Genomic DNA, 55,202 nt, shown 5'->3' with positions numbered 1-55,202 from the left:
GACGCGAACCGTCGTCGGCAGACCGGCGGTGACCGTATTCAGCAGTCCTGAATCCTCGCCCGCCGGACCGGATTCCGAGGTTTCCCAGGTTCCGGGGACGGCGACCACATAAAGGCCGGGGCACTCGGTGTCCGCAGCGGCGGAACCGGCTCCCACGACGAAGCCTGCCGCGGTTGTCGCAAGGGTTGCCGTCAGCGCCGTGAGAGTGGCGACTGCGATTCGGTGTCGGATCATTCGTCGTTCCCTCCTGGTGAATGCCGACCGGGGCATCGCCCCGGCCCGGCGTGGACACGGCGAGAGCGTGCTAGCCCAGGCCCGTCCGCTTCTGCTGATTTTTGAAGTGGGGTGGAGTCCGGTGGGCCGGAGAAGAGGCTTGCATTAGATGGACAGGACCGGCGTGGTCAGTTGGACCACGCCGGTCCTCTTGCCGTCGATCAGTCGCTGTCAGCGCGAGGGCAGAACCTCAGCAGGGTTCGTGCCGGCTCCCTCGAGCGCGCCCATCTGAGCTCCCATGATGCCGCCGGTAGCTCCGCCGATGACGGCTCCGGCGATACCGCCGATTACCATGCCGACCGGGCAGCCGATCAGGAAGATCGGGAGCCCGACAAGACATCCGGCGGCCACACTGACCAGTCCTCCGAACAATGCCCCCTTGAAGGCACCTTCCGCGCCACGCTGGAACATCTTCTCGAAGGTTCGGTCCCAGTCGCCCGTGTTGTCGGCAACCGGTTGAGCGATGTCCGCGGCGTCCGCGCCGTCCTGCTCGATAACCGGCGCTGCGGTGCTGTCGAATTCGGTGTCGGGCGTGACCGTGCTCGTGTCGTCGAACGGAAGGTCCACCGCGGCGGCCGGCAGCAGGGCCGCACGGACGGTTTCCTCGAACCCGACGCCACTGGCCGGGGTGAACAACGACATCAGTTGCGCGATCGGGTCACCATCCTGGCCCGGCAGAGCGATCGCCGCGGCCGCAGGCCCCTGATCGGTGGCCTCGGCATTGGCGGGCGAGGCGATCGCTGCGCCCGCGGCGGCCAGGGACAGTGCGACAGCGGCCGAGATCGCGGTCTTGCTGATTCGAGTACTGACACTCATGGGAACTCCTTACAGAGGATCCAGCGGAGGTGTTGTTGGGCGGGTTGCCGGTTCAACGATGTTGCGATTTGCTACTTGCCCCCGATGCTCGGGTTGGTCCCCGGCGTCGGTTCGGCAACTAGAGCTGGAACACCACTGGCAACGGAAGTGGTGTGCCAGTAACACCTGATTGGAAACCCATGGAACACCAGGGTTTACACAGGTCAAGAATGGGAAAAAGGACGGCTATACCCGACGTGAGCCGCGTCACGATGACAGAAAAATCGTCGTAGCAGCTGCTTGGTGAACCACTCGAGCAAGGCTGTGGCTATCGCGATCAGCGGTTTTGACGAGGGAGTTCGAAGCGGCGTATCAGGGCACGCCGGACCCAGAGGTCGACCGAGCCTGATGGATCAGGAGTGCGACTGGTGCAGGCTCGTAACCAGCGCGATGACCAGCAAGAGTGTGATCCCGGCGGCCATGATGGGGGTGATGGCCGGAGCGAGGTGACCGGTGGCGAGGGTGACGGTGTAGGTGACGATCGCAGCCAGGCCCGTCGCCTGCAGCACACGGGTGAGGATGTACTGGTGGTGGGCGGGCCGGATTCGATTGTCGATGGGTGCGATCGCGGCGAGGGCGAGCAGGACGGCGAAGGCGGTGGACGCGAATTCCGCGCTGGCGGGCAGGTCTGCGGTCTGCTCGATGGCGGAATTGGTGGCGAGGATGACGGCGATGGCGTCGGCGCCGAATGCGACAGCCAGCAGACGTGATTGAGTGACTCGGATTCCCCGGACACTGGCGAGCAGGGCGAGGGCGATCATGGCCCCGTCGGCGAGGGGGTACAGATAGGTCCGCAGGAGGAAGGTCTCGTCGGCGCCGTGCCGGGCGTGCGGAAGCGCGGAGAGGAGCCAGACCGCGCCGGGTACCGATAAGGCGGCAACGACGGTGAGCGCGACCGTTTGAACGGTATTCTCGCGCGCCGCGCTGGCGGTGGGGTTGTTTCGCAGGCGCAGCCACAACGCGATGATCATCAGCGGCGAGTAGGTGTGGAATCCGATTTCGGAGATCATCACGCCGTGCTGATTGCCGCCGATTTCGTAGGCGAGGATCCACCACACCATTGCCGCACCCCAGCACGCGCTGGCCAGGCAGGCGAAGACGAGCCAACGGCGTTCGAACTCCGCGGCCCGGAATGCGTGCAGGCCGAACGCGATGGCCGCGGCGATGGCGAACACGGCCTGAGTGAACACGGCAAGCCATCGATACGCCGTCGATTCCGTTGTCATCGCACCGGCCACGGCGGCCGGAAGGATCAGCCCGAACGCCAGGGCCGCGCATACCGGAATGAACCAGGGCAGCCGGGTGGGCGTCGGCGGGTCCGATCGCGGCGGGGCCTCGCCAGCGAGCTGCGCACGAGTCTGCGGCGTCCCGGTCGACGCCCACTGCCACAACGGTTCGACCTCAACGCTGTCGCCACCCAGAACCTGAGCGATCGCCGCGATCGAGGTCCACGACGGCAGCTTGCCCTGAGTAGAGAATGCCCGCGAAACGGTGGTGTGGCTGACCTGAGCCCGCATCGCGATCGTCCGCAAACTCAACTCCGAGTGTTCGCCACGCAGTTGCAAAAGCTGCTGCGTCAACGCCTCACGTCCCTGTTCGCGGTGGCCCACGGATCCGGATTCTAGGTGTCCTCATGTCACAGTGACACAGCCCACGCAGGCGAGTCCAACCGATTCCCATGCCTTTGACCTGTGGCAACCCAAGTGTGACAAGTTTTGCCAATCCCCGAATATCGGTGTTTCGAATGAACCCCTAAAACTGGGGACCGAAGTGCGGACCAAACAGATTGCTGGAAAGTTTCTGTGGTGCGCCGTCGCCAGCTGCGTCGCGGCCACCGCTCCATGCGGCACCGGCAGGGAAGGCGTGGCCTGTATCTGGTTGTTCCGCGGGGACTGTCCCCGGGCGCTGAACTGACCGGTAGGTAATGTGGTGAAATGCGTTTCAAACCAGGGGGATTCGAACGACGGACTCTCCCGGCATCTCTCCTGACACCACGCAGGCTGCGAACGGTGATGAATCTTGCTCCGTCTCTCCTGTTCCTCGGCGTACGCGTCGAGCGATTCGCCGAGGACTGGACGTCCGCGGAAATAAGCCTGCGCGTGCGCCGCTGGAATTCCAACCACAATGGCGCCGCACCAGGTTGGTCCCTATTCGCGATGACCGACCCCTTCTTCGGCATGATGGCCAACGGTCAACTAGGCCAGGGCTATCGGATCTGGAACACAACCGCCGAGATCGAGTTCATCGCCCCCGGCCGCGGCACCGTCCGCTCCACAATGCTGATGCCCCACAACCTCGTAGACGACATCCGCCAAACCACCGCCAACGGCGCGAAGTCGATCACCGAGCACGAGACGCAGATCGTCGACGCGACCGGTGCCCTGGTCGCCCGTGCCCGCCAGCAGCTCTACGTCAGAAAGACGCAACCGGCCCCGGCAACCCACTCCTGATCCTCCGAACCCACTGATCCAGGAATACGCCCGCCACAACGGCCACGCTGACCTTCTCCGAGAACGAATCGACGGCCAGACCGGCGCATAAGCCCGCACACCAAACACCTGGTCCTCATCAACCGCTGCCGTGACGCCCGCTGCCATGTTGTGACACTCATACTTGAACATGTTCAAGAGATGGCCTAGCCTCGCAGTTGAACACGTTCAAATCTGCAGGGAGCTGGGATAATGAATCTTGTCGTCGTCACTTACGCGGCCTATACGATCATCAGTTTGGCGGTCACATTCTGGGTGGCGCGGGTCCTGCATCGCCATGGCGCGCGGTTTCTGGTCGATGTGATGAATGGAGACCAGGACCTCGCCGAAGCTGTGAATCATCTGCTGGTTATTGGGTTCTGGCTCGTCAACGCGGGGTTCGTGGCGCTGGCCTTGCGTATCAGCGTCCCGGTCATCGATGGGCGCGTCGCGATCGAGGAACTTGCCAGGAAACTTGGCATGGTTCTGCTTGTATTGGGCGGCATGCACTTCGCAAACCTGATCGCCCTGAACAAGATCCGCCGCAACAGGCATTGGGAGCAGCAGGCTGCTGTCCCGCCGACTTCGGTCGACGCTGCCCTACTAGCCTGAGCCGCATGCCCCGCCCCGAGCCCACGACCGCGCGCGGTGAGGAAACTCGCCGGCAGATCATCGACGCCGCCCTGCGCTTGTTCGAGCAGAACGGCTTTACGAAGACCACCATGCGCGCGATCGCGGGCGAAGCCGGTGTCAGCGTCGGCAACGCGTACTACTACTTCGCATCCAAGGAACAGCTGGTCCAGGGTTTCTACGAACACATCCAAGCCCTGCATCAGCAGCAGGTCGAGCTGGCCCCCCGCAGCGACTCCCTCGCCGCCCGATGGCAGACGATGGAAATGGCCTTCGTCGACGTAGCCGCGCCCTACCACGAGTTCGGCGGCAAGTTCTTCGCCATCGCCGCCGAACCCACCAGCCCGCTCAGCCCGTTCAGCGACGAAAGCCGCCCCGCCCGACAGGCATCCACCACCATCATGAGCGACCTGGTCATCGGCACCGATGTCAAGGGTGACAAGCGGCTGATGGCCGAGCTACCGAATCTGCTGTGGCTGGCTCACATGGGCATCGTCCTTTTCTGGGTCCACGACCGCAGCCCCGACCAGGAACGCACCCGACTGCTGATCCGCCGAACCGCCCCACTCGTCGAACGCATCGTGGCACTCTCGAGACTCCGTCCACTGCGCCCCGTCCTCTACCCGGCCCTGGATCTCATCCAGGAGTTCAGCAACTGATCGGCCGCACCGCCGACGCAAGGCATCGGGCCCACCGCCGAACGGCATTACGCACAGGTTGGGCGTGTCGAAGACTCGACGCGCCCAACCTGGGTTTTCGTACCGGACAACACGGGTATTTGCCACGGATGTCGGATATGAACAAGCGCAATCTTGTCTATTTCGAGCATCCTTCGATGCGAGGGCTGTACGCCTGCATGGACGAGTGGCAGCAGGCCAATAGCCAACGGTTGATGTCGATCAGCGTTCAGCGAGATGGCGGTAACTACTGCTGCATCGCCCTGACGAACCCGGCCGAGGTGGTCATCACGAGCGTGGATGGAATGCATCACGCGAGTGTCAACCGCTTCGGCTTCCTGGCCGTCACGGGCGAATAACCGATCGCCGACTGCCTACCGGGGGCGGATTGCATTGTGTCGGTGCAGGTTAGGGCTCGAGCACGATCTTGCCGTGGGTGTGTCGGCGTTCGAGTTCGGTGTAGGCCTGGCGGACCTGTGTCAACGGGTAGACGTTCGCGATCGGGACTTCGAGGTGTCCCTCGGCGATCAGGGCGGCCAATTCGGCGAGTACCTCACCGCCCGGCCGGGCGGTGGTTCCGGGTTCGGTCTTGACTCCGTACTTCGCGGCCGCTGCGAAATCGGCGATCGTGTCGATCCGCTCGACGGCGACGCCTAGAGCAAGGGCCAGTTCGACGTACCCGCCGCCGTGGGTGTCGATGAAGGCATCGATGCCGCCCGGTGCGGCGGCCTCGAGCCGGTCGATGACGCCGTCACCGTAGACGACCGGGATCACGCCGTGGCGTTGCAGCCACTCGTGGTTGTGCTCGCTCGCCAGGCCGATGACCGTGGCCCCGGCACGGCGCGCGAGCTGAACGGCGAGCGAGCCGACTCCTCCGGCCGCGGCGGAGACGACAACGGTTTCCCCTTTGTCGAGTTGCGCGGAATGTACTGCGCCCCAGGCAGTTACCCCGGCGACGTAGAGGCCGCCAGCCACCTCCCAAGGGACGTCGTTCGGTTTGGGTGTGAGGTTCTCGACGTCGACCAGGACCAATTCGGCTTGTGCGGCTCGCTTCTCGGAGAACCCGATCACCTCGTCGCCGACCGAGAATCGCTCGACTCCGACGCCGACTTCCGCCACAACCCCGGCGAGATCGCTGCCCTGCCCGGACGGAAAGGTCGAGGGAAAGATGTCAGCCATCGCACCCGTTCGAATGGCTGCCTCACCGGGGTTGATGCCTGCCGCCTTGACCCGCACGAGGACCTGCTCGTTCCCCGGCACAGGGTGGTCGATCTCGTCGACTCGCAAGACCTCGATTCCGCCGAACTCGTCGTATCTGACTGCCTTCACCAGGGCACCGTTCCGGCGTCGTCGAAGAATCCGCCGGTCGGGCCGTCGTCTGGCAGGGTCGCGAGGCGAATCGCGATGGCCGCACCCTGTTGCGGTGTACGGACGCCGCGAAAACCGTTCAGGTCGGTGGCGGTGAAACCAGGGCAACCGCTGTTGATCAAGATATTGGTGTCGCTCAACTCTTTGACGTATTGGATCGTGACGGCGTTGAGAAACGTCTTCGATGCCATGTACGCGGTGATGGCGAACGAACCGATCTCCGTACTGGGCAGACCGGGCGTGGTTTGCAGGGTGAGCGAACCGACGCTACTGGACATGTTCACGATCCGCGGAGATGCGGAATCGCGCAGCATCGGCAGCATCGCGTTGGTGACCCGGATGACACCGATCACGTTGGTTTCCACGACATTCCGCAGAGTCGCGGGATCTACCGTGGTGGGTGTCTGCGGATGATCACCGACGATCGCCGCGTTATTGACCAAGACGTCCAGACCTCCGGCGTGGTCGGCGATAAAACCGGCCGCAGCGGCCACACTCGCGTCGTCGGTCACGTCGAGCGGCACACCGAACGCGTCGGCCCCGGCCGCGCACAGCTTCTCCACCGCGTCGTCGCGGCGTTGCCGATCACGCGCGCCCACCCCGATTCGCCAGCCGAGCGCGCCCAGGCCAGCCGCGATCTCGTATCCGATTCCCTTGTTCGCGCCGGTCACCAGCGCAATCGTTCGTTCACTCACACCGCTGATCCTGCGGCGGTTGCGGTTGCCGCGTCCAAGACCGATCGGGTGGGCGGCAATACCGCACGGGTATTGGTCGTGGTCATCGCCGGATACCATGACCTGATGGAGACGCGAGAGATGCGATATTTCGTCGCCGTCGCCGAGGAATTGCACTTCGGGCGTGCGGCACAACGGCTTTCGATCGCGCAACCGCCACTATCGCGAGCCATCCAGCAACTCGAACGGCGACTCGGAGTCGTCCTGCTACACCGCACCTCTCGCGCGATCACTTTGACCGAGGCCGGGACAGTGCTGCTGCGAGAGGCCCGGACCGCACTCGACGCGGTCGAAGCCGCCGAACAACGAACCCGCCGCGCCGCGGCCGACCGGCCCGGTGTGGTGCTGGCCACCAAGGCCGGAGCATCCAGGGAACTGTTGTCGAAACTGCTGGATGCCTACGCCGCCGAACCGGGCGCTGTCGCAGTCGAGGTGATGCTGTGCGGGCCCGGCGAACCGGAAGCCCTGCTGCGCAACGGACGTGCCGACGTTGCCCTGCTCCATCGCCCATACGACACGACAGCCGGATTCGACACCGAGGACCTGCACACCGAACAGCAGGTCGTGGTCCTGCCCGCGGGCCATCCCCTCGCCACCCGGGCGCATCTGCCGTTAGCTGAGGTCCACACCCTGACGAACCTGCCCCTGCCGCGCTGGCCCGGACGAGATGGCAGCTACCCGGACGGCCCCGGCCCACAGGTGCGCGACCACACCCAACTACTCCAACTGATCGCCCTCGGCCTGGCCTGCGCGATCGTGCCCGAGTCGCTGCGAACCCAGCTACGCGACGATCACGCCGTCGTGCCCGTGCCAGACGCACCGCCCGTCACGACCGTCATCGCGTGGCCACCACACAGCAGATCCAAAGCCGTCGCCGACCTCGTCCACACCGCGACCCGCCTCTAACCGACAAGCGGTTCTGCTGAGCGACCGCGGTGAGGGTAGGCGCCCAACCTGAGTTTTCGTACCGGCGTGCGGCAGTGGCCGTCCACCACTAACCCGATTCGCCCCACCCTACTTCGCTGATTCGGCCAGCTCTCGCAATCGCTCCAGATCTCGAATCAGGTTGTGGCGCAATAGCCATCCCAGTAGTAGCACCACGATGCGCTCGCTGCCGCGAGGCTGTAGCCGGGTCTCGAGCCGGACGATGCAGTCTCCGGCGGCGGTCGGTGTCACCGCGCGGGAGCCGGTTGCGGCGACGCCGCTCGTTGTGCGCCAGGTGAATCTCGCACCCGGATCGACGGCTATGACTTCACCGTCGTTGTGGTAGGTGCGTCCGCCGAACCGGAGTTCCTCTGCGGTGCGAGTACCGGTGGTGACGAGTCCGACCGGTCGCGGGTCCATGGTTGCCACGCCCCGGCGCCATCGTGGGTCATTGCCGTAGTCGGCGAGTAGTTCCCACACCTGTTCGGCCGGACGAGCGATGCGAGTTTCGGCGATCAGCGCGGTCATCGGTTCATCTCGAGTGCGGCGAGCATTGCGGGCGTATCGATGTAGGCGTCGTAGCGGGCGACGAGCCCGGTACGCAGATGCCAGATGTGAACTTCGGGGATGTCGAAGGCCGTGCCGTTCTTGGTGCTGCCGACGGTTCGGCCGATTTGGATCACGTCGTCACCGGCGGCGAAGATGCGTTCGGCAACGACCTTGCTGTCGATATTGGCCTGACGCTTTGTGTGCAGGTCAACCAGGAAGAAATCGCCCCTGCGGCATGCGAATTCGGTGTGTGGGGTCGCGTTGGCGAGGAAGATTGGCGGGGACGGCGCAAGTAGGGAGGTCTCATGGAAACCCACACCGACGAGATCGCCGAAGATATCTACCGCATCTCTACCTTCGTTCCCGAGATCGGGCCAACCGGCTTCACCTTCAATCAGTTCCTCATCGATGCCGAGGAACCGTTGTTGTTCCACGCCGGTATGCGTGCGTTGTTCCCGCTGGTTTCCGCGGAAATCGCGCGGATCATGCCGGTGGAGCGGTTGCGCTGGATCACCTTCGGTCATGTGGAAGCGGACGAATGCGGAGCAATGAACCTCTTCCTCGCTGCCGCACCACATGCGCAGGTGGCCCACGGTGAGCTCGGCTGCCTCGTCTCGATCGACGATATGGCGGATCGGCTGCCGCGTCGGCTGGCCGACGGTGAAGTCATCGATCTCGGTGACCGTCGAGTACGACATCTGGATACTCCGCACGCGCCGCACAACTGGGAGGCGCGCGTGCTGTACGAGGAGACCACCGGCGTGCTGTTCTGCGGTGACCTCATGACCCAGCTGGGAAATGGCCCGGCCCTGACCGATTCCAATCTGGTCGAACAGGCGGCCGTCGCGGAGGACGCGTTCCACGCCACCTCGTTAGGGCCCGCCGTGCCCGCCACTCTGCACCGGCTGGCGGATTTGGCACCCACAACGCTGGCGATCATGCACGGCTCCAGCTTCACCGGAGACGGTGCCAGCGCGCTGCGCAATCTAGCCACGGTCTACCAGGCCCGCTTGGACGCCTGATCGCCCGTGTCTGGGCCGTGGCCCATTGGATCGGCTCGGCATTATGGGCATAGCGGCTGTGGATGGCTTGGTCAGAGCACCAGATCGGTGAGTTGATCCCAGTCGAGTTGGATACGGATCGGGAGGTCGACAGCGAGGGCGGTGCCGGGCTTGAGGATTCGGGCGAGTCGGTAGTGGCCTACGCCGTGGTCGAGGGCGTATGTCTCGATGGCGGTTACCTCGGTGTCCGACACGCTTACCAGCCAGTACCAGGGGATTTTCGCTCTGGAATGAGGAGCTGTGCCTGTCCAGCATGTACTGGGTAGCGTCCCTGGCCCCCACATCGACGCCCCACCGGTGTGGGTGTGATGGTTGAACGAAGCCGGGTGTTTCGCTGTAGGCGGGCGAGCAGTTCGTGCGTGTTCAGCAGACGGTTTTTGCGATTCTGTCGATGGCGTGTGACGTGGCGATGACCGTGTTCAGGGTTTCGACGAACGCGGACACCTGCGGGGAGAGAAAGTTTTCGAGCAGGCGAATTGCAGGCAGTTGGCGGCCATCTCAATGTTGACCGCATGGGTCTTTGGAGCTGTGAGCTCGAATGGCTCACTGACGCAGGCAATTGTCTAGATGTATTGACCACGGGCGTTGTTGGCAAGTGGGCGGGGTGATTCTGTCTTTTGCTTCCGGCTGTCACCCGGCTCTTGTGCGGTCAGCCAGCGGTGACGGCCTCAGCAGGGTCTGTCTCGTCCGCGACCGCGCCGGGGGTGTTCTTGGGGCCGAGGAGAGCGATGTAGACGAGTAGGGCGCCCATGATGGCGGCGCCTGCCCACATCGCCTGCTGCCAGCCGTCGACGAAGGACTGGTGGGCTGCGCGGAGCAGGTCCTGTGCGTGCGGGCCGGTGCTGGCCGCCGCTTCGACGGCGTTCGCGACGCCTTCCCGGGCGGTGTCAGCGGCTCCCTGGGGGATACCGTGCAGCCTGTCGTCGATAGCGCTGCGGTAGCCGGCGGACACGAGCGCGCCGAGCAGGGCGACGCCGAGTGCGGTGCCGAACTCGCGGGTGACGTCGTTGAGGGCGGAAGCGACACCTTGTTTCTCGCGCGGCAGGGAGGCGGTGATGACCTCCGTGGACGGGGTCATCGACAGACCCATACCGACGCCCATGGCGAGCAGGCCGGGCAGGACGGAGATGTAGCCGCCGCTGACGGAGACGAACAGCGCCATGAGCGCCATGCCGGCGCAGGCCAGTGCGATGCCAACGACCATGGTCGAGCGTGCGCCGATACCCGCGGCCAGCTTGGGGGCCAGGCCGGAGGCCATCATCATCGCGAGGGCCATGGGCATCATCGCGACCGTGGACAGCAGGCCCGACCAGCCGAGTACGGCCTGGAAGAACGGGAAGAGGACCACGCCGATGCCCGCCTGGACACCGAAGACCACCAGCAGAGTGAGCGAGCCGCCCGACAGTCCGCGCTCCCGGAACAGCCGCACCTGCAGCAGCGCGGCGTCGCGGCGGTGCAGCTCCCAGGCCACGAAGCCGACGGCGGCGACGAGGCCGACGGTCAGGCTGATCAGTGTCGCGGGCGCGGTCCAGCCGCGTTCGGGGCCTTCCTGCAGGACGAAGATGAGGCCGGTCACGGCGATCACGCAGACAAGGGCGCCGACGGTGTCGAAGCGGTGGGCCGAGGTCTCACGGGAGTTGGGAATCGACTTCGCCGTCATGGCCAGGGCCGCAAGGGTCAGGGCCACCGGCAAAGCGAACAGCCAGCGCCAGGAGGCGACGTCAACGAGGAGGGCGGAGAGGAACATGCCCAGGATGCCGCCACCGCCAGCGACGCCGGTCCATACGCCGATCGCCTTGCCGCGCTGCTCGTCGGGGAAGGTAGAGGTGATGACGGCGAGAGTGATCGGCATGATCATCGCGGCGCCGATACCGCTGGCGACGCGTGCGGCAATCATCACCTCTGCCGTGGGGGCCAGGGCCGAGACGACGGTGGCGACGCCGAAGACGCCCAGTCCGGCGAGGAGCGTGGGCTTGCGGCCCAGGCGGTCGCCGACGGCGCCGAGCGGCAGCAGCAGGGCGGCCAGGGCGAGGGTGTAGATGTTGATGATCCACAGGACCGTGCTCTGGGAAGCGTCGAATTCCACGGCCATGTGGGTCTGCGCGACGTTCAGCCCGGTCACCGAGGCGATCACCGCCATCAGGGCGATCGAGACGGTGATCAGGATCGAGCGCAGCTGCCGCGCATCAGGGGCACCCCCGCCGGCCTGCGTGGCCTGTACGGATTGGTTCGTACTCATGGATTCCTCTCGAAATGGGCATGCCGAGTCAGCGCCGGAGCAGGGCCGGTCGCTGGGCGAAGGGGATGGGCGGGGCCCCGGGCCGTCGCACGCATCGAGGGTGTGCGGGACCTGGTGCCGAGCCGGATGTCAGAGGGCGGGAGTTTCGCCCTGGGTTGCGGCGAGGGCCGCGTTGGTGTCCGCGGTGGCCAGCATGCTGTTGATGTGGGCGCCGGCCAGGGCACCGGCCGCCGCGGAGGCGCCGACCTGGGCGGCGAGGTCGGTGGCGTTGCCCGCCACCCACACGCCCGGCACCTCGGTGGTGCCTGCCATGCCGGAGGCGACGCGGCGGCCCATGTTGTCGGGCAGGTCCTCCACCGGCAGCTTCAGACCATCCAGGCCCTCGGTGCGGGCTTCCATCCGGGTGGCGACCGCGAGCACGCGGCGGGCCACGACCTGGCCGTCGGTCAGGCGCAACCCGGCGAGGGTGCCGTCCTCGTTGTTGACGACCTCCCGCACCGGGGTGTCGACGATGTGGATGTTGCGGGCGGCGAAGCGGGCGCGGGTGTCCTCATCCAGGTCGATGCCCTGGGTGAAGTAGGTCAGGTCCGCGGTCAGCTGTCGGAACAGGAAGGCGTGGCCGATGGAGGCCGGGCCGGTGGCGAGGATGCCGATGGGCTCATCGCGCACCTCCCAGCCGTGGCAGTACGGGCAGTGCACCACACCGTGGCCCCAGTGCTCGGCGAGGCCGGGGACCTCGGGCAGCACATCTGTGAGGCCGGTGGCCACCAGGACCCGGCGCGCGGTCACGCTTCGGCCGTCGGCCAGGGTGATGGTGAACCGCAGATCCCCGTCCGTCGACGGGGCGGCGGGCTCGGCCGCGGCCACCTCGCCGAAGACGACGCGCCCTCCGTACTGGCGCACCTGCTCCCGGCCCCGCCGCAGGATCTCGGGGGGCGGTGTGCCGTCCAAAACGATGAAGCCGTGCATGGCCTCCGCTGGCGCGTTGCGCGGGGAGCCGCTGTCGATCACGACGACCGAGCGGCGGGAGCGGGCGAGCATCAGCGCACCATTGAGCCCCGCGGCGCCGCCACCGATCACCACCGCGTCGACGGTCCCACCGAGCAGTGCGTCACTCGCGTACGGAGAAGTTGTCACAGCCATGGCCTCCTGCCTTTCTCGTGCACTGGCCCCAGACGTTGCGGCCAGCTACACACGACGCTAAGCCTGACTTGCCGCGAAGGCATACAATGTTGCCCATGACGCAAGAAGATGGAGACTTGGACAGCCTCGTACGCAAACGCATCCGCGCCCTGCGGGTAGCGCAGGGCTGGTCCCTGGAGGAATTGGCCTCCCGCGCCCACCTCAGCCAGTCCTCGCTGAGCCGCATCGAGAACGGTCAGCGCCGCCTCGCACTGGACCAGCTGCTCACCCTCGCCCGCGCCCTGGACACCACCCTGGATCAGCTCGTGGAGACCGCCACCGACGACGTCGTCACCAGCCCGACGATCGACAGCACTCACGGCCGGATGCGCTGGACCATCAAGGCCGACCCCGGCATGAGCGTGGTGCGCCAGCGCATGACCGAACCGCCCCCCGACAACCCGGCCCGCATGCGCGCCCACCCGGGACGTGAATGGCTAGTCGTCCTATCCGGCACGGCGACCCTCATGCTCGGCCACCGCCGCTTCCGCCTCGAGACCAACCAGGCCGCCGAATTCCCCACGATGATGCCGCACGCGATCGGCGCCGAGGGCGGACCGTGCGAGATCCTGGGCATCTTCGACCGTGACGCCCGCCGTGGCCACCAGAGCGACAACGGCGACGACGCTCAGGGCGCTCCCGAATGATCGCGCGGGCCGCGCGAAGATCTCCGCACCGATGACCTCTTGCGCGTCGAGCAGCACTCACGACCATCATCTTGCGTACCCAGGGAAACTTTATGCGGCAGGGGCATATCCGTCTTAGTGTGAAAAACATGAACCACGCACCCCATCACGGCGCCTCGCACGGTCACCACCACGAGCACGCAATAGATGGCCAGGCGGAGATCCTCGACCTGGACGCCGAAGTCCTCGCCGAGCACACCGCCTCGATCACCGCATGGCTGCCGCTGCAGACCGACCCATGCCACATCGTGGACCTGGGCTGCGGTACGGGCGCGGGCACCTTCGCCCTCCTCGACCGCTTCCCCGACGCGCACGTCACCGCCGTCGACGCATCCGTCGAACACCTTCAGCGCCTGCGCACCAAGGCATGCGCCCTCGGCGTCCAGGAGCGCATACGCACCATGCAGGCCGACCTCGACGAAACCGCTTGGCCCGACCTCGGCTCACCGGACCTGGTCTGGGCGTCGGCCTCGATGCACCACATGGCCCACCCCGACCGCGCGCTCCGCGCCGTGTACGACGCGCTCGTGCCGGGCGGCCTGTTCGCCGTTGTCGAACTGGCCGGCCATCCCCGCTTCCTGCCCGAAAACGCCCCCGAGGACCGGCCCGGCCTGGAAGAGCGCGTCCACGCCGCAGCCGACCGCCGCCAAGCCGAACACATGCCCCACCGCGGCGCCGACTGGGGCCCGATGCTGACCGCCGCCGGATTCACCATCGAGGGCGAACGCACCATCGCCGTGAACCTCGACGGCACCCGCAGCGAAGCAATCGGCCGCTACGCCACCGGCGTCCTACAACGCATCCGCAGCGTCATCGCAGACAGGCTCTCCCCCGAGGACCTCACCGCGCTCGACCAGCTCCTCGACACCAGCAGCCCGCACAGCATCCTGCGCCGCGACGACCTGACGGTACGCACCGAGCGCACCGTCTGGGCCGCCCGCCGGAACTGACCACGGACGGTTCCTCCCGCCAGGGCGGGCCCGCCGCCGGCGGTGATCCACCAGACGACCAACAACCGTCGGCCGAGGCACATTGGCAGGACCCAGAGGTAGCCCTGCACTTCCGTCTGTTGTCTCGCGGACGAAGATCTGGGCCGCGCCCAAGGAACTCCAGCTCGTTATCAGAGAGTGCATGCCCTTCGTTTGTACAGTTACCGTCATGCAACTGGATCTGAATCTGCTCACCGCCCTGGACGCGCTGCTGGAAGAGGGCAGCGTGGCCGGGGCCGCGGCCCGGCTTCACGTCACCGCGCCGGCGATGAGCCGCTCGCTGGGCCGTATCCGTAAGGTCACCGGCGACCAGATCCTGGTCCGCACCGGACGCCATATGACGCCCACCCCCCGCGCGCTGGCCATGCACACCGAGGTCCACGCCCTGGTACAGCAAGCTCACCAGTTGCTGTCCGCCCGTACGGAGCTCGACCTGGCGGCCTTGGAGCGGGTGTTCACGATTCGCTTGCACGACGCCCTCACCGCCGCCTGTGGGAGCGCCCTCGTCGCCGCGGTGCACCACCAGGCTCCGGGGGTGAGGATGCGTCTCACGGTCGAGCCCGGCCACGACACCCCTGAGCTGCGTCGCGGGGAGGTCGACGTGGCCTCGAGCGCCGACCCGCCGTCTCAGCCCGACATCCGCCACCGCCTCATCGGCCAGGACAAGATCATCCTCGCTGTCCGGGCGGGTCATCCGCTCACCGCAGGGCCGGTGACCGTCGAGCGGTACGCGGCGTCCGATCACGTGACCGTCTCCCGGCGCGGAAGCCTGCACGACCGGGTCGACGAGCTCATCGCCGCCCTCGGCCACGAGCGCCGTGTCATCGTCTCGGCCCCCGCGACCGACACCGCGCTGCGGCTCGCCCGTGACGCCGACGTCGTGGTCACCCTCCCCGACGCGGTCACCCGCTCCGCCCGCGACCAGCTGGGCCTGACCACGCTGCCGCTGCCCTTCGACCTGCCGCCCGTACCCCTCTATCTGCTCTGGCACCAGCGTCACGACGACGACCCCGCCCACACTTGGCTGCGCACCATTGCCACGCGGACCCTTCAGGACCTGTTCACCGCCCCGGGCGAGTAGGGCTCCACGGCCGGTGGACCCTTTCGGCGAGACCGGCGTAACCGCCGGTGCGATCCGCGCGGCGTGACGACCGGTCCCGAACGACACCAGCCGACACTTGTGCAAGTGTCGGCTGGTGTCGCCCTGCCGGACGAGCTGTCTCGGGCTGTCAGCGGGCGATCGAGATGGCGAAAGGGGCGAACCCGCTGGACCGGATCACGTGTGGTACGAACAGGATCGCGGCCTCGGTGGCGCGGGCGGTCTCGATTCCGCCGAGGTCGGTGATCCACTCCTGCTGCCAGCCGAGGTCGATGAGGAGCCCGCGGACGTCCTGCTTGGCCTCCGGGTCCTGGCCGGAGAGGAAGACGGTCGGCGGCTGATCGAGCGCGGCGGGCGCGGTCATCACCGGGAAGAGCATGGTGTTGAGCGTCTTCACCACGCGCGTTTCGGGGAGCGCTTGCTGGAGTTGTTCGGCCAGGCTCGAGCCGGGGTACATCAGATCGCCGGGCAGCCCGTCGGGTCCGTCGATGGTGGCGTTGGAGACGTCGACGAGGATCTTGCCCCGAAGCTCCTCGCGCAGCGCGGTGAGTCGTTCCAGCGAACCGACACCCGGGGTGGCGTTGATGACGATCCGCGCCGTCTGGGCGGCAGCCGCGGCAGCGCCGGGTTCGCGGTCGACCACGGTCACCTCGTGACCGGACAGGGTGAGGGCCTTGGCGAGATTGCCGCCGACGCGGCCGTTTCCGAGAACTGCGATCATGGTCATGTCAATAGTCCTTTTCGTGTGTGTGGGGAGTTAGCGCGACAGCGTGGTGACGGCTGCGGCGTGCACGCCGGGGGCGGCGGCGAGGAAGGACTCGCTCTGCGGAGTCCAGGGACGACCCTGCGCGTCGGAGATCTGTCCGCCCGCCTCGGTGACGAGCAACGCCCCTGGCAGCAGGTCCGCGCGGGCACCGGCGAACTGCCAGAACGCATCGATCCGCCCGGCGGCCACGTTCACCAGGTGCAGGGTGGCGGGCACGGAGGTCCGTACCACGAGCGCGTCGAACAGCATCGCGGTGATGGAGGCGCCGATGCGCCGCACGACCCGCTCGTCCTCGTCGGGTCGCGCCTGGCTCGTCGCCACGAGGCCGAGGCCGAGGTCCTCGGTCTCGGACACGCGCAGCGGGCGTCCGTCGACGTGCGCGCCGGCGCCGGCGAGCGCGGTGTAGGTCTCACCGGTCAACGGCAGGTGGACGACGGTGAGCACCGGCTGGTTGTCGCGCACGAGCGTGGCTGTCACCGCCCACTCCGGCAGGGCGTGCAGGTGGTTGACATTGCCCTCTGCCGGATCCACCACCCACCACTCACCATCGGGCAGGGCCCCGCCCGCGAGCTCGTCCTCCACGAAGCTGGCCTCCGGCCGCAGGAGGGCGAGGCGGGGGCGCAGCACCTCGAGCGCCGCGTCGTCGTTGACGGCGAGCGCGCTCATCAGTTCTTCGCGAGTCCGGTAGCGAACCACATCGCCGAACCGCTCCCGCAGCACCGAACCCGCCGCACGCACGGCATCCGCGGTCTGTGCCAGCAGGTCGGCCTCGGCCGAGGTGCCGGTCGCGGCAATTCCGGTGGTCTGAACCGACTCGGACATGGTGGTGCTCCCATCTGAGGGGGTGATCGAGCGGATCAGGCGAAACCGTGTTCCGTTCGCCTGCGTCACAAACATTAAAATCGCGAACCATTAACCACAAGTGCATGTAAAACACTGTTGGATTGACTTTCATGCAACTGGATTTGATCTCAGCGAATCACGCACGCCATCAAGCAAAGATGCTTGAGGTCGTGCGTGATTCGGATGCGGGGCAGGCCCACCCGGACCGGCGGGCGCCCGGGAAAGGGCGCTACTTGTCGTCGACGCTGAAGGCTTCGTCGCCGACGGCAGCAGTTGCGGAAAGACCGGCCCAGCGTGCGTAGTCGTGGTCGAAGGTGTCGAGGAGATATGCGGAGACCGCATCCGCGACGAGTGCGACACGAGCCGGATTCTCGTCGGTGGCGATGGTAAGCAAGCTCTTGGCACCCGGGCTGAAGTGGTAGGCGTCGGTGAACCAGTCCGGCCCACGGGTGGACATCGCCGATTGGTCCTTGCCGCCCGCGATGACGAGCGTCGGCGTGCTCATGGCCGAATAGTCCGGCCTCATGAAGGGCAGGTGCTCGGCCGCGAACGGGGTGAGCGTGTCCCCGGTACCGGTCGCCGCGATCAGTACGCCGGCCTTGACCGCGGCATGGGTGAAGTCCTCGCCCGCGTTGCCGTCGGAGTCGAGCACACGTGCGCCCAGCAAGGTACCGGCGGTCTGAGCGCCCCACGAGTGCCCGACGACGGCGACCTGGTCGTGGTCGATTCGAGCGTCCAGTCCTGCGGCGCGGGCGAGGATGTCGTCGAGGTTGTCGAGCACCGCGTGCAGGTCGGCGATGCGGACCCGCCAGATGGTGCCGAAGATCGGGTTGTCGAAACCGATGCCATGACGTCGGGAGTCCAGGTGCGTTGGCTGCACGACAACGAATCCTGCTGCGGCCCATCGGTCGACGAGCGGTTCGTAGCCGTCCATCGACCATCCGTTGCCGTGTGAGAACACGGTCGACTTCTCATGTCACTTTGATGACGACTTTTCCTGTGGCATGGCCGTTTTCGACGGCGGCGAGGGCGGCGGGGGCGTCGGAGAGCGGATAGACCGCGGTGATCACCGGCGCGAGAACGCCGTCGAGGGCAAGCCGGGCGGACCGCGCGAGGTTCTCGCGGTCGAGGCGACGCTCGACGAAACGCCCACCGATATCGGTCACCGAAGCATCACCCACCGCGATGATGTCGCGGGCGCTGCGGGCCAGCGGAGCGACTGCTCGCAGCGCGGCGCCTCCTACCAGGTCGATGATTCCGTCGACCCTGTCCGGGACCAGCTCACGTGCGGCGGCGACAACGTCGGCGGCGGCGTAGTCGATGAACCGCACCCCGAGGGCTTCGGCGTGCTCGCGTTTGGCGGAGCTCCCAGTGCCGATCACTCGCAGTTCGCGCGCACGGGCCAGCCGGGCAACGGCGAGGCCGACCCCACCGCCGACACCGTTGACCAGGATCGTGGCACCGGCCTCGAGATCGAGCTGGTCGAGCACATCCACCGCGGTCGTCCCGGCCACCGGCAGGGTTGCTGCCACCGTCGCGGACAGGCCAGCCGGGATGCGTGCGGCGCTGTCGGCGGCGAGCACCGTCGTCTCGGCGTAGGTGCCGCCGCCGGTCAGTGCGAAACCGAAGACCGCGTCGCCGACCTCGAGCCCGTCGACGCCCTCGCCCAGCTCCAGCACCGTTCCCGCCGCTTCCATGCCCAGCACAAGAGGAAAGGGACGCCCGCCGTCGAGACCGGGAACCAGACCCGCGCGCAGCAGGTAATCGAGGGGATTCACCCCGGCGACGCCGACCCGGATCAGCACCTCACCATGTCCCGGGACCGGGTCGGGACGCTCGAAAAACTCCTGTACCTCTGGCCCGCCGTACTTGTCGAAACCCCACGCCTGCCCCATTTTCCGCCGCCTCTCGTGTGACCGGCCCGGCGGTTCCGGGCCTGCGACCAATACTCACCCCTCACATTGACGTGAAGGGCAACCAAGTGAGAGACAGGTCATAGCAGCGGACGGGCCATGTCACGGCGACTGCTGAATCGGGAGTCGTCTGGACCACGGAGACGGCACCCCCGGTTCGACGTATGGGTACCGATCAGCGACATCGCCGCGTGGCGCGAAGAACTCCATGCCACCGGATACGAGCGGATGAACCCCGGCATCGACGTCGACTCACCAGGCGGGCCCACCATGGAGGTCATCGACCCGTTCTCCAACACGATCCGCTTCTGCCAAATCACCGCCTAGAACCGCGCGGGCAAAGCACCATCCGTGACAATGCCACGCCCGCAACAACTAGGTGACCGCTTCCGACGCGGTGGAGAATTCCGCCCGATGCCGGGCATTCGCGTCGATCAGTACATCGAGCGCATCCCGCGTCTGGATCAGATGTGCGATGTCAGCATCGATCCGGTCGCGCTCGCGCACCATCGTCTCGAACGCCATCTCGACGATGCCCTGATCACCGGGGGTCTCCACGCACGGCAGCACCGACGTGATCACCCGGCTGGACATCCCCGCGTCGAACATCTGGCGGATGAGCACGACACGCTCGACCTCGGCGTCGGAATAGTGCCGCTGCCCCGCCTCGGACCGCGAGCTGGTCAACAAGCCCTGCTCCTCGTAGTACCGCAGCGAGCGTGGACTCACGCCTGTGCGCCTGGACAGCTCACCGATCCGCATCCTCGAGACTGTATGACGACGCGGCACCCGAACGTCCAGCCGGGTGATGTCGATGCTGGCCGCGGTAGGTCGGCGCGCCCGCGCCCACAGCGCGCCCGAGCTTGGCCGAATGCTTCAGGGGGCCTGCTACATCACGATCGCCTACCTGTCGGGAATGCGCGCCAGCGAGCTCGAGCACCTACGCCGCGGCGCCGTGCGCGCGCTGTTCGGCAACAACTTTCATCCGCAGGGCGGCCTATCGCAGCTGCCGTCGGACCTTCGCAACGTGCTCACCGCCAACTACAGCCTGACCACTGTGGACAAGCAGTACAACGGCATCCAATACTCCAGCTTGACGACTTCTATGGTCTCGGGCACAACTACTTCGTCCGCATCCAGAATCCGGATGCCGACACCCAGTAACAGCTGTGTGGCGGATCGTGACGTCAGAGTGCGGCGATGTGACCATCTGTGCGTGTGCGCGTGTAGGTGGTTCGCAGCGGGCGGCATCTCCATTTGCCACCTCCACGAGACGACAGAATTCCTCGGGGAGCTTGCGCCAGAGATGTCGACGGTGATCGGTTCGGGCTGGACATTGTCCGGCGGGCCCACTCGAAGGTCCCCGACATGGGCTCAATCCTAGAGCGAGCCCTGGGGATGATGCGGTTGATAAGGAGCGCAAACGTCGGCTCGAAGCAGGAAGCCTTCGGTGCCCGGCCGACAATCCCTAGGTGTTTGAGAGGGGATTGATATGGGTATGTGTCAACCTGGCGCTGTGCGCGCAGGTTGCACCCAAAAGCGCCCCCGGCAGGAATCGAACCTGCGACCTAGGGATTAGAAGGCCCTTGCTCTATCCAACTGAGCTACGGAGGCATTGCGGGCATCGTGGTGATGCGGCCATCAAACACGATGGCGCATATCGATCTCGGTGTCCAGCGCATTGAGTATAGCGAGCGTCCAGATTGGGTTGGGGTGGTCGGCTGGCAACTGTTCGGCGTGGGAGGGCGTTGCAGCGGACCGGAGGACCGTAAACCCCCGGGGAGTTCGGACCGTTACTCCGAACTACGCTTGGGTTATGTCGTCAGCGCAGGACCCGCCCGTAGCAACGGATGTTCAGGTGAAACGGTCGGGTTCGGGGACGACGTTCGCGGCGGTTACCGCGTTGGGCGGGGCGATGGCCGCGGTGGTGGCGGCGCTGGTGGTCGGGTTGTCGGCGTCGCAGGCGTTGAGTCTGCTGGGGATTCCGGATCCGGGGCCGTTGACCACTTATGGGTTGCCTGCCATGCGGGCTATTGCTGATCTTTCGGCGGCGCTGTGCATTGGATCGCTGGTGTTCGCGGCGTTTTTCGTGCCGCCGCAGGCGAATGGGCTGCTCGATGTGGGGGGTTATCGGGCGCTGCGACGCGCCGGGAACGCCGCGGTCGTGTGGGCGGCGGCGGCCGCGCTGCTGGTGCCGTTGACATTGTCGGACACCACCGGGCAACCGTTCATGAAATCGCTGCGGCCGGAGTCGGTGTGGCGTGCCGCGGATCAGGTCGATGTGGCCGGGTCGTGGCGGTTCACTGTGTTCTTCGTGCTGGCGCTCGCGGTCGGGTGCCGGTTGGCGCTGCGCTGGGGCTGGACGCCGGTGCTGCTGGTGCTGGGCATCGTTTCGCTGCTGCCGGTCGCGCTGACCGGGCATTCGTCCTCCGGCGGCGCGCACGATATCGCCACGAACAGCCTGATCCTGCATCTGTTGGCCGCGTGTTTCTGGGTGGGCGGGCTGTTCGCGGTGCTCGCCTACGCGCTGCGTGACGGCAAATACACCGCGCTGGCCACCCGCCGGTTCTCGCGGGTGGCGACCGTCTCATTCGTGGTGATCGCGATCAGCGGTGTGATCAATGCCTATGTGCGGGTGCCGGTGTCGGATCTGTTCGACACCAATTACGGGCGGCTGGTGCTGGCCAAGACCGCGGCTCTGATCATGCTCGGCTGCATCGGGTTCCTGCAGCGGCGGCGCGCGCTGCCCGCGCTGGAGAAGGATCCGACCGATCGGGGCGCGCTGATCCGATTCGCCGGAGTCGAGGCGCTCGTCTTCGCCGCGACCGTGGGACTTGCCGTGGGCCTGGGCCGTACCCCGCCGCCGGAACTGCGCACGGTCCCGACCCCGGCGGAGGTGGAGATCGGCTACAACCTGTCCGGCCCGCCGACCCTGCCGCGCCTGCTGTTCGACTGGCGCTTCGATCTGATCTTCGGCACGCTCGCCATCGTGCTGGCTGTTGTTTACGCGCGCGGCGTGCGACGGATGCACAAGCGCGGGGATGCCTGGCCGGTCGGACGGACCATTGCCTGGATGTCGGCGTGCGCGGTGCTGTTGTTCGCCACCAGCTCCGGTGTCGGCCGGTACTCCCCGGCCATGTTCAGCGTGCATATGGCCCAGCACATGATGCTGTCCATGCTCGCGCCGATCCTGTTCGCGCTCGGCGGGCCGGTTTTGCTGGCGCTGCGGGCAATCCCACCGGCCGGTAAGGGGAAGGCTCCCGGGCCGCGCGAATGGATCCTGGCCGCTGTGCACAATCCGGTGTCGCGCTTCATGACCCAGCCCGTGGTGGCGGCGGTCTTCTTCGTGGCCGGTTTCTACGCGCTCTATCTGGGCGGCATCTTCGACAAGTTCGTCGGCTCGCACGGCGCGCACCTGCTGATGAATGTGCACTTCTTGCTCAGCGGCTACCTCTTCTATTGGGTGGTCATCGGCATCGATCCGAAGCCGCGCCAGGTGGAGCCGCTCACGAAGCTGGGAATGGTGTTCGGATCGCTGCCCTTCCACGCCTTCTTCGGTATCGCGCTGATGAGCATGAACACCGTGCTGGGTGGTTGGTTCTATCGCGCGCTCGGCCTGGGCTGGAACAACAATCTGCTCGATGATCAGCACACGGGCGGTAGCCTCGCGTGGGCCAGTGGTGAAGTGCCGCTGGTGGTGGTGATGCTCGCGCTTCTCATCCAATGGTCGCGCAGCGACAAGAAGTTGCAGACCCGGATCGATCGCGCCGCCGATCGCGACGATGACGCGGAATTGACCGCGTACAACGCCATGTACGCCGAGCTGGCCCGGCGTGATCGAGAGGTACGCAAGTGATCGACGCCGCCATGGCGACTCGGAAATACAAGCGGCTCTATCGATCCGATGTCCGACAGGCCCGCCGTGTGCTGCGTGGTCACGTTCGCAAGACCCCCGTCTTCCACACCGAGATCCTGGGCCCGCGCGGCCCGGTCCCGGTCACGCTGAAGCTCGAGCATCTCCAGCATGGCGGTACCTTCAAGGTGCGCGGCTGCCTCAATGCACTGCTGGCCGCACCGCCCCGAACGACCAGCGTGGTCATTGCCTCCAGCGGTAATGCGGGCATCGCCGCGGCCATGGCCAGTGCGCTGCGCGGGCTTTCGTGCACCGTGGTGGTGCCGGAATCCGCGCCGCATACCAAGGTGGCGGCCATGTGGTCGCACGGGGCCGAAGTGCTGTGGCACGGAACGACTTACGCCGAGGCCAATCGATTCGCCTGTGAGCTGGCCGCCGAGCGCGGGGCCATGCAGCTGCACGCCTATGACCTGCCCGCCATAGTGGCCGGTGCGGGCGTGGTCGGTCTGGAGATCGAGGAGCAGGTGCGCGGGCGGCCGCCGGTGCTGGTCGCGGTCGGCGGCGGCGGGCTGGTGGCCGGGGTCGCGGTGGCGTTCGGGCTGCGGGGCCGGGTGATCGGGGTCGAACCGCACGGTGCGGCGACGCTGCACTCCGCGCTGGCCGCGGGGCGTCCGGTGGATGTCGATGTGTCCAGCGTGGCCTCGGATGCGCTGGGCGCCATTCGAATCGGCGAGATCGCCATGGAGGTCGCGCAGCGGTATTCGGTGCGATCGCTGCTGGTCACCGACGATGCGATTGTGATGGCGCGGGAGTATCTGTGGCGCGAGTTCCGGATCGTGGTCGAGCCCGCCGGGGCGACGGCGGTGGCCGCCATCCAGAGTGGCGCGTACGTGCCGGAGGCGGGGGAGCGGCCGGTGGTGGTGCTCTGCGGCGCCAATACCGATCTTGCGACTCTCTAGTTATTCACATCACGAAAGTTATCCCCAATCGCCGAACTGGGGCTGTTGCGCTGCTCGTGGGCAGGTCAGGCTGGATGCACTGACAGCTCGCAACGCGAAACAGCAAGGGGGACGGCGATGTACGAGGCGAACACAGCGGTGATCGGACGGGTGGCCACCCACCCGACGCGGCGTGACCTCCCGAATGGCGACCAGCTGGTCACCTTCCGAATGGCCAGCAACTCCCGCCGCTACGATTCCGCACGGGGCGACTGGGTAGATAGCGGCACGCTGTATCTCACGGTCAACTGCTGGCGAAAGCTGGTGGAGGGCGTCGAGGCCTCATTGCAGCGCGGCGACCCGATCATCGCCTACGGCCAACTGCGGTCGAACGAGTACACCGGCCGTGATGGCAAGGAGCGCAGCGATCTCGAGATGCGCGCCCTCGCCCTGGGCCCGGACCTGGGCCGCTGCACCGCCCCGGTGCAGCGCAAACACTTCGGCCGAGCCGAGCCGGCCGAGCCCGCACCAGACCAGAACACAGAACCCGACGCTGCCGGTGAACCGGCAACTCAACACAGTTAGGCTTGCCCATATGGCTGAGTTCATTTATCAGATGATCAAGGTTCGAAAGGCGCATGGCGACAAGGTCGTGCTCGACAATGTGACCTTGAACTTCCTTCCCGGCGCGAAGATCGGTGTCGTCGGCCCGAACGGCGCCGGTAAGTCGAGTGTGCTGAAGATCATGGCGGGACTGGACCAGCCGAACAACGGCGATGCCTGGCTCGCCCCCGGCGCCACGGTCGGCATCCTCATGCAGGAACCGGAGCTGAACGAGGAAAAGACCGTTCGCGGCAATGTCGAGGAGGGCCTCGGCGAGGTCAAGGTCAAGCTGGACCGCTACAACGAGGTCGCCGAGCTCATGGGTGTCGAGTACACCGACGAGCTCGGTGACGAGATGGGCCAGCTCCAGGAGTACCTCGACCACGCCGATGCCTGGGATATCGACTCCCAGCTCGAGCAGGCCATGGACGCGCTGCGCTGCCCGCCGCCGGACGAGCCGGTCACCAACCTCTCCGGTGGTGAGCGCCGCCGCGTCGCGCTGTGCAAGCTGCTGCTGAGCAAGCCCGACCTGCTGCTGCTCGATGAGCCCACCAACCACTTGGACGCGGAGTCCGTGCTGTGGCTGGAGCAGTACCTCGCCTCCTACCAGGGCGCCGTCCTGGCCGTCACCCACGACCGGTACTTCCTCGACAATGTCGCGGAATGGATCCTCGAGCTCGACCGCGGCCGCACCTTCCCGTACGAGGGCAACTACTCCACCTACCTGGAGAAGAAGGCCGAACGGCTCGAGGTCCAGGGCAAGAAGGACCAGAAGCTGCAGAAGCGCCTCAAGGAGGAGTTGGCCTGGGTTCGCTCCGGCGCCAAGGCCCGTCAGGCCAAGAACAAGGCTCGTCTCGGCCGGTACGAGGAGATGGCCGCCGAGGCCGACAAGATGCGGAAGCTGGACTTCGAGGAGATCCAGATCCCGGCCGGTCCGCGTCTGGGCAGTGTGGTCGTCGAGGTCGAGAACCTGGACAAGGGATTCGGCGATCGTCAGCTCATCAAGGATCTGTCGTTCACCTTGCCGCGCAACGGCATTGTCGGCGTCATCGGCCCGAACGGTGTCGGTAAGTCGACGCTGTTCAAGACCATTGTCGGCCTGGAGAACGCGGACAGCGGCATGGTGCGCGTCGGTGACACCGTCAAGCTGAGCTACGTCGACCAGAACCGCTCCGGCATCGACCCGCAGAAGAATGTGTGGCAGGTCGTTTCCGAGGGGCTGGACTTCATCCAGGTCGGCAATCAGGAAATGCCTTCCCGCGCTTATGTTTCCGCGTTCGGCTTCAAGGGCCCGGACCAGCAGAAGCCGGCCGGTGTGCTCTCCGGTGGTGAGCGCAACCGCCTGAACCTGGCACTGACCCTCAAGCAGGGCGGCAACCTGATCCTGCTCGATGAGCCCACCAACGACCTCGACGTCGAAACCCTGGGCTCGCTGGAGAACGCGCTGGAGAACTTCGCCGGGTGCTCCGTGGTCATCTCCCACGATCGCTGGTTCCTGGACCGCACCTGCACCCACATCCTGGCCTGGGAGGGTGACTCGGACAACGAGGCCAAGTGGTTCTGGTTCGAGGGCAACTTCGAGGCGTACGAGGCCAACAAGATCGAGCGCATGGGTCCGGAGGCGGCGCGCCCGCACCGCGTCACCCATCGCAAGCTCACTCGCGGATAACCGGATGCCGGGGAACTTTCCCGGCAACCGCTCCGACTACTCATCTGGGGGCCACTACGGTGGCCCCCGGATGAACGGCTATCGAATAGCGAACTCGGCGGTTTCGCGTACGCAAAACTGCGTGAAATCCGTTCAGGTGCAAGGTTTGTCGTACTCGACCTGGCGATTCCGTTCAGGCACGGTGCGCGCCGTACCGTCCGTTTGGTCCGAACTGTGCGACGCGGCGCAGCATTGACAGGAATTCAGAGCAGGACCCTCCGCGTCCAGCTACTCTCGGACCCGGCGTCGCTTTGTTACGGAACCGAATCCGAGGAGTTGGCGAAATGACCGTCTCGTCCGAATTGTCTAGCGCGGCCTGGGCTGCGAGTTTGCCCGCCTCGCTGCGTGGCAACTTGGTTGCTCTGGAGGAGGCGTATTTTCGACACGTCGACGCCGGCGATGCGGACTGCGCGATCCCCGCGACTTCCACCCAGATCTTCCGCTGCCATGTGGATCTCGCGATCCAGCGCACCCCCGGCATCGCCAATGTGCGGGTCTATCACGCCGACGATGAAGCCAGTCTCGGCGTGGCCGTGCAGCTGGTCACCAAGGACATGCCGCTGCTGGTCGAATCGGTCACCTCATCGCTGAGCCGCATCGGCGTCAGCGTCAGCGAGGTGGTGCACCCCATCTTCGAGGTGACCCGTGACGCCGACGGCCGCCTCGAGACCGCGGTCCCGCACGAGGTGGATGGCAATGGCGCCACCGGCCTGCGGGAATCCTGGATGCACATCCAGCTGCACCCCGCCACCAGTCGGGAGCAGTTGCGCCGGATCGAGACCTCGCTGCCCGACGTGCTCACCGATGTGCGCCGCGTCATCGAGGACACCGAGGCCATGCGCGAGGCCCAGGGCAGCGTCGCGGTCGAACTCGAGGCCGCCGCCCAAGCGGGCAAATCACCTTTCGCCGCAACGGATCTCACCGATTGCGCGGACCTGTTGCGCTGGCTGGCCGACGGCAACTTCACCGTGCTCGGCTACGCGCGCTACGAGCGCAGCACGGTCGGCGGGCAGGCCAAGTCCGTCATCGTCCCGGAGAGCAGCCTCGGCGTGCTGCGCCCCAATGTCGGCACCGACTTCCGGGTGCCCGACAACAGCGGCGACCAGCCGCTGCTCATGCTCACCCAGGGCCTGGTCCCGGCCACCGTGCACCGGGCCGTCTACCCCTACTTCGTCGGCGTCGCCGAGATGGACGAGGCCGGCGCGGTCGTCGGCGAGCACCTGTTCATCGGCGTCTTCACCGTCAATGCCCTGCACGAGAACGTGCTCGATATCCCGGTCATCGAACGCCGGGTCCGGTCCATCATCGAGACCAGTGGCTTCGATCTGGACTCCTTCTCCGGCCAGGAGATGCTCGAGGTCATCCAGTCCTTCCCGCGCACCGAACTGTTCTCCTCCGACGGGGAGACCCTGCGGCGCACCGCCGGTGCGGTCCTGAATGTCGGTATGCGGCGGCAGGTTCGGCTGTTCATGCGCATGGACGGCTACGGCCGCTTCGTCGCCTGCATGGTGTATCTGCCGCGAGATAGATACACCACCGCGGTCCGCCTGGAAATGCAGGAGATCCTGGTCCGCGAACTCGGCGGCGAATCCATCGACTATTCCGCGCGGGTGTCCGAAAGTGACCTCGCCAGTGTGTATTTCACGGTCCGCATGCCCGATCAGGGCGGCGCGGCCGATACCGAGGAACCCAACCGGCTGCGCATCCAGCACCTGCTCGCCGAGGCCAGCCACACCTGGGACGACCACCTGCGCGATGAGGTCGCCACCTCCACCGTGCTGGACCCGGCCGTGGTGCAGCGCTACGCCGACGCCCTCCCGGAAAGCTACAAGGAGGATTTCGGGTCCACTCGCGCCCTGGCCGATATCGTCCGGCTCCAGGGGCTCGCGGACGGCGGCATCGACCAATACCTGTACCGCCGAGCGGATTCCGCACCCGGCTCCTGGCGTTTCACCCTGTACATCGGCGGCAGCGGCATCTCACTGAGCCAGGTGCTGCCGGTATTGCAGAGCCTCGGCGTGGAGGTGGTGGACGAGCGGCCGCACCAGCTCGAGCTGGATCATGGTCCGGAGCAATGGATCTACGATTTCGGCCTGCTCGCCCGGCCCGATCTCATGCGTGGCGCGCTGGATCGCGATATGGATGCCGAACTGGTCGAGATCCGTGGCGGGGCAGCCGGATCCAGCGCCGCCCGCCTGGACGTCCTCGACGCCCATGTGCGCGGTTTACGCGAACGCTTCACCGAGGCCTTCGACGCGCTCTGGTTCGGCCGCGCCGAAGCGGACGGCCTCAATGAGCTGGTACTGCGCGCCGGACTGTACTGGCGCAAGGTCTCCATACTGCGTGCCTACGCGAAGTACTTGCAGCAGGCCGGTTTCCCGTACAGCCAGGCGAACATCACACGTGTGCTGCTGGCCTATCCGGACGCGGCCCGCATGTTCGTGGACCTGTTCGCCGCGCTCTTCGATCCCGACTCCGCCAATGAGGAGCAGGCCCGTGACCTGGACGCTGCGGTACGCCACAGCATCGATGAGGTGGTCAGCCTGGACGCCGACCGCATCTTGCGCGCCATCCTCGGGTTGATCAAGGCGACCCTGCGCACCAACTACTACGTGCTCGACGCCGAGGGCCGCTCGCGGGATTACCTGTCGTTCAAGGTGGAACCGCAGGAGATCGCCGAATTGCCCAAGCCCAGGCCGCAATTCGAGATCTTCGTGTATTCGCCGCGGGTCGAGGGCGTGCACCTGCGCTTCGGTCCGGTCGCGCGCGGCGGGCTGCGCTGGTCGGATCGCCTGGAGGACTTCCGCACCGAGATCCTGGGCCTGGTCAAGGCGCAGGCGGTGAAGAACGCGGTCATCGTCCCGGTCGGCGCCAAGGGCGGCTTCGTGGTGAAGCAGCCCCCGGCCGCGACCGCCGATCCGGTGTCCGACCGTCAGGCCTTGCAGGCCGAGGGCATTGCCTGCTACCGCACCTTCATCTCCGGCCTGCTCGATATCACCGACAATGTGGACCGCGCCTCCGGTGACGTCGTCCCGCCCGCGCGGGTGCGCCGCCTCGACGGGGACGACACCTACCTGGTGGTCGCCGCGGACAAGGGCACCGCGACCTTCTCCGATATCGCCAATGGTGTTGCCCAGCAATACGGTTTCTGGCTGGGTGACGCCTTCGCCTCCGGTGGTTCGGCGGGCTATGACCACAAGGCCATGGGCATCACCGCCCGCGGTGCGTGGGAATCGGTGAAGCGGCACTTCGCCGAGATGGATATCGACACCCAGACCCAAGATTTCACCGTCGTCGGTGTCGGCGATATGAGTGGCGACGTGTTCGGCAACGGCATGCTGCTCTCCGAGCACATCCGCCTGGTGGCCGCCTTCGATCACCGGCACATCTTCATCGACCCGGATCCGCGGGCGGAGTCCTCCTTCGCCGAGCGCGAGCGCATGTTCGCGCTGCCGCGCTCGTCCTGGGCCGACTACGACCGCTCCCTGATCAGCGAGGGCGGCGGCATCTACGACCGGACCGTGAAGTCGATCCCGGTCAGCGAGCAGGCCCGCAAGGCACTGGGTTTGGCTGATGGCATCGCCGCGCTGTCCCCGCCGGAGATGATCCGCGCCATCCTGAAGGCCCCGGTCGGTCTGCTGTGGAACGGCGGTATCGGCACCTACATCAAGGCCAGCACCGAGACCAATGCCGACGTGGGCGACAAGTCCAATGACGCGGTCCGGGTGAACGCGAACGACCTGCGGGTCAAGGTGATCGGCGAGGGCGGCAATCTCGGCGCGACCGCGCTGGGCCGCATCGAGTTCTGCCGGCACGGCGGCAAGATGAACACCGACGCCCTGGACAATTCCGCGGGTGTGGACTGCTCGGACCACGAGGTCAATATCAAGGTCCTGCTCGACGGCGTGGTCTCGGCCGGGCAGCTGGCGGAGGCCGAACGCAATCCGCTGCTGGCCTCCATGACCGATGAGGTCGCCGCACTCGTCCTGCAGGACAATGTCTCCCAGAACTATCTGATGGGCATGTCACGCGCCGAGGCCCCTCGAATGATGAATGTGCACAAGCGCGTCATCGAGGATCTGGAGCAGCGCCGCGGCCTGGATCGCGAGCTGGAGGCCCTGCCCAGCGATATGGAGATGAAGCAGCGCACCGAACAGGGCATCGGCCTCACCTCGCCGGAGCTGTCGAATCTCATGGCGCACGTGAAGCTTTCGCTCAAGGCCGATCTGCTGGCCTCCGATCTGCCCGACACCGCCTACTTCTCGGCGCGGTTGCCGGAGTACTTCCCGACACCGCTGCGCACCCGCTTCGGCGCGGCCATCAAGAAGCATCGGCTGCGCCGCGAGATCACCACCACCACGCTGGTGAACGAGATGGTGGATCTGGGTGGCATCAGCTACGCGCACCGGCTCAATGAGGAGATCGGGGCCACCGCCTCGGACTCGGTGCGGGCCTTCACCGCCGCGACGCAGATCTTCGGGCTGCACTCCACCTGGTCTCGGATTCGCGACGCCGCGGTCTCCACCGCCATGAAGGACGGGCTGGAACTCGAGACCAAGCGCACCCTGGATCGCGCCTCGCGCTGGCTGCTCAATAATCGCCCGCAGCCCATCGCGGTCGGTGCGGAGATCAACCGGTATTCCCAAGGGGTGCGGACGCTCTCGCCCAAGGTGCCGGGCTGGCTGCGCGGCCACCACATCGACATCCTGAACGAGCAGTCGCAGGCGCTGATCGGCCAGGGCGCGCCGACCGAGCTCGCGACCGAGGTGTTCGGGCTGCTGAACCTCTTCCCGCTGCTGGATGTGATCGATATCGCCGATATCACCGATCGCAGTGGCGACGAGGTGGGCGCGCTGTACTACGCGCTCAATGACCACCTCAAGATCGACTGGCTGTTGCAGGCGGTCAGCCACCTGGAACGCGGCGACCGCTGGCATGCGCTGGCCCGGCTCGCGCTGCGCGACGACATGTACGGTTCGCTGCGCTCGCTCACCCTCGATGTGCTCTCCGCCGGTGACCCGGAGGAGACGGCCGAGGAAAAAATTGCATACTGGGAGTCGAAAAATCAGTCCCGGCTGGGTCGCGCCCGCGCCGCCCTGTCGGAACTGTTCGAATCCGGAACCCACGACCTGGCCACACTGTCGGTTGCGGCGCGGCAGGTGCGCAGCATGGTCAGCGGGGTGGGTGCCCAATCGGAGGTACCGCGTTGACGAGTGTCGGATCGCTGAACGGCCATGGCAAGGCACAGACGGTGAGCGCCGGGGAGCAGCCACTCCCCGGCACGCCCAAGCGCTTTCACACCAAGGTCGAGGTGCGCTGGTCGGATATGGACGCCTTCCAGCACATCAACCATGCGCGCATGGTGACCTTGCTGGAAGAAGCCCGCATTCCGTGGCTGTTCCTCGACGACCGGCCGACGGTCAAGCTGCGCTCGGGTTGCGTGCTGGCCGATCTGCACGTGCAGTACAAGGGTCAGCTGCGCCATGAGGATTCGCCGCTGGACGTGTCCATGTGGGTCGAGCGGCTGCGCGCCGTGGACTTCACCGTCGCCTACGAGGTGCGGGCGGCCGATGCCGATCCGGATTCCCCGGCCGCGGTAATCGCCTCCACCCAGCTCGCCGCCTTCGACATCGACACCCAGCGCCTACGCCGCCTCCTCCCCGAGGAACGCGACTACCTGTCCCTCTGGCTGGCCGACTGACCCGAGCTCCACACGATGTCGGGACAATCCACCCTCTACATTCCGGATCCGGCCGAACGCGAGAACCTGGCCACCTTCCTCTCGCATGCGGTTCGGCTGGATCCGGCCGCAGTCATCCGGCTGCGCCGGCGCGGTGATCGCTACGTATCCGCTTGGGCCGCCACCGGTTTCGAGGCCCTCGCGGTGCGTACCGTGGTGGCCGAGCTCGGTACCGATGACATCACGGTGGGTGGCGACACCATCCTGTCGGGACTGCACGGCCCCGGCTCGGGTGAACCTTTCCACCTGGGCTACGCCATGGACTCGGCCTGGCGTACCGCGCTGCCGCCGGAATCCGGTTTCGTCCACATCGATGACGTGCCCGCCCGCATGCTCGTCGAATTGGCCGAGCGCGGAGCCGAACTGGCACAGGAGCACGGCAGTTCGCACGGCCCGCCCGCATCCCTGCTGGACCAGACGGTCCTGACCGTTTCCGGCGGCAGCGAACAGGTAGAGGTGCCCATGCGCGTCGTCTTCGCGCTCGCCGCAATGGATTTCATCCCGCACGGGGGCGAGAAGACCGATTCCCGCCGCATCCCGGCCGACGAGATCGTCCGGGTCCGGGCCGCGCAGACCTGGCTTCGTCTCGACGCCCGCTACGGCTCGGTGGCCCGCCGCCGCGGCCCAGGCCTCTCACTCTTCACCAGCTGAGCGCCACGGTGATGCCGGACCATCGGAATTCCGATGCCCGGCATCACCGCTTCGATTGGTCCGAAATATCAGGCTTCACTAGGTTTGTGGCATGAGTGAACATGCGATCGTGACCGAGTGGATCGATATCACGGTCGGCGATACGACCATGGCCGCCTTCGTTGCCCGTCCCGAAACCCCCGGTGACTACCCGGGAATCATTGTCGGCCACGAGATCTACGGCCAGCACGAGTCTGTGCAGGCGGCGGCCGAACGCCTGGCCGCCCTCGGAACCATTGCCCTGCTGCCGGATCTCTTCCACCGCTCCGAGCCCCGCGCCGCCCTTGAATGGACCGACGAGGGCCGCGAACGCGGCTTGGCGCTGCTGCGAACCCTGACCCGTCCCACTGTGGTCGCCGACATCAGCGCCTGCATCGACGAACTGAAGAGTCTCGGAGCCACCTCGACCGGCATGGTCGGTTTCAGCGCCGGTGGCCATGTCGCGTACTACGCCGCCACCCAACTCCCCCTGGATGTCATGGCCGCCTTCTACCCGGGCTGGCTCACCAACACCGATATCCCGCTGTCCACCCCCGAACCCACCATCGAATCCACCGCCGATATCACCGGCCGGGTACTTCTATTCTTCGGTGGCCTGGATCCGCTCATCGATGCCGAGGCCCGAGCTCTCCTCGAAAAGACCCTCACAGACAACAACATCGACCACGAACTCGTCGTCTACGAGGACGCCCCACACGGCTTCGTCTACCCCGGCCGCGACTGGTACCGCGAGGAATACGCGGAGGACGCCTGGTCCCGCCTGGTGAATCTGCTAAACCGCTAGCGATTCCGCGTCCGGCGCTGCCGGACGTTCGGCCTGACAGGGAAATTCAGGATAGGCCGGGGTCGAATCCGCTCAGGCGAGGCCGAGGAACCGCAGCCCGGCGGTGGTGACCGCGGCACTGAGAATGACCACCAGGAGCGGGACCCGCCGCCAGGCGAGCACGGCGGCCACCAGAACGCCTGCGGGCAGGGCCATTCCGGCCTTGCCATTGCCGGACGGGACCAGGGTGGTGACGACCAGCGCGGCGAGCAGCACGACCGAGGCGATCTCCAGCAGTTTCACCACGCGCGGCGAGATCTGCATGCGCTTGCGCAGGACCGGGCCCGCGAAACGGAATGCGAAGGTGCCCACCGCGAGTGCCATCGCACCCAGCAGCAGTGCCTTGGTCATGAGGCGGCCTCGGCGGGGATGGGTTCCGCGATGGCCGACTCGGGAGTGTCCCCGGTGCGGTGGGCCACGAACACGATGGCGACCAAGGCCAGCAGGACCGGCAGTCCGGCTCCGAGGAACGGTGTGGTCACCGCGGCGACGGCTCCGCCGATGAGAGCCGCTGTGCGAGTGACGGGTTCGCGCAGGGCCGGCAGGACCAGGGAGATGAGGACGGCCGGGAAGATGGCGTCCAGACCGAAGGCGTTCGGGTCGGGAACCACCGAGCCGAGCCCTGCCCCGATGGCCGCGCCGATCGGCCATGCGGCGAGGACGGCCAGCCCGCAGAGCCAGTACGCGGCGCGACGGCGATCGCGATCGGGCTGAGCCAGGGCCATGGCGACGGATTCGTCGTTCATGACATGGGTGCCGATCAGTCGTCGCCAGCCGGTGCCGACCACGTCGGGCACGGACAAGCCGTAGGGGAGATGCCGGGCATTCACGAGCAGTCCCGCCAGCACGGCCGCGACCAGCCCGCCGCCCGCGGTGAGAATCCCCAGGAAGACGAACTCGGAGCCCCCCGCGACCACGGCCACGCTGAGCAGCATGGGCAGCCAGACCGGGAATCCGGACGTGACGGCGGTGGCGCCATAGGACACGCCGATCATGGCGACCGCAAGGCAGATCGCCGCAATACCGGTGAGCACACCCCGATCGAGTGTTCGCCATATCGAACGCATGACTACTATAATGAACACAAGGAGGCAGGTTCGTCAAAGACATCCCGCGACGGCCCGGTAATCTGTGAAACCGTCATGACCCAGCCGCACGACAACCCCCCAGCCGCGTCCCCGCAGGAGACGATCGCCGCTGCCCTGCGCCGTGAGCGCGTGCGCTCCGGGCTGTCGCTCACCGAGGTCGCGCGCCGCGCCGGGATCGCGAAATCGACACTGTCCCAACTGGAATCGGGCTCGGGCAATCCGAGTATCGAGACGCTGTGGGCGCTGTGCACGGCCCTGGATGTGCCGTTCTCGCGGCTACTGGATCCGCCGAGTCCGCAGGTTCAGGTTATCCGGGCCGGAGAAGGCGCCGTGCTCGCCTCCGCCCAATCGGAATATCGGACCACGCTGCTGGCGGCCTCACCGCTCGATGCGCGGCGTGACGTCTATCGGGTCACCGCCGAGCCGGGGCATCCGCGCGACTCCGATCCGCACACTCACGGCGTGGTCGAGCATGTGGTGTTGTGCGCGGGCCGCGCCAAGGTCGGCCCGGCCGAAGCGCCGGTGGAACTGAACCCCGGCGACTACATCGGCTATCCCGGCGATATGCCGCACGTCTTCGAGGCGCTCGAGCCCGGCACCTGGGCCCTGCTCATCAGCGAATACCGCTGAACTAGGCCGCGCCCTCGCCGAGGTACTGCAACCACATCGGGTCCAGCTCGGAGCTGGCCGAGAGCAGCCGCCAATGCGGGCCCTTGGGCGCGACCATCGGATGATGCAGCGTCCAGCCGAGCTCGCTCAGCATCTTGTCCGCCTTGCGGTGATTGCACGGCGCACAGGAGGCCACGCAGTTCTCCCACGTATGCGGCCCGCCGCGGCTGCGCGGAATCACGTGATCGATGGTTTCGGCCTTGCCGCCGCAATAGGCGCAGCGGTAGCGATCGCGATGCATGAGGGCGGCGCGGGTCATGGGCACGCGGGCGCGGTAGGGGACACGCACATAGTTGCGCAGCCGGATGACCGACGGGAGGGCCAGTGCGGTGCCCGCGGAATGGACGACCGGGCCTTCGGGATTGTCGTGCACCGCATCGGCCTTGTCGCAGATCAGCAGGACAATGGCGCGGCGCGCGGACAGGGCGGTGAGCGGCTCATACGTGGCGTTCAACAGCAGCACGCGGCGCTTGCTCCACGTGGGAGCGCCCGGAGATTCGGGGGGATGTTGCGTTTGATGCGCCCCGGGGCGGGAAGGCTCAGGATGAGCGCCCGGGTGGGAATGCTCGGAATAATGCTCGGTCAATAAATGCAGCGGAGTAGCCCCCGGCCCACGATTGTGGACATCGGCGGGCTGGAGTTGTCGGTGCGTGCGCGCCTCATGCCGGGCGCTGTGCCGCTGCTTCATGGCCTGTACCCCGAATTCGTAAATGTCCGATTGGTGTGGTATCTCGGCAGACTGCCACCCAGTTGACCATGGAATCCCGCAGATTGCACGGTGATTTCGAACATTGTCGGGCACAAACGGATGAACGGGACGTGACGATATGGATCGCGCCCGCGACGGGCGCCGAACCGTGCCCCGAGCGTAGCCCCGGAATGGGGTTTTCGGGCGGTTCGCACCGTCGAACGGCCACCCGCGACGGGCCGCGCCGGGCGAGAGTGGGCACAATGGTTGGCGTGACTTCGGGCGAGCAGCAAACCACGACTTCCTTCTACGAGGCGGTCGGTGGAGCCGACACCTTCCATCGGATCGTGGGGGCCTTCTATCGCGAGGTGGCGGCCGACGAGGTGCTGCGCCCGCTGTACCCCGAGGCGGATCTGGGTCCGGCCGAGCGGCGGCTGCGCATGTTCCTGGAGCAGTACTGGGGCGGGCCGCGCACCTACGGCGAGGAGCGCGGGCATCCGCGGCTGCGTATGCGGCATCATCCCTTCAAGGTCGGCCCGATCGAGCGCGATGCTTGGCTGCGCGCCATGCACATCGCGGTGGCCGAGATCGAGCCCGAGGTGCTCGACGATGCCCACCGCAAGCAGCTGCTCGACTACTTCGAGATGGCCGCCAATTCGCTCATGAACTCGCCCTTCTGAATTCGTTTCGCAGAAGTCGTAGGCTCCCACAGCGTTTCCGATAGTGCCGCCGGTCCGCTGATCATTTGCTGAAACTGGACAAGTCTCACCGACGCGCCCTCGAGCAGCGCCGGGCTTTGGCACTATTACTCGCTGTGACAGATACTTTCGCCGCGCCCCTGCCTTCCGAGTCAGGCGCCGCGCCCACGCAGGCGCCGTGGTGGCGATCGGCCGTGTTCTATCAGGTGTATCCGCGCTCGTTCGCTGACTCCGACGGCGATGGCGTCGGAGACCTGCGCGGGCTCCGCGACAAACTCGGCTACCTGGAACTACTGGGGGTGGACGCGCTCTGGATCTGCCCGGTCATGCGCTCGCCCATGGCGGACGGCGGCTACGACGTATCCGATCCGCGCGATATCGATCCGCTCTTCGGTGGGATCGAGGCCATGGACGAGGTGATCGCGGAGGCGCACGAGCGGGGGATGCGGGTCACCATGGACCTGGTGCCCAATCACAGCAGCGACCGGCACCCGTGGTTCGCGGCCGCACTGGCTTCGCGGCCCGGCAGTCCCGAGCGGGCGCGCTATATCTTCCGCGACGGCCGCGGGCCCGGAGGCGATGCGCCGCCGAACAATTGGCCGAGCATCTTCGGCGGACCGGCCTGGACTCGCGTCACCGAGCCCGACGGTCGGCCCGGGCAGTGGTATCTGCACATCTTCGCGTCCGAGCAACCGGATCTGAACTGGGAAAACCCCGAAGTCGCCGCGGATTTCGAACGGACCATGCGGTTCTGGCTGGATCGCGGGGTGGACGGCTTCCGGCTCGATGTCGCGCACGGCATGGCCAAGCCACCGGGCCTGCCCGATTGGGAGCGCGTCAGCACCCGCATGTTCGCCCACGACGACAACGATCCGCGATTCAATCAGCCCGGCGTGCACGAAATCCACCGTCGCCTGCGCAGAGTCATGGACGACTATCCGCGGGCGGTGGCGATCGGCGAGGTGTGGGTGGACGACAACACCCGCTTCGGGGAGTACGTGCGGCCCGATGAACTACACCTGGCCTTCAACTTCCGATTAGCGGAGACGCCGTTCCATCCCGACCGGATTCGCGCCGCCGTCGACAATTCGCTGCGCGCGGTGTCGGCGGTCGCGGCGAGTCCCACCTGGACGCTGTCCAATCACGATATCGAGCGCGAGGTCACCCGCTATGGCGGTGGCGCCGTGGGGCAGACGCGGGCGCGGGCGATGGCCATGCTGGAGCTGGCCTTGCCGGGGGCCGTATTCGTCTACAACGGCGCGGAATTGGGGCTGCCGAATGTGGACGACCTGCCGGAGGCGGCCTTGCGCGATCCGGTGTGGGAGCGGTCCGGGCATACGCAGCGCGGGCGCGATGGCTGCCGGGTGCCGTTGCCGTGGGAGGGGAAGCAGCCGCCGTTCGCGTTCACCACGGGGAGGTCGTGGCTGCCGATGCCCGCGCAGTGGGCGCATGTGACGGTGGAGAAGCAGTTGGAGCGGCTGGATTCGATGCTGTCGCTGTATCGGATGGCGATCGAATTGCGGGCCACGCGTCCGGAATTCGGCGGGCCGGGGCTGGAGTGGTACGGCAGCCCACCGGGGTGTCTGGCGTTTCGGCGGGACGGGGGTCTGCTGTGTGTTCTGAACGCGACGGATGCACCGATTCTGCTGCCCGCCGGAGAGGTGTTGCTGTCGAGCGCTCCGATTAGCGCTAGAAAACTTCCGGCAAACTCGACCGCCTGGCTGGTTTGAAGCGGATTCGAACCGGATTTTCGCGACACGCGTTCGGGCACGCCAACCGGTCGGCGGACCTGATCCGACCATCGACTACCGTTGGGCCGTGAGCATTCTCCAGACAGTGCTGATCTATGTCGGCATCCCGCTTGCGATCTATCTGGTGATCGCCGGATTGTCGTTCCTCGGTAAGCCGCTGCCCGGCAAGAAGCCGGACCACTATGAGCTCGGCGCGAAGTGGTCCCAGCCTCCGGTGCTGTGGAGCGCGACCGACGAGGTGACCGGGTCCGGTCATCACGACACCGCTGAGCATTCGCATGGCAATCATGCGGCTATCGAATCCGCCGTGGCGGACCTGATCGGAGGCCGGGCAAGTGGCAAGTTCTAAGTGGCCCGCGGTCAACGAGGCCGAGCTACCCCACGGTTGGGTCGTCACCACCAATGGACGCGTGTCCGGTGTGCACGAGGCCGGCGCCGTCTTCGACGAGGTGCCGTTCAGCGATCATGAGCGGCTGCTCATGGACAATGCGCTCACCGATGCCACCCGCGCCACCAAGGTGCGCTTCAACATCTACATCGGCGACCTGGGCGAGGATTCCGGCCGCGGCGCCGACTCCGTGTTCCCCGCCACCCCGGAGTTCACCCGTTCGGTACTCATCGCAGTGGACCCGAACACCAACTCCGTCGAGGTCCGCTCCGGCCGCGATGTGGCCGAGCGCGCCAACGACCGCGTCTGCCAGCTGGGCGCCACCGCCGCCCTGAGCTCCTTCCGCCAAGGTGACCTGATCGACGGCCTGGTCTCGGCCGTCCGCGTCATGGCCGCCGCCATCGGCCGGATTTAGCACCCGCCCCGCAACTCTGGGAGCCCTCGGAGGCATCTCGCCCCCGAACCCCACTCGGAGTCCCGACCCCGCGCCGCACCCCGGCCGGGGTCGTCCCGTTTCTACGCTCTGAGCGTAAGAGCCGCCGCACCGGCGGGCATCGACCTTAGGCTCGGACCATGTCCGAGTACCCGCGCCTCACCGCGATCCCCGGCGGACGAGAAGACCAGCCGCTCGAGCCCCTACGCACAGCGGTCGGCGACCCGCTGCGCAGCGAGATGCCGGATCGGCACCCGCAGCAACCCGTGCGCGGGCCCCAGCGCCGCAACCACCCACGCACCCCCCTCCGGGTAGTCCGCGAGCCGCTCTGGCGCGAGGTCCTAGGCGAGCAGCTCCGCTCCCTCCGACAGCAACAAGGCGAGAAGCTCACCGAAACCGCAGGCCGAGCAGGCATCTCCCCCCAATACCTCTCCGAGGTGGAGCGCGGCCGCAAGGAACCCTCCAGCGAAATGATCGCCGCCTTGGCCGGAGCCCTGGGCATCACCCTCTTCGGCCTCACCCAACAGGTAACCGAAGAACTAGGCCGCCGCCTCCTGACCACCCCCTCCCGCCCCGCCATGCCCACCATGACCTCCGGCCCCACCCTCATGGCCCTGGCCGCCTGAACACTCGTCGCCCAATTCGGTACGGGGCGGAGGCATTTGGTCCACCGGCCGCCTCCTGCGTACCGCGCCGAGGCCCTTCCGCCGGTCTCGGCTGTCGGCCGTGGTTGCTGCCGTCCGACGGGCCGTGTAGGACTCGGCTAGTCGGTCCTCACCGATGAGCATGCAATGGTGGAGGCGCTACTCGGCGTTTGCCTCCGCCATTGCATGCTCGTGGGGGCGATCATTCTCGGGGGTCGAGGATTCGGTCTACCAGGCCGTAGTCGAGGGCGGCTTGGGGGGTGAAGACTCGGTCTCGGTCGGTGTCTCGGCGGAGGGTTTCGAGGGGTTGGCCGGTGTGGTGGGAGAGGATTGCCTCTACCTGGGCTCGGAGGCGGACTACCTCGTCGGCTTGGATTATGAGGTCGGGGATGGCGCCTCGGCCGCTGGTGGCTTGTTGGTGCAGGACTACTCGGGCGTGGGGGAGTAGGGTGCGGCGGCCGGAGGCGCCGCTGGCCAGGAGGACCGCGCTGACCGCTATGGCTTGGCCTACGCAGGTCGTGGCTACGGGGGAAGAGATGTGTTGCATGGTGTCGTAGATGGCGAGCATGGCCGAGAGGTCGTTGCCGCCTTCGGAATTGATGTAGAGGTTGATTTCCTGACCGGGACTGTCGGCGTCCAGGTGCAGGAGTTGGGCGATCAGGGCGTTGGCCACGCCCGAGTCGATGGGGGTGCCCAGGTAGACGATTCGCTCGGCCAGCAGGTGCGAGTAGACGTCCATGATGCGCTCGCCGCGCGGATGCTGGGCGATGACATTGGGGATCGTGTAGGAGGTCATGCTGTTTCCTTTCCGGCGTGAGTGGGGCCCTGCGTGGTAACGCTTCGCTTCCGCCTTCGGGCCTGACCACTCACGCCGAGATTCCCATCTTGTGGCGCTGCGGGACTACCTGCCAGAAGGATTCGACGATCTCGTCGATAAAGCCGTACTCCTTGGCCTGGGTGGCGGTGAACCAGCGGTCGTGCAGCGAATCCTCGTAGATCTGGTCGTACGGCTGGCCGGTGTCGGCCGCGATGAGGCTGAGGACGGTTTGCACGGTGTGGCGCAGATCGTCGGCCTGGACTTCGATTTCGCCCGCGCTGCCGCCGATTCCGGCCGAGCCCTGGTGCATGAGGATCCGGGCGTGGGGCAGGGCGAATCGCTTGCCGGGGGTGCCCGCGGACAGGAGGAACTGTCCTGCGCTGCACGCTAATCCGAGCGCCAGGGTGGAGACTTCGCAGGGCAGCAGTCGCATGACGTCGCGAATCGCGAGCATGGCGGGGACGGAGCCGCCGGGGGAGTGGATCCACAGCGAGATACCGGCTTCGGAATCCTCGGCGGCCAGCGAGAGCAGCTGCGTCATGAGCAGCGTCCCATTGTCGTCATCCAGGGCCCCGTCGAGCACCAGGACGCGGCGGCTGAACAGTTGTTCGCGAGTGCGCCAGTTGAACATCGGCGTCTTGTCGTCGTTTGCCATAGGTCCACCGTGCCTCGCCGGGACCCCGGAATTCGCGCCACGCTGCCCATGGCGGATCTGCTCACAGCAGCGTGGCGCGAACGGGGTGCAACGGGCAGCCTTGGTGAACTGACGCAAACGGCTGCGGCCCCCTCCCGATAGAACGGGAGGGGGCCGCAGCCGTGTCTACGAGCTACTGCTGGTCGAAGGCGCGAGCGCGGAGCGAGCGCTCGATTCCGGCCCGGCCCTCCACCACGAGACGGCGCAGGGCCGGCGGGCGGTCGTCGGAGAGGAACTTGTCGGCGGCGAGGACGGCCTCGTCGGTGATCGCCCAGTGCGGGTACAGCCCGACGACCACGGTCTGCGCGACCTCGCTGGAGCGGCGCTCCCACACGGCGGGGATATCCGCGAAGTAGCGGTCCACATAGGAGCTCAGCAGCTCCGACTGACCGACCGGCGCGAAGCCGGTGACGATCGCGCGCACGGTGATATTGGCGACCGAGTCGTCGTTCACGGCCGTATTCCACGCCGATTCCTTGACCGCGGCCTGCGGGCGAGCGGTCGCGGCGGCAGCGGCCTGGCGGCGGCCCGCGGCGGTCGGGTCACGCTCCAATTCGCTGTCGATGAACGGGGTTTCGATGCCGTCGGCGTCGATGACACCGGCCGCCGCGAGGGCCTGGATGAGCCGCCAGCGCAGATCGGTGTCGACCTCGAGCCCGGCCAGTCCGGCGGCCGCCGGATCGGTGTCGAGGAGCTGGCGCAGCACCTCGGTGTGGCGGATGGTGCCGGTGAGCGCGTTGACGAAGGCCAGCTGGTGGTCCGAGCCCGGTTCGGCGGCGCGAGCCAGTTCCAGCAGGCGGTCGGCGAATTCGGGCCAGCCGGTCTGCTCGGCCCAGGCCGGGTCGGCGTAGGCGGCGAGCGCGGTCTGCGCCTGCATGAGAAGCCGCTGCACCACACCGATTTCGGTTTCCGCGCCGACGCCGCGCTGCACCAGGGCGATGAAGTCGCGGGCCTTCATCTCGGCCTGCCGGGTCATTTCCCAGGCCGCCGACCAGCACAGGGTGCGGGGGAGCGGTTCGGCGATATCGGCGATGCGGGACACGACGGTGTCGAGCGAGTCGCGGTCCAGGCGGACCGAGCAGTAGGTGAGGTCGTCATCATTGACCAGCACCAGCTTGCCGTGCGCGGCACCGATCAGCTCGGGCACCTCGGTGCGTTCGGCCGGGTTGATATCGAGCTCGACGCGCTTGGTGCGCACCAGCTTTCCGTCCTGATCGTCGTAGATGCCGATGGCCAGGCGGTGCTTGCGACGCTCACCCGCACCGGGCTCCGCGCCATCCTGAATGACGGTGAAGGAGCTGTACTTGCCGTCGGCGTCCACGGTGAAATCGGGGCGCAGGATGTTCAGGCCGGTGGTCTTGAGCCACTGCGCGCCCCAATCGGACAGGTCACGACCGGAAGCCTTCTCCAGCGCACCCACCAGATCATCGAAAGTGGCGTTGCCGTAAGCATGTTCGGTGAAGTAGTCACGCAGGCCCGCCAGGAACGGCTCCCGTCCGACATAGGCCACCAGCTGCTTGAGCACGGAAGCGCCCTTGGCATAGGTGATTCCGTCGAAGTTGACCTCGACGGCCGCCAGATCCGGGATATCCGCCGCGATCGGGTGGGTGGAGGGCAGCTGGTCCTGCCGGTACGCCCAGGACTTCTCCACATTCGCGAAAGTGGTCCAGGCATTGGTGTATTCGGTCGCGTCCACCTGGCACAGCACCGAGGCGAAGGTGGCGAACGACTCGTTCAACCACAGGTCGTCCCACCACTTCATGGTGACCAGGTCGCCGAACCACATGTGCGCCATCTCGTGCAGCACGGTCTCGCAGCGGCGCTCATATGAGGCGCGAGTCACCTTGGAGCGGAAGACGTAATCTTCGAGGAAGGTGACCGCGCCCGCGTTCTCCATTGCGCCAGCGTTGAATTCGGGCACGAACAGCTGGTCGTACTTGCCGAAGGCGTACGGCACACCGAAATTGGTGTGGTAGAAGCCGAAGCCCTGCTTGGTTTCGGTGAAAAGCCGTTCGGCGTCCATGAATTCGGCCAGCGAGGCGCGGCAGTAGATGCCGAGCGGGATCTCGCCGTGCGAGTCGCTGAAGCTGTCGGTCCACTTGGCGTACGGTCCGGCGATGAGCGCCACCAGGTAGGTGCTCATGCGCGGGGTGGTGGCGAAGGTGTGCTCGAGCACGGTGCCGATCTTGCGGGTGCCGGTGACGGCACCGTTGGAGATGACCTCCCAGTCCTCCGGCGCGGTCACGACCATGTCGTAGGTGGCCTTGAGGTCGGGCTGGTCGAAGCAGGCGAACATGCGCTTGCAGTCGGCGGTTTCGAACTGCGAGTACAGGTAGACCTTATTGTCGGTCGGGTCGACGAAGCGGTGCAGACCCTCACCGGTATTGGAGTATTCGCCGTCGGCCTCGATCACGAGGACGTTGTGCTCGGCCAGCCCGGTCAGGGTGAGGCCCTGAGACTCGTCATAGCCGCTCACATCCAGCGCGGTGCCATTGAGCACCGCCGAGCGCACGCCCGCGCCGACGAAGTCGATGAAGGTCCGCGCACCCGCCGTCGCCGTGAACGTCACCGTCGAGCGCGAGAAGAAGACCTCGCTGCGCGGCGCCTCCGCGCTGGTGGGCTGTCCGGTCAGGTCCAATTCGACGCGGTAGTTCTCCACCTGGACCGTCGCGGCGCGTTCGATGGCCTGTTCGCGGGTGAGATTCGGTGCGGACAAGGGGGCTCCTTAGCTCTCGGAGAAGCAATGCGGCGGGCGGCGCTGCCCACCGACATACGTTGCCCAGAATGCCACGTCGCCCGGCCGCGCCGCGCCCGCATTGCGCGGCCGGGTCCGACGGCTTGCGGAACCGTTCCGGCTGCTCGGTAGGCTGTGCGGCGGCAGCACGTCGCGCGATTCGCGCCCCAGCACGAGGAGGACCGTTGAAGCACATCCACGCCGGCAAGGTGCGCGACCTGTACGAGGATGGCGATTCGCTGATCCTGGTCGCCTCCGACCGGGTGTCGGTGTACGACGTCGTTCTCCCCACGCCGATCCCGGACAAGGGCGCGCTGCTCACCCAGCTGTCCAACTGGTGGTTCGGCTTCTTCTCCGATGTGCCCAACCACATTCTGTCCACCACCGATGTGCCCGCCGAGTTCGCGGGCCGCGGGGTGCGGGTCAAGCCGCTGAAGATGGTCAAGGTCGAATGCATCGCGCGCGGGTACCTGACCGGCTCCGGCCTGAAGGAGTACCAGGCCACCGGAACCGTTTCCGGCATCCAGCTGCCGCCCGGCCTGCGTGACGGCGACAAGCTCCCCGAGCCGATCTTCACCCCGACCACCAAGGCCGACGAGGGCCACGACGAGCCCATCTCCTTCGTGGATGTGGTGAACCAGGAGGGCCGCGAGGTCGCCGAACAGCTCCGCGACCTCACCCTCAGCGTGTACGCCCGCGGTGCCGAGCACGCCGCTTCCCGTGGCGTCATCATCGCCGATACGAAGATCGAACTCGGTTGGGACAACGACCTTCTCACCGTCGGCGACGAGGTTCTGACCTCGGATTCCTCCCGCTTCTGGCCCGCCGACGACTACGAGCCCGGCCGCCCCCAGGCCTCCTTCGACAAGCAGTTCGTGCGCGACTGGTCCACCTCCACCGGCTGGAACAAGGAATACCCGGGTCCCGAGATCCCCGCCGAGGTCATCGACGTCACTCGCCAGAAGTACGTCCAGGCCTACGAACTCATCACCGGCAACACCTGGTCGGGCGTCACCGCCTAGCATCCGCAGTCACCGCCGACCGACCTCGCGCCAACAGCGCCGGGCGGCAACGAGTGTCACCGGCTGGTGAGAGTCGGTATTGCGGCGTGCCGGTCTCCAAATCGGGCGGATTCGTCTTCACCCACTTTCCTAGGTCTTCACACACTCGATTGCGTGGGTGAAGTGCCGGAAAAGTGGGTGAAGTCAACGAGTTCAGGTGGCGGGTGGGGGATTACGCGGGGACGCGGTCCACGGTCAGGAATTCTTCGACCAAGTCGGCGGCTCGGCGTTCCAGGGCTGTGTACTGCGCTTCGCGTTCCGCCCCCATGACGGCCTCGCCGATGTGTAGCTTGCCCTCGGCGTCCAGGCGCTGGGGGCGCTCTTCGGCGTCGGGCAGGATGCCGACCTGCGAATGCGAGAAGCCGCAGTAGTAGGCGATGCCCATGTTCAGTTGGCCTTCGAGCGCAGTCTGTATGAACGCGATGATGGCATCGTCCTCGGCCGCGCCGGCCAGTCCGAGCCAGAGCATGCGCTTGCCGGCGAGGCGGGGCTTGCTGCGGCCGTAGGCGAATCCGTAGTTCCAGACCCGGTCGATCCAGCCCTTGAGCAGGGCGGGCGGGGCGGCCCAGTAGATCGGGAATGCGGCTACGACGATGTCGGCGTTGAGGATTCGCCGCATATGGTCCTCGACCTCGGGGGAGTAGACCTTCTCGCGATCGTTCCAGTCGGGCTGGTCGGCGACGGTCATACGCGGGTCGAAACCTTCCGCGTGCAGATCGAGCAGGTCGATGCGGTATCCGGCCGCCTCCAACTGACGGGTGGTCCGCCGGGCGATATGCGCGGTGAGCGAATCGGTGCGATGATGCGCGACCACGACGAGAGCGGTGCGGGAGCCGTTGGCATCGGCGTGAGTCATGGATGGTCTCCTCGGTGTGCGGTTCGTTTAGGTCTGTACCCAGTACAGCCGCGATCGCATGGACGATCCATGGGTGGAAAGCTCCGATCGATAGGAGTTCGTCTACATTGGAAGTCGTGGACCCCTTGAGTCAGCTATTGAGCGGTATCCGGGCCGAGGGATCGGTGGTCAGCCATGCCGTGCTGCAAGCGCCCTGGACCATTCGCTTCGCCGATCGCGCGCCGCTGACCATGGTCACGGTCCTGCGCGGCGGCGGTGCGCTCGTGCAATCCGATGGCACCTGCACACCGCTCGTTACCGGCGACACCGCGATCGTGCGCGGGCCGGAAGCCTTCCACTTTGCCGACCAACCGGACTCGATTGGTGGCCCGCACACCGAATACGAGATCGCCTGCTTCGCCGCCGATCCCGACTGTGCGGTCGAAGGATTGCGTGGAATCCATTGGGGCACAGACTCCGACGATGCGACCGCGCTGGTCGTAGGCGCCTACCAGACCTCCACCCGCCGCCACGAACGACTGGTGCGCACCCTCCCCGAAGTGCTGGTGGTCGCCGACGACACCGACATGTGCCCCTGGATGGAAGCCGCCGCGCAAGAAGCCGTCACCCACAGCGCCGGCTCCCAAGCCATGATGGACCGCCTCCTGGACTGGGGCCTGGTCTGCACCCTGCGCAGCTGGTTCGAACAGGCCGGACCCGACGCCCCCAGCTGGTACCGCGGCCTGAACGACCCCGTGGTCGCCCCCGCCCTGAACGCCATCCACACCCGCCCGGGACTGCCTTGGACGGTCGCCTCCCTGGCCGCCGAATCCGGTATCTCCCGAGCCCTTTTCGCCAAACGCTTCAGTGCCACCATGGGCCGCCCACCCCTCACCTACCTGACCGAATGCCGCATGGACGAAGCCGAAGAACTCCTCGCCGCAACCGAATTCACCGTCGCTCAGGTAGCCAAGTCCGTCGGCTACGCAGACGCCTTCGGCTTCAGCGCCGCCTTCAAACGTTCCAGAGGCCTGAGCCCCACCGCCTACCGCTCGGCCGCCGCCTAGCCTCCTGATGGCGGCCACCGCCCGGGTTGCCAGGTCAGCAGGTCGATGCCGACATCGGCACCCGCTGCCGCTGAAGCTGTATGCAGGCTCGTCGGTGAGGTGGGTGATCAGGCGGTAGGCGTCCTCGCACCGCACATGAAATTCCGGCATGCTCTTGGCCGGAATCCGTTCGCGCCGTGGGTCCCGGCCAAAGCATGCCGGGATGACGCCCGGGCTTGGAATCAGGGGGTGCGGCGGAGGCGGGCGGCGCGGAGGGTCAGGTAGTCGCGTTCGGGGGTGCTGGTCGTGCGGCGGGCGGCGGCGATGTAGTGGGTGATGGCGGCTTCGTGGTGGCCTGCCATTTCGTGGAGGTGGCCGCGGACGGCGTCGAGGCGGTGCGTGCCGGACAGGCTTGTGTCGAGGGTGTCGGTGAGGTCGAGTCCGGCTCGGGGGCCCTGGACCATGGCTGTAGCAACGGCTCGGTTGAGGGTGACCATGGGGTTGGGGGCCACGCGTTCCAAAGCGTTGTAGAGCAAGAGGATTCGTGGCCAGTCGGTGTCTTCGGGGCGGAGTGGCTGGGCGTGCAGGCTCGCTATGGCGGCCTGGATTTGGTACGGGCCGATGAGGCCGCCGGAGACCGACGCGGTGGCCAGGCGGACACCCTCGATGATCATGGTGCGATCCCAGCGGGTGCGGTCCTGTTCGGCCAGGGGGATGAGTTCGCCGTGCGGGCCGGTGCGGGCCGCGCGGCGGGCATCGGTGAGCAGGAGCAGGGCGAGCAGGCCGGTGACCTCGGGATCGTCGGGGAGCAGCCCGTGCAGGCTGCGGGTCAGGCGGATCGCTTCCGCCGACAGATCACCACGCCGCAGGCGGGCTCCCGCGGAGGTGGTGTGACCCTCGGTGAAGATCACGTAGAGGACGTGCAGCACCGCGCCGACCCGGGCCTGCCATTCGGCGCGATAGCCATTGCCGTCGGCATCCGAGGGCAGCGCGAACGGCCGATCGAGGGCGGCGAGCCGTTTCTTGGCGCGGGTAATGCGTTGCGCCATCGTGGATTCCGGTAGCAGAAAGGCGCGCGCGATCTCCTCGGTGGTGAGACCTCCGACCGCGCGCAGGGTCAGCGCGATGGCGCTGGCGGGGGAGAGCGAGGGGTGACAGCAGAGGAAGAAGAGCGTGAGCGTGTCGTCACGGTCGGTGCTCGCCGTGCCGGGAACGCCGAGGCGCGATTCTGTCGGAGCATCGCGAATCGCTGTGGCGGACTCCCGATTACGCCGCGCCACCTCGGTGCGCACGGTATCCACCAGCCGTCGCGAGGCGACCTGGATCAGCCAGCCCCGCGGATTGTCCGGCCGCCCTTCCTCCGGCCACTGGGTGGCGGCCGCCAGCATCGCCTCCTGGAGCGCGTCCTCGGCGGCATCGAAATCGCCGTATCGGCGCACCAGCGCACCGAGCACCTGCGGCGCGAGTTCGCGCAGCAGATTCTCGATGTCCGACGATGTGGGAGAAGGCATTTCGAGAATCGGCGGCGCTACTGGTCGCTGGCCGGTGCGCTCATGACCGGCCGCACCTCGATGTATTCGCCGATCGGCTTACCACCCGGACCGGGTGCGGCCGAGGCCTGGGCGGCGATCTCGTACGCGCGTTCCGGCGTCTCCACATCGACGATCCAATAGCCCGCCAGGAATTCCTTGGTCTCGGGGAACGGTCCATCGGTGACGACCGGTGCGGAGCGGCCGTCCGACAGGACGATGCGCGCCTCGCCCGGCCCGGCCAGGCCCTGGGCGTCGACCAGTTCACCGGCCTTGGCGAGTTCCTCGCCGAGGACGCGCTGGAAGTCGATGTGCGCCTGGATTTCCTCGGGACTCCACTCGGTGATCGGGGTATCGCAGTAGGCGGCGGGTGCGTAGGTCTTGATCAGCATGTATTTCATGAGTCCGGCCCTTCTGGTCGCGGGTGCACCGCTCGGGTGCGGTGCGCTCGTGCATTGGTCGGAGCCAGGCCCGCGGTTTCGACGTAGTTTCGGATCGCTATCGCGCGATGCCGGTCACAGCGGCGTGCCCGGGTCGGCCAGCCCGACCGCATCGACCGGTTCACCGCTCAGAATCAGCTCCTTGATCCGATCCGTCACATCCCACACATTGACGTTCATCCCGGCCAGCACCCGATTGCCAGAGTCCAACCAGAACGCCACGAATTCCCGCTTGCCGGTATCCCCGCGCACCACGACCCGTGCGGCCTGCTTGGCCGCCACATACCCCGTGTATTCCATGCCCAGGTCGTACTGATCGGTGAAGAAGTACGGCAGCCGGTCGAAAACAGCGGGTTTGCCGAGCATGGTGGCCGCCGCCACCGCGGGCTGATTCAGCGCATTCGCCCAGTGCTCCACCCGAATTCGCCGCCCCAGCACCGGATGCTGCTGATCGGCGATATCCCCGACGGCGACGATATCCGGATCGCTGGTGGCCAGGCTCTCGTCCACCAGCACGCCGTCCTCGGTGGCCAGCCCGGCATCCACGGCGAGTTCGATATTGGGTCGCGCACCCACCGCCACCAGCACCGCGTCCGCCTCGATGAGGGTGTCGTCGGCCAATCGCACGCCGGTGGCGCGCCCGTCCGCGACGGTGATCTCCGCGACCTTGGTCCCGGTGCGCAGATCTACTCCGTGCTCGCGATGCAGCTCGGCGAACACCTCGCCCATCTCGGGGCCGAGGGCGGTCTGCAAGGGCGTCGGCAGCGTCTCCAGCACCGTCACCTCCAGCCCGGCGGTGCGGGCCGCGGCGGTCACCTCGAGGCCGATCCAGCCCGCGCCGATCACCACCAGTCGCCTTGCGGTGCGGAACATTTCGAGCAGCGCCTCGGTGTCCTCGGCATAGCGCAGCGTGTATACCCCGGCGGCGTCCGCACCGGGTACCGGCAGCCTGCGGGGGCGAGATCCGGTGGCCAGGGCCAGTTTGTCGTAGGGCAGGGTCGTACCGTCGGGCAGCGCAATGGTTTTCGACGCCCGGTCGATGCCGGAAACGGTGGTGCCGAGCAGCACCTCGATATGGTGATCGCGATACCACTGCGCCGGATCGACGATGCAGTCCGCGGGCGTCTTCTTGCCCAGCAGGCACTCCTTCGACAGCGGTGGCCGCTCATAGGGCAGCCGCTCCTCCGCGCTGACCAAATGGACCGTGCCGTCGAAATCATTGGCCCGCAAAGCCTCCGCGAGCTTGGCCGCCGCCAGCCCTCCGCCCGCGATAATGAACCTGGATGCCGTGGTCATGCCGAAACCTCCCTGCGCCGCGAAGGGCGCGGCTGCCGACTATGAGGCCGAATACCCGACCCTAACCCTCGGCCGGGGCACCGGAGCGGAAATATCGGCAAGAACCCCGGTTGTTGCGCATGGAGTACGGTCGCGAGTCGACCGCCTTTGATGTGCGAAAGGAACTCTCCTGTGAGTGAGACCAAGAAGGACAAGGTCGACTTCTGGTTCGATCCGCTGTGCCCGTGGTGCTGGATCACCTCCCGCTGGATCCTCGAGGTCGAGCAGGTCCGCGATATCGACGTCAACTTCCACGTGATGAGCCTGTCCGTCCTCAATGAGGGCCGGGAAGGGCTGCCCCCGCAGTACGAAGAACTGCTCAAGAGTGGCTGGGGCCCGGTCCGGGTCGCCATTGCCGCCGAACAGCAGCACGGTGCGAAGGTTCTTCCGGCGCTGTACGCGGCCATGGGCACCCGCCTGCACAATCGCCGCGCCGACTACGAGCAGGACGGCCCGCGCGAGAACATGCTGGCCGTGGTGATCGAGGAATCCCTCGCCGAGGTGGGCCTGCCCGCCGAGCTGGCGGCCGCCGCCACCAGCACCGAGTACGACGAGGCGCTGCGGGTTTCGCATCACGCCGGGATGGACAAGGTCGGCCCGGATGTCGGCACGCCGACCATCCACATCAATGATGTCGCCTTCTTCGGGCCGGTGCTCTCGCGCATTCCGCGCGGGGAGGTCGCGGGCAAGGTGTGGGACGGCGCGGTCGCGCTCGCGTCCTACCCGCACTTCTTCGAGATCAAGCGCACGCGGACCGAGGACCCGGTCTTCGACTGAGACCGCGCCCTCGGCGACTCGTCAGCTGGTGGGTCCGCCCGAGTAGAACAAGGGTGCTGTCTCGCCGTATCCGCCCTGTGGCGGGTACGGCGGGTAGGGCTGCTGGAAGGCCGTCGGCGAATGCATCGGCTTCTGCTTCGGCCGCAGGAACAATTTGCCGTGCCGACTGCGATCGCGCAGCGCCCACATGCGCCAGGTCAGTACCGGATGGCTGGCCATCGCATTGACCACCCAGACGAAGAAACCCTTCTCCTGCGCGGCGCGGTCCGCCATCTCGTCGAATCCGACCAGCGGGTTGAGGTACTTACCGCCCGCGAGGGTCTGCATGGCGCCGGGCGCGCCGACATGCCGATTGCAGAAGCCGTGATTATCGGCCGTGTACTCCTGCGCGCGAATCAGCGAACTGCCCAGAATCGGCAGGAACGACACCAGGAACATGCCGACCTGCCGCCAATACGAGGTGTGCCCGGCGGCGATATGGCCGACCTCATGGCCGATGATGAAGGCCAACGCGTCGGGATTGCGTGCCGCGCCGCCGACTTCGAACAGGTCGCTGTAGACGACCACGTACCGCCGGAATCCGTGCCCGGAGGCGAAGGCATTGATCTGCCCATTGCCGAGGACCACATACGCGTCGGGGACCTTCTTCATGCCGAAGCGCCCGGCCGCCTCCTGCACCATCCGATAGCCCTCGGGGAACTGGGTGGGCGACATCTTCACGCCATTGATCCGCTGGGTCGCGAAGTTCATGCCTCGGCCGATCCACAGCAGTAGCGGCGCGAACGCGAACAGCAGCACGTACTGGTCGATATTGCCGGTCAGCAGCATCAGAATCGCGAAAAGATAGGCGAACACCGTCAATACGACGACGATCACCAGCAGCGGGATCTCCCAGCTGTGCCGCGCGGGCATACCGAACGGCGACAATCCGCGAGTGGACTGATGCGGCGGAATCTGCGGCGGCGAATACGGCTGCTGCACAGCCCATCCCGGCGCTCCCAACTGCGGATTCCATCCGGCCATCCCGGTCGCGGGATTCCAGGCGGGATGGCTACCGGTGGGCGGCTGCCCGGGTTGGCTCGCTGCCGGATAGCTCCCCGTGGGCGGCTGCGCCGGTTGGTCCCATGTGTTCTGCCCCCGGTTGGCGTCCGGCGGTGGCGATTGATCGTCCGACGTCATGGCGTGCACTCTATTCAGTCGTCGTGAACTCGGAGTCCGAGCGCACTAGTTATTCGCGTTTTCGATCAGACCGCGTTAATGCGCGGGCATCCCCCGGCGCGCGGCGGGTTGGCGGCCTGACAGAATCTCCGCCATGCGCGTATACCTGGGTGCCGACCATGCCGGCTTCGAACTGAAGAACATTGTCAAGGCTCACCTGGAGGGCCAGGGCCACGAGGTCACCGACTGTGGTGCCCTGGAATACGACGCCCTCGACGACTACCCGGCCTTCTGCATCGAGGCCGCCCGCCGCACCGTCGCCGACCCGGGCAGCCTGGGCCTGGTCTTCGGTGGCTCCGGCAATGGCGAGCAGATCGCCGCCAACAAGGTCGAGGGCGCGCGCTGCGCCCTGACCTGGAGCGTGGAGACCGCTCAACTCGCCCGCCAGCACAACAACGCCCAGCTCGCCGGTATCGGCGGCCGCATGCACTCCACCGAGGAAGCTCTCGCCATCGTGGACGCCTTCATCGCCACCCCGTGGTCGGAGGAGCCGCGCCACCAGCGCCGCATCGACATCCTCGCCGAGTACGAGAAGACCGGCCTCGCCCCCGCCCTCCCGAACTGACCTGTGCCCGAAGGCCATACGCTGCACCGCCTGGCGAAGCTGCACCACAAACGCTTCGCCGGCGGTCAGGTCCGCGTCTCCAGCCCCCAGGGCCGCTTCGCCGCCGAGGCCGCCCGCCTGGACGGCCGCACCCTCACCCGCGCCGAAGCCTGGGGCAAACACCTACTCCACCACTACGACTCAGGCCTGATAGTCCACATCCACCTAGGCCTCTACGGCACCTTCACCGAATCCCCTTTCCCCTTGGGCGAACCCGTAGGCCAAGTCCGCATGCGCCTGATCGGCGGCGGCCGCTCCGGCGACCTCTTCGGCACCGACCTCCGAGGCCCCGCCGCCTGCGAAATCCTCCTCGAACCTGAGGTCACCGCCCTAACCGACCGCCTAGGCCCCGACCCCCTACGCCGCGACGCCGACCCCGACTTGGCCTGGCACCGAATCACCCGCTCCCAGCGCCCCATCGGCGCCCTGCTCATGGACCAGAAGGTCCTCGCGGGAGTAGGCAACGTCTACCGAGCGGAAGTCTTGTTCCGTCACGGCATCTCGCCGCGCCGCCCCGGAAAGTCGTTGTCCCGCACCGAATGGGATGCCATGTGGACCGACATCGTGGATCTGATGAAAGTCGGTGTCCGCCGCGGCCTGATGCACGTCGTCCGCCCGGAACACGATCACGGTGCCCCGTCCTACGCCGCCGACCGCCCGCGCACCTACGTCTATCGCCGCGTCGGCGAGCCCTGCCGCCTGTGCGGAACCACCATTCATCATGCGGTGATGGAAGGCCGAAACCTCTTCTGGTGCTCCACCTGTCAGCACACGTGAATCGGCGATGGTTGCAAGATCAGCGGCAATAGAGTGTTCACTATCTACCGTCAGTCGGCCGGAAGGCGGCCGAACTCGTTTCGAATCTCGAGGGAAGCCCCGTTCGCGATCAAGAAGTCGACAACGCTCGTCATCTTTCGAAGCGCCGCGTATGCGTAATGCAGAGGGGTCATACCCATGTCGCCCAGTTGGTTGACGTTCGCCCCGGCACCGAGCATCAGACGAATGGTCTCCAGATCGCCCCTACCGGCGGCGATATGCAATAGCCCGTCTTCGTTGGTGTCGATGTAGGTCATCGGGTCAATCGGAGCGAGTGGGTCATCATCCTCGTAGTTGATGAGGTCCTGGTACTTCGATTGTATTTCCCGTATCTCGTCGTCCGTTAGGTCCAATGGTCACACCCCAATCGCTCGATCGCGTCCTCCTGAAGTCCAGAACCTATCGCCTGACCTGCTCTGTCACGGTCGCAGACACGCTCTTCGTCATGACAGTGCGTTGGCTTGCGAAATACCTCGAGATCTCACGTTGAACTAGGACCGTAACTGTCCTATCTCCCCGACATACTCGAATCATGAGCGAAACCGAATCGACTGCGGGACAACCGGATCAGTCCGACATCACCGACTACAACGATCCGAACGCGCCGTGGAACCAGGCGTGGGACCAGGAGGGCGGCATTGCCGACTGGAACGATGATGTGATCAAGGAGTTTCGGGAGAACTCGGGTGCGGTGGGCGGTGCTTATGCGGGTGGGGACCTCATCCTGCTCACCACGACCGGAGCCAAGAGCGGCAAGCCGCGCACGACCCCGCTGGGTCCCCTGTATCGGGACGGCATCATGTACGTGAGCTCGTTCATCGAGGACAAGTACCCGGCCTGGTGGTACAACATCAAGGCGAATCCGCAGGTCACCATCGAGCTCCGGGACAAGACCTACCGGGCGACCGGCAAGGTGCTCGAAGCCGAGGACTACGACGAGTTCGCGGCCTGGACGCTTGCCAACAATCCGCTGCTGGCGGACTTTCAGTCCAAGGTCGACCGGCCGATTCCACTGGTCGTGCTGACCCTTGACGGCGAGAGCTGAGGGCTCCCGGGGACCTTTCGGCCGTGGTATGTCGACAACGGTGCGCACCGGGCCGCGCGGCAGCACCAGGATGCCGCTGATCGGCACGGCGGCAATATCGTAGGGACCTGGACGAATGTGTACTTGTGAGACTCGACCGAGTCGACGGTTGGCTCACCGGGTTCGATTGTTCTGCGGGGCAGGCGATGTCTCACAATCCGGGTGTGACGGATGTGGACGATGACTTCGGGTTCAATCGTTATGGGAGGCGAACAATGAGTGCGCTGACACAGGAAACGATG

At 66.6% G+C, this 55,202-nt stretch carries 60 protein-coding genes and 1 tRNA gene (2 of these 61 only partly in view); 33 read left to right on the top strand and 28 right to left on the bottom strand.

Annotated features, from left to right (window positions below; genetic code table 11):
• From AB0N05_RS24920 to AB0N05_RS24910, 3 genes are all read right to left on the bottom strand, one after another.
• Positions 1-234, bottom strand: the beginning of a protein-coding gene (locus AB0N05_RS24920) for a cutinase family protein (RefSeq protein ID WP_364698240.1). Its footprint begins 687 nt before the window's first position; only the first 234 of its 921 coding nucleotides appear in the window; the start codon lies at positions 232-234; its stop codon lies beyond the left edge, outside the window.
• 210 nt (positions 235-444) lie between these two features.
• The gene (locus tag AB0N05_RS24915; RefSeq protein ID WP_364698239.1) at positions 445-1,089 is read right to left on the bottom strand and encodes a hypothetical protein; all 645 of its coding nucleotides are present in this window, start codon (positions 1,087-1,089) and stop codon (positions 445-447) included.
• Positions 1,090-1,481: 392 nt separating this feature from the next.
• Positions 1,482-2,738, bottom strand: a complete 1,257-nt coding sequence (locus AB0N05_RS24910; RefSeq protein WP_364698238.1) for a helix-turn-helix transcriptional regulator — start codon at positions 2,736-2,738, stop codon at positions 1,482-1,484.
• Positions 2,739-3,140: 402 nt separating this feature from the next.
• Here AB0N05_RS24910 and AB0N05_RS24905 point away from each other — a divergent pair, with 402 nt between their 5' ends.
• The 5 genes from AB0N05_RS24905 to AB0N05_RS24885 all read left to right on the top strand — a co-directional run bounded on the left by AB0N05_RS24905 (position 3,141) and on the right by AB0N05_RS24885 (position 5,262).
• Positions 3,141-3,578 (top strand): DUF4442 domain-containing protein, encoded by a 438-nt coding sequence (locus AB0N05_RS24905; RefSeq protein WP_364698407.1) that lies wholly within the window; start codon positions 3,141-3,143, stop codon positions 3,576-3,578.
• On the top strand, positions 3,505-3,669 hold the full coding sequence (locus AB0N05_RS24900) for a DUF664 domain-containing protein (RefSeq protein WP_364698237.1): 165 nt from the start codon (positions 3,505-3,507) through the stop codon (positions 3,667-3,669). Before AB0N05_RS24905 ends, AB0N05_RS24900 begins: the two co-directional genes overlap by 74 nt.
• A gap of 140 nt (positions 3,670-3,809) precedes the next feature.
• Complete coding sequence (locus AB0N05_RS24895) at positions 3,810-4,208, top strand: hypothetical protein (RefSeq protein WP_364698236.1); 399 nt, start codon at positions 3,810-3,812, stop codon at positions 4,206-4,208.
• Positions 4,209-4,213: 5 nt separating this feature from the next.
• Positions 4,214-4,885: a TetR family transcriptional regulator gene (locus tag AB0N05_RS24890; RefSeq protein WP_364698235.1), complete on the top strand. Its 672-nt coding sequence runs from the start codon at positions 4,214-4,216 to the stop codon at positions 4,883-4,885.
• A 137-nt stretch (positions 4,886-5,022) separates the two neighbouring features.
• Positions 5,023-5,262, top strand: coding sequence for a hypothetical protein (locus tag AB0N05_RS24885; RefSeq protein WP_364698234.1), 240 nt, complete (start codon positions 5,023-5,025; stop codon positions 5,260-5,262).
• A 49-nt stretch (positions 5,263-5,311) separates the two neighbouring features.
• On the opposite strand, the gene AB0N05_RS24880 is transcribed toward AB0N05_RS24885, so the two are convergent.
• Together AB0N05_RS24880 and AB0N05_RS24875 are read right to left on the bottom strand one after the other, a co-directional pair.
• Positions 5,312-6,235, bottom strand: a complete 924-nt coding sequence (locus AB0N05_RS24880) for an NADP-dependent oxidoreductase (protein ID WP_364698406.1) — start codon at positions 6,233-6,235, stop codon at positions 5,312-5,314.
• Positions 6,229-6,966 carry an SDR family oxidoreductase gene (locus AB0N05_RS24875; RefSeq protein WP_364698233.1) on the bottom strand — a complete coding sequence of 246 codons (738 nt, stop codon included), beginning with the start codon at positions 6,964-6,966 and terminating at the stop codon, positions 6,229-6,231. The genes AB0N05_RS24880 and AB0N05_RS24875 overlap by 7 nt, the downstream gene beginning before the upstream one ends.
• A 105-nt stretch (positions 6,967-7,071) precedes the next feature.
• Here AB0N05_RS24875 and AB0N05_RS24870 point away from each other — a divergent pair, with 105 nt between their 5' ends.
• Positions 7,072-7,911 (top strand): LysR family transcriptional regulator, encoded by an 840-nt coding sequence (locus AB0N05_RS24870; protein ID WP_364698232.1) that lies wholly within the window; start codon positions 7,072-7,074, stop codon positions 7,909-7,911.
• Positions 7,912-8,019: 108 nt separating this feature from the next.
• Here AB0N05_RS24870 and AB0N05_RS24865 read toward each other — a convergent pair whose 3' ends face one another.
• A complete protein-coding gene (locus AB0N05_RS24865) occupies positions 8,020-8,457 on the bottom strand; it encodes an SRPBCC family protein (protein ID WP_364698231.1) in 438 nt (145 codons plus the stop codon).
• Positions 8,454-8,795, bottom strand: coding sequence for a hypothetical protein (locus AB0N05_RS24860; protein ID WP_364698230.1), 342 nt, complete (start codon positions 8,793-8,795; stop codon positions 8,454-8,456). The genes AB0N05_RS24865 and AB0N05_RS24860 overlap by 4 nt, the downstream gene beginning before the upstream one ends.
• Here AB0N05_RS24860 and AB0N05_RS24855 point away from each other — a divergent pair.
• A complete protein-coding gene (locus AB0N05_RS24855) occupies positions 8,784-9,500 on the top strand; it encodes an MBL fold metallo-hydrolase (RefSeq protein ID WP_364698229.1) in 717 nt (238 codons plus the stop codon). The two genes, AB0N05_RS24860 and AB0N05_RS24855, sit on opposite strands and share 12 nt — an antisense overlap.
• Positions 9,501-9,571: 71 nt before the next feature.
• On the opposite strand, the gene AB0N05_RS24850 is transcribed toward AB0N05_RS24855, so the two are convergent.
• The 3 genes from AB0N05_RS24850 to AB0N05_RS24840 all read right to left on the bottom strand — a co-directional run bounded on the left by AB0N05_RS24850 (position 9,572) and on the right by AB0N05_RS24840 (position 12,921).
• Entirely contained in the window at positions 9,572-9,733 is a 162-nt protein-coding gene (locus tag AB0N05_RS24850) for a hypothetical protein (protein WP_364698228.1), read from the bottom strand.
• Positions 9,734-10,188: 455 nt separating this feature from the next.
• Entirely contained in the window at positions 10,189-11,778 is a 1,590-nt protein-coding gene (locus tag AB0N05_RS24845) for an MFS transporter (RefSeq protein ID WP_364698227.1), read from the bottom strand.
• Positions 11,779-11,907: 129 nt separating this feature from the next.
• Positions 11,908-12,921 carry an NAD(P)/FAD-dependent oxidoreductase gene (locus tag AB0N05_RS24840; RefSeq protein WP_364698226.1) on the bottom strand — a complete coding sequence of 338 codons (1,014 nt, stop codon included), beginning with the start codon at positions 12,919-12,921 and terminating at the stop codon, positions 11,908-11,910.
• A gap of 95 nt (positions 12,922-13,016) precedes the next feature.
• On the opposite strand from AB0N05_RS24840, the gene AB0N05_RS24835 reads away from it, so the two are divergent.
• The 3 genes from AB0N05_RS24835 (at position 13,017) to AB0N05_RS24825 (ending at position 15,716) form a co-directional block, all read left to right on the top strand.
• Positions 13,017-13,607, top strand: coding sequence for an XRE family transcriptional regulator (locus AB0N05_RS24835; RefSeq protein ID WP_364698225.1), 591 nt, complete (start codon positions 13,017-13,019; stop codon positions 13,605-13,607).
• Positions 13,608-13,735: 128 nt separating this feature from the next.
• Positions 13,736-14,596, top strand: coding sequence for a methyltransferase domain-containing protein (locus tag AB0N05_RS24830; RefSeq protein WP_364698224.1), 861 nt, complete (start codon positions 13,736-13,738; stop codon positions 14,594-14,596).
• A gap of 208 nt (positions 14,597-14,804) precedes the next feature.
• The gene (locus tag AB0N05_RS24825; protein WP_364698223.1) at positions 14,805-15,716 is read left to right on the top strand and encodes a LysR family transcriptional regulator; all 912 of its coding nucleotides are present in this window, start codon (positions 14,805-14,807) and stop codon (positions 15,714-15,716) included.
• A 148-nt stretch (positions 15,717-15,864) separates the two neighbouring features.
• On the opposite strand, the gene AB0N05_RS24820 is transcribed toward AB0N05_RS24825, so the two are convergent.
• The 4 genes from AB0N05_RS24820 to AB0N05_RS24805 form a co-directional block, all read right to left on the bottom strand.
• Complete coding sequence (locus AB0N05_RS24820; RefSeq protein ID WP_364698222.1) at positions 15,865-16,461, bottom strand: NAD(P)-binding domain-containing protein; 597 nt, start codon at positions 16,459-16,461, stop codon at positions 15,865-15,867.
• A gap of 30 nt (positions 16,462-16,491) precedes the next feature.
• On the bottom strand, positions 16,492-17,322 hold the full coding sequence (locus tag AB0N05_RS24815) for a 3'(2'),5'-bisphosphate nucleotidase CysQ (RefSeq protein ID WP_364698221.1): 831 nt from the start codon (positions 17,320-17,322) through the stop codon (positions 16,492-16,494).
• Between the two features lie 250 nt (positions 17,323-17,572).
• Positions 17,573-18,304 carry an alpha/beta fold hydrolase gene (locus tag AB0N05_RS24810; RefSeq protein ID WP_364698220.1) on the bottom strand — a complete coding sequence of 244 codons (732 nt, stop codon included), beginning with the start codon at positions 18,302-18,304 and terminating at the stop codon, positions 17,573-17,575.
• A gap of 10 nt (positions 18,305-18,314) precedes the next feature.
• Positions 18,315-19,238: an NADP-dependent oxidoreductase gene (locus AB0N05_RS24805; RefSeq protein WP_364698219.1), complete on the bottom strand. Its 924-nt coding sequence runs from the start codon at positions 19,236-19,238 to the stop codon at positions 18,315-18,317.
• 117 nt (positions 19,239-19,355) lie between these two features.
• Between AB0N05_RS24805 and AB0N05_RS24800 the strand changes: the two genes are divergently transcribed.
• On the top strand, positions 19,356-19,583 hold the full coding sequence (locus tag AB0N05_RS24800; RefSeq protein ID WP_364698218.1) for a glyoxalase superfamily protein: 228 nt from the start codon (positions 19,356-19,358) through the stop codon (positions 19,581-19,583).
• A gap of 48 nt (positions 19,584-19,631) precedes the next feature.
• Here AB0N05_RS24800 and AB0N05_RS24795 read toward each other — a convergent pair whose 3' ends face one another.
• Entirely contained in the window at positions 19,632-20,018 is a 387-nt protein-coding gene (locus AB0N05_RS24795) for a MerR family transcriptional regulator (protein ID WP_364698217.1), read from the bottom strand.
• 43 nt (positions 20,019-20,061) lie between these two features.
• On the opposite strand from AB0N05_RS24795, the gene AB0N05_RS24790 reads away from it, so the two are divergent.
• Positions 20,062-20,640, top strand: coding sequence for a hypothetical protein (locus AB0N05_RS24790; RefSeq protein WP_364698216.1), 579 nt, complete (start codon positions 20,062-20,064; stop codon positions 20,638-20,640).
• A gap of 156 nt (positions 20,641-20,796) precedes the next feature.
• On the opposite strand, the gene AB0N05_RS24785 is transcribed toward AB0N05_RS24790, so the two are convergent.
• Positions 20,797-20,870 (bottom strand) — tRNA-Arg (locus tag AB0N05_RS24785).
• Between the two features lie 202 nt (positions 20,871-21,072).
• Between AB0N05_RS24785 and AB0N05_RS24780 the strand changes: the two genes are divergently transcribed.
• The 8 genes from AB0N05_RS24780 to AB0N05_RS24745 all read left to right on the top strand — a co-directional run bounded on the left by AB0N05_RS24780 (position 21,073) and on the right by AB0N05_RS24745 (position 33,572).
• On the top strand, positions 21,073-23,112 hold the full coding sequence (locus AB0N05_RS24780) for a cytochrome c oxidase assembly protein (RefSeq protein WP_364698215.1): 2,040 nt from the start codon (positions 21,073-21,075) through the stop codon (positions 23,110-23,112).
• A gap of 11 nt (positions 23,113-23,123) precedes the next feature.
• Positions 23,124-24,068, top strand: coding sequence for a threonine/serine dehydratase (locus tag AB0N05_RS24775; RefSeq protein ID WP_364698405.1), 945 nt, complete (start codon positions 23,124-23,126; stop codon positions 24,066-24,068).
• Positions 24,069-24,185: 117 nt separating this feature from the next.
• Positions 24,186-24,632, top strand: a complete 447-nt coding sequence (locus AB0N05_RS24770) for a single-stranded DNA-binding protein (RefSeq protein WP_364698214.1) — start codon at positions 24,186-24,188, stop codon at positions 24,630-24,632.
• A 10-nt stretch (positions 24,633-24,642) separates the two neighbouring features.
• Positions 24,643-26,319 carry an energy-dependent translational throttle protein EttA gene (gene ettA / locus AB0N05_RS24765; protein WP_364698213.1) on the top strand — a complete coding sequence of 559 codons (1,677 nt, stop codon included), beginning with the start codon at positions 24,643-24,645 and terminating at the stop codon, positions 26,317-26,319.
• A gap of 323 nt (positions 26,320-26,642) precedes the next feature.
• Positions 26,643-31,568, top strand: coding sequence for an NAD-glutamate dehydrogenase (locus AB0N05_RS24760; protein ID WP_364698212.1), 4,926 nt, complete (start codon positions 26,643-26,645; stop codon positions 31,566-31,568).
• Positions 31,569-31,609: 41 nt separating this feature from the next.
• Positions 31,610-32,059 (top strand): thioesterase family protein, encoded by a 450-nt coding sequence (locus tag AB0N05_RS24755; protein WP_364698404.1) that lies wholly within the window; start codon positions 31,610-31,612, stop codon positions 32,057-32,059.
• A 15-nt stretch (positions 32,060-32,074) separates the two neighbouring features.
• Positions 32,075-32,749, top strand: coding sequence for a hypothetical protein (locus AB0N05_RS24750; RefSeq protein WP_364698211.1), 675 nt, complete (start codon positions 32,075-32,077; stop codon positions 32,747-32,749).
• A gap of 91 nt (positions 32,750-32,840) precedes the next feature.
• Positions 32,841-33,572, top strand: coding sequence for a dienelactone hydrolase family protein (locus tag AB0N05_RS24745; RefSeq protein ID WP_364698210.1), 732 nt, complete (start codon positions 32,841-32,843; stop codon positions 33,570-33,572).
• A 72-nt stretch (positions 33,573-33,644) separates the two neighbouring features.
• On the opposite strand, the gene AB0N05_RS24740 is transcribed toward AB0N05_RS24745, so the two are convergent.
• Positions 33,645-33,962, bottom strand: a complete 318-nt coding sequence (locus tag AB0N05_RS24740) for an AzlD domain-containing protein (protein WP_364698209.1) — start codon at positions 33,960-33,962, stop codon at positions 33,645-33,647.
• Entirely contained in the window at positions 33,959-34,678 is a 720-nt protein-coding gene (locus AB0N05_RS24735) for an AzlC family ABC transporter permease (protein WP_364698208.1), read from the bottom strand. The genes AB0N05_RS24740 and AB0N05_RS24735 overlap by 4 nt, the downstream gene beginning before the upstream one ends.
• A 75-nt stretch (positions 34,679-34,753) precedes the next feature.
• Here AB0N05_RS24735 and AB0N05_RS24730 point away from each other — a divergent pair, with 75 nt between their 5' ends.
• The gene (locus AB0N05_RS24730; protein ID WP_364698207.1) at positions 34,754-35,329 is read left to right on the top strand and encodes an XRE family transcriptional regulator; all 576 of its coding nucleotides are present in this window, start codon (positions 34,754-34,756) and stop codon (positions 35,327-35,329) included.
• 1 nt (position 35,330) lies between these two features.
• Here AB0N05_RS24730 and AB0N05_RS24725 read toward each other — a convergent pair whose 3' ends face one another.
• Positions 35,331-36,056 (bottom strand): HNH endonuclease, encoded by a 726-nt coding sequence (locus tag AB0N05_RS24725; protein WP_364698206.1) that lies wholly within the window; start codon positions 36,054-36,056, stop codon positions 35,331-35,333.
• A 263-nt stretch (positions 36,057-36,319) separates the two neighbouring features.
• Here AB0N05_RS24725 and AB0N05_RS24720 point away from each other — a divergent pair, with 263 nt between their 5' ends.
• The 5 genes from AB0N05_RS24720 to AB0N05_RS24700 all read left to right on the top strand — a co-directional run bounded on the left by AB0N05_RS24720 (position 36,320) and on the right by AB0N05_RS24700 (position 39,952).
• Entirely contained in the window at positions 36,320-36,736 is a 417-nt protein-coding gene (locus AB0N05_RS24720; RefSeq protein ID WP_364698205.1) for a globin, read from the top strand.
• A gap of 158 nt (positions 36,737-36,894) precedes the next feature.
• Positions 36,895-38,484: a glycoside hydrolase family 13 protein gene (locus AB0N05_RS24715; protein ID WP_364698403.1), complete on the top strand. Its 1,590-nt coding sequence runs from the start codon at positions 36,895-36,897 to the stop codon at positions 38,482-38,484.
• Positions 38,485-38,572: 88 nt separating this feature from the next.
• Positions 38,573-38,854, top strand: a complete 282-nt coding sequence (locus AB0N05_RS24710) for a hypothetical protein (RefSeq protein WP_364698204.1) — start codon at positions 38,573-38,575, stop codon at positions 38,852-38,854.
• Positions 38,841-39,308 carry a DUF5130 domain-containing protein gene (locus tag AB0N05_RS24705; protein ID WP_364698203.1) on the top strand — a complete coding sequence of 156 codons (468 nt, stop codon included), beginning with the start codon at positions 38,841-38,843 and terminating at the stop codon, positions 39,306-39,308. The genes AB0N05_RS24710 and AB0N05_RS24705 overlap by 14 nt, the downstream gene beginning before the upstream one ends.
• Positions 39,309-39,592: 284 nt before the next feature.
• Positions 39,593-39,952, top strand: coding sequence for a helix-turn-helix transcriptional regulator (locus AB0N05_RS24700; protein ID WP_364698402.1), 360 nt, complete (start codon positions 39,593-39,595; stop codon positions 39,950-39,952).
• Positions 39,953-40,172: 220 nt separating this feature from the next.
• Here the strand turns inward: AB0N05_RS24700 and AB0N05_RS24695 are convergent, their stop codons facing one another.
• The 3 genes from AB0N05_RS24695 to pepN form a co-directional block, all read right to left on the bottom strand.
• On the bottom strand, positions 40,173-40,766 hold the full coding sequence (locus AB0N05_RS24695) for an ATP-dependent Clp protease proteolytic subunit (protein ID WP_364698202.1): 594 nt from the start codon (positions 40,764-40,766) through the stop codon (positions 40,173-40,175).
• Between the two features lie 70 nt (positions 40,767-40,836).
• Entirely contained in the window at positions 40,837-41,442 is a 606-nt protein-coding gene (locus AB0N05_RS24690) for an ATP-dependent Clp protease proteolytic subunit (RefSeq protein WP_364698201.1), read from the bottom strand.
• A gap of 172 nt (positions 41,443-41,614) precedes the next feature.
• Positions 41,615-44,197, bottom strand: a complete 2,583-nt coding sequence (gene pepN, locus AB0N05_RS24685; protein ID WP_364698200.1) for an aminopeptidase N — start codon at positions 44,195-44,197, stop codon at positions 41,615-41,617.
• 203 nt (positions 44,198-44,400) lie between these two features.
• On the opposite strand from pepN, the gene AB0N05_RS24680 reads away from it, so the two are divergent.
• Positions 44,401-45,237: a phosphoribosylaminoimidazolesuccinocarboxamide synthase gene (locus tag AB0N05_RS24680; RefSeq protein WP_364698199.1), complete on the top strand. Its 837-nt coding sequence runs from the start codon at positions 44,401-44,403 to the stop codon at positions 45,235-45,237.
• Between the two features lie 211 nt (positions 45,238-45,448).
• Here the strand turns inward: AB0N05_RS24680 and AB0N05_RS24675 are convergent, their stop codons facing one another.
• Positions 45,449-46,132 carry an NAD(P)H oxidoreductase gene (locus tag AB0N05_RS24675; RefSeq protein WP_364698198.1) on the bottom strand — a complete coding sequence of 228 codons (684 nt, stop codon included), beginning with the start codon at positions 46,130-46,132 and terminating at the stop codon, positions 45,449-45,451.
• Positions 46,133-46,248: 116 nt separating this feature from the next.
• Here AB0N05_RS24675 and AB0N05_RS24670 point away from each other — a divergent pair, with 116 nt between their 5' ends.
• On the top strand, positions 46,249-47,178 hold the full coding sequence (locus tag AB0N05_RS24670) for an AraC family transcriptional regulator (RefSeq protein ID WP_364698197.1): 930 nt from the start codon (positions 46,249-46,251) through the stop codon (positions 47,176-47,178).
• Between the two features lie 221 nt (positions 47,179-47,399).
• Here the strand turns inward: AB0N05_RS24670 and AB0N05_RS24665 are convergent, their stop codons facing one another.
• The 3 genes from AB0N05_RS24665 to AB0N05_RS24655 form a co-directional block, all read right to left on the bottom strand.
• Positions 47,400-48,668: a sigma-70 family RNA polymerase sigma factor gene (locus AB0N05_RS24665; protein ID WP_364698196.1), complete on the bottom strand. Its 1,269-nt coding sequence runs from the start codon at positions 48,666-48,668 to the stop codon at positions 47,400-47,402.
• Between the two features lie 17 nt (positions 48,669-48,685).
• Positions 48,686-49,087 (bottom strand): YciI family protein, encoded by a 402-nt coding sequence (locus tag AB0N05_RS24660; protein WP_364698195.1) that lies wholly within the window; start codon positions 49,085-49,087, stop codon positions 48,686-48,688.
• Between the two features lie 114 nt (positions 49,088-49,201).
• The gene (locus tag AB0N05_RS24655; protein ID WP_364698194.1) at positions 49,202-50,422 is read right to left on the bottom strand and encodes an FAD-dependent oxidoreductase; all 1,221 of its coding nucleotides are present in this window, start codon (positions 50,420-50,422) and stop codon (positions 49,202-49,204) included.
• Positions 50,423-50,593: 171 nt separating this feature from the next.
• Between AB0N05_RS24655 and AB0N05_RS24650 the strand changes: the two genes are divergently transcribed.
• The gene (locus AB0N05_RS24650) at positions 50,594-51,238 is read left to right on the top strand and encodes a DsbA family protein (protein WP_364698193.1); all 645 of its coding nucleotides are present in this window, start codon (positions 50,594-50,596) and stop codon (positions 51,236-51,238) included.
• A gap of 21 nt (positions 51,239-51,259) precedes the next feature.
• Here AB0N05_RS24650 and AB0N05_RS24645 read toward each other — a convergent pair whose 3' ends face one another.
• The gene (locus tag AB0N05_RS24645; protein ID WP_364698401.1) at positions 51,260-52,150 is read right to left on the bottom strand and encodes a M48 family metallopeptidase; all 891 of its coding nucleotides are present in this window, start codon (positions 52,148-52,150) and stop codon (positions 51,260-51,262) included.
• Positions 52,151-52,550: 400 nt separating this feature from the next.
• Here AB0N05_RS24645 and AB0N05_RS24640 point away from each other — a divergent pair, with 400 nt between their 5' ends.
• Together AB0N05_RS24640 and AB0N05_RS24635 are read left to right on the top strand one after the other, a co-directional pair.
• A complete protein-coding gene (locus tag AB0N05_RS24640) occupies positions 52,551-53,021 on the top strand; it encodes a ribose-5-phosphate isomerase (protein WP_364698192.1) in 471 nt (156 codons plus the stop codon).
• Positions 53,022-53,024: 3 nt separating this feature from the next.
• Entirely contained in the window at positions 53,025-53,837 is an 813-nt protein-coding gene (locus tag AB0N05_RS24635) for a DNA-formamidopyrimidine glycosylase family protein (RefSeq protein WP_364698191.1), read from the top strand.
• A 50-nt stretch (positions 53,838-53,887) separates the two neighbouring features.
• Here AB0N05_RS24635 and AB0N05_RS24630 read toward each other — a convergent pair whose 3' ends face one another.
• Positions 53,888-54,133, bottom strand: a complete 246-nt coding sequence (locus AB0N05_RS24630) for an ankyrin repeat domain-containing protein (protein ID WP_364698190.1) — start codon at positions 54,131-54,133, stop codon at positions 53,888-53,890.
• Positions 54,134-54,408: 275 nt separating this feature from the next.
• On the opposite strand from AB0N05_RS24630, the gene AB0N05_RS24625 reads away from it, so the two are divergent.
• Together AB0N05_RS24625 and AB0N05_RS24620 are read left to right on the top strand one after the other, a co-directional pair.
• Positions 54,409-54,921, top strand: coding sequence for a nitroreductase/quinone reductase family protein (locus tag AB0N05_RS24625; protein ID WP_364698189.1), 513 nt, complete (start codon positions 54,409-54,411; stop codon positions 54,919-54,921).
• A gap of 203 nt (positions 54,922-55,124) precedes the next feature.
• On the top strand, positions 55,125-55,202 hold the start of the coding sequence (locus AB0N05_RS24620; RefSeq protein ID WP_364698188.1) for a hypothetical protein. The gene runs 117 nt beyond the window's last position; the window shows 78 of its 195 coding nt (coding positions 1-78); the start codon lies at positions 55,125-55,127; the stop codon falls past the right edge of the window.

Origin of the sequence: Nocardia sp. NPDC051030, assembly GCF_040683015.1 — a bacterium.
In the GTDB taxonomy this organism is placed as follows: domain Bacteria; phylum Actinomycetota; class Actinomycetes; order Mycobacteriales; family Mycobacteriaceae; genus Nocardia.
Note: the sequence above shows the minus strand (reverse complement) of the source record. Positions and strands in the feature narration are given on the sequence as shown.

Bases quoted from the DNA above. Each gene is read 5' to 3' on its own strand.
- AB0N05_RS24915 (WP_364698239.1), bottom strand. From the start codon at position 1,089: ATGAGTGTCAGTACTCGAATCAGCAAGACCGCGATCTCGGCCGCTGTC.
- AB0N05_RS24905 (WP_364698407.1), top strand. From the start codon at position 3,141: ATGAATCTTGCTCCGTCTCTCCTGTTCCTCGGCGTACGCGTCGAGCGA.
- AB0N05_RS24895 (WP_364698236.1), top strand. From the start codon at position 3,810: ATGAATCTTGTCGTCGTCACTTACGCGGCCTATACGATCATCAGTTTG.
- AB0N05_RS24890 (WP_364698235.1), top strand. From the start codon at position 4,214: ATGCCCCGCCCCGAGCCCACGACCGCGCGCGGTGAGGAAACTCGCCGG.
- AB0N05_RS24885 (WP_364698234.1), top strand. From the start codon at position 5,023: ATGAACAAGCGCAATCTTGTCTATTTCGAGCATCCTTCGATGCGAGGG.
- AB0N05_RS24870 (WP_364698232.1), top strand. From the start codon at position 7,072: ATGGAGACGCGAGAGATGCGATATTTCGTCGCCGTCGCCGAGGAATTG.
- AB0N05_RS24865 (WP_364698231.1), bottom strand. From the start codon at position 8,457: ATGACCGCGCTGATCGCCGAAACTCGCATCGCTCGTCCGGCCGAACAG.
- AB0N05_RS24855 (WP_364698229.1), top strand. From the start codon at position 8,784: ATGGAAACCCACACCGACGAGATCGCCGAAGATATCTACCGCATCTCT.
- AB0N05_RS24845 (WP_364698227.1), bottom strand. From the start codon at position 11,778: ATGAGTACGAACCAATCCGTACAGGCCACGCAGGCCGGCGGGGGTGCC.
- AB0N05_RS24840 (WP_364698226.1), bottom strand. From the start codon at position 12,921: ATGGCTGTGACAACTTCTCCGTACGCGAGTGACGCACTGCTCGGTGGG.
- AB0N05_RS24835 (WP_364698225.1), top strand. From the start codon at position 13,017: ATGACGCAAGAAGATGGAGACTTGGACAGCCTCGTACGCAAACGCATC.
- AB0N05_RS24830 (WP_364698224.1), top strand. From the start codon at position 13,736: ATGAACCACGCACCCCATCACGGCGCCTCGCACGGTCACCACCACGAG.
- AB0N05_RS24825 (WP_364698223.1), top strand. From the start codon at position 14,805: ATGCAACTGGATCTGAATCTGCTCACCGCCCTGGACGCGCTGCTGGAA.
- AB0N05_RS24820 (WP_364698222.1), bottom strand. From the start codon at position 16,461: ATGACCATGATCGCAGTTCTCGGAAACGGCCGCGTCGGCGGCAATCTC.
- AB0N05_RS24815 (WP_364698221.1), bottom strand. From the start codon at position 17,322: ATGTCCGAGTCGGTTCAGACCACCGGAATTGCCGCGACCGGCACCTCG.
- AB0N05_RS24805 (WP_364698219.1), bottom strand. From the start codon at position 19,238: ATGGGGCAGGCGTGGGGTTTCGACAAGTACGGCGGGCCAGAGGTACAG.
- AB0N05_RS24800 (WP_364698218.1), top strand. From the start codon at position 19,356: ATGTCACGGCGACTGCTGAATCGGGAGTCGTCTGGACCACGGAGACGG.
- AB0N05_RS24795 (WP_364698217.1), bottom strand. From the start codon at position 20,018: ATGCGGATCGGTGAGCTGTCCAGGCGCACAGGCGTGAGTCCACGCTCG.
- AB0N05_RS24780 (WP_364698215.1), top strand. From the start codon at position 21,073: ATGTCGTCAGCGCAGGACCCGCCCGTAGCAACGGATGTTCAGGTGAAA.
- AB0N05_RS24775 (WP_364698405.1), top strand. From the start codon at position 23,124: ATGGCGACTCGGAAATACAAGCGGCTCTATCGATCCGATGTCCGACAG.
- AB0N05_RS24770 (WP_364698214.1), top strand. From the start codon at position 24,186: ATGTACGAGGCGAACACAGCGGTGATCGGACGGGTGGCCACCCACCCG.
- ettA (WP_364698213.1), top strand. From the start codon at position 24,643: ATGGCTGAGTTCATTTATCAGATGATCAAGGTTCGAAAGGCGCATGGC.
- AB0N05_RS24760 (WP_364698212.1), top strand. From the start codon at position 26,643: ATGACCGTCTCGTCCGAATTGTCTAGCGCGGCCTGGGCTGCGAGTTTG.
- AB0N05_RS24750 (WP_364698211.1), top strand. From the start codon at position 32,075: ATGTCGGGACAATCCACCCTCTACATTCCGGATCCGGCCGAACGCGAG.
- AB0N05_RS24745 (WP_364698210.1), top strand. From the start codon at position 32,841: ATGAGTGAACATGCGATCGTGACCGAGTGGATCGATATCACGGTCGGC.
- AB0N05_RS24740 (WP_364698209.1), bottom strand. From the start codon at position 33,962: ATGACCAAGGCACTGCTGCTGGGTGCGATGGCACTCGCGGTGGGCACC.
- AB0N05_RS24735 (WP_364698208.1), bottom strand. From the start codon at position 34,678: ATGCGTTCGATATGGCGAACACTCGATCGGGGTGTGCTCACCGGTATT.
- AB0N05_RS24730 (WP_364698207.1), top strand. From the start codon at position 34,754: ATGACCCAGCCGCACGACAACCCCCCAGCCGCGTCCCCGCAGGAGACG.
- AB0N05_RS24725 (WP_364698206.1), bottom strand. From the start codon at position 36,056: ATGAAGCAGCGGCACAGCGCCCGGCATGAGGCGCGCACGCACCGACAA.
- AB0N05_RS24720 (WP_364698205.1), top strand. From the start codon at position 36,320: ATGGTTGGCGTGACTTCGGGCGAGCAGCAAACCACGACTTCCTTCTAC.
- AB0N05_RS24695 (WP_364698202.1), bottom strand. From the start codon at position 40,766: ATGACCTCCTACACGATCCCCAATGTCATCGCCCAGCATCCGCGCGGC.
- AB0N05_RS24690 (WP_364698201.1), bottom strand. From the start codon at position 41,442: ATGGCAAACGACGACAAGACGCCGATGTTCAACTGGCGCACTCGCGAA.
- AB0N05_RS24675 (WP_364698198.1), bottom strand. From the start codon at position 46,132: ATGACTCACGCCGATGCCAACGGCTCCCGCACCGCTCTCGTCGTGGTC.
- AB0N05_RS24665 (WP_364698196.1), bottom strand. From the start codon at position 48,668: ATGCCTTCTCCCACATCGTCGGACATCGAGAATCTGCTGCGCGAACTC.
- AB0N05_RS24660 (WP_364698195.1), bottom strand. From the start codon at position 49,087: ATGAAATACATGCTGATCAAGACCTACGCACCCGCCGCCTACTGCGAT.
- AB0N05_RS24655 (WP_364698194.1), bottom strand. From the start codon at position 50,422: ATGACCACGGCATCCAGGTTCATTATCGCGGGCGGAGGGCTGGCGGCG.
- AB0N05_RS24645 (WP_364698401.1), bottom strand. From the start codon at position 52,150: ATGCCCGCGCGGCACAGCTGGGAGATCCCGCTGCTGGTGATCGTCGTC.
- AB0N05_RS24640 (WP_364698192.1), top strand. From the start codon at position 52,551: ATGCGCGTATACCTGGGTGCCGACCATGCCGGCTTCGAACTGAAGAAC.
- AB0N05_RS24630 (WP_364698190.1), bottom strand. From the start codon at position 54,133: ATGACCTACATCGACACCAACGAAGACGGGCTATTGCATATCGCCGCC.
- AB0N05_RS24625 (WP_364698189.1), top strand. From the start codon at position 54,409: ATGAGCGAAACCGAATCGACTGCGGGACAACCGGATCAGTCCGACATC.